General features: G+C 72.7%; 56 protein-coding genes and 1 pseudogene (1 of these 57 only partly in view). 33 read left to right on the top strand and 24 right to left on the bottom strand.

Going from position 1 to position 55,509, the window contains the following annotated elements; genetic code table 11:
* Window positions 1–90: the 5' portion of a GNAT family N-acetyltransferase gene (locus tag SRB17_RS21920; protein WP_153541425.1), read on the bottom strand. 819 nt of this gene lie to the left of the window's left edge; only the first 90 of its 909 coding nucleotides appear in the window; its start codon is at window positions 88–90; the stop codon falls past the left edge of the window.
* Between the two features lie 299 nt (window positions 91–389).
* Between SRB17_RS21920 and SRB17_RS21915 the strand changes: the two genes are divergently transcribed.
* A complete protein-coding gene (locus SRB17_RS21915; protein ID WP_323376073.1) occupies window positions 390–1,496 on the top strand; it encodes a PP2C family protein-serine/threonine phosphatase in 1,107 nt (368 codons plus the stop codon).
* Between the two features lie 12 nt (window positions 1,497–1,508).
* Here SRB17_RS21915 and SRB17_RS21910 read toward each other — a convergent pair whose 3' ends face one another.
* Together SRB17_RS21910 and SRB17_RS21905 are read right to left on the bottom strand one after the other, a co-directional pair.
* Complete coding sequence (locus SRB17_RS21910; RefSeq protein WP_323376072.1) at window positions 1,509–1,949, bottom strand: Lrp/AsnC family transcriptional regulator; 441 nt, start codon at window positions 1,947–1,949, stop codon at window positions 1,509–1,511.
* A 33-nt stretch (window positions 1,950–1,982) separates the two neighbouring features.
* Window positions 1,983–3,332, bottom strand: a complete 1,350-nt coding sequence (locus tag SRB17_RS21905) for a transaminase (protein ID WP_153541420.1) — start codon at window positions 3,330–3,332, stop codon at window positions 1,983–1,985.
* A gap of 315 nt (window positions 3,333–3,647) precedes the next feature.
* Here SRB17_RS21905 and SRB17_RS21900 point away from each other — a divergent pair, with 315 nt between their 5' ends.
* Window positions 3,648–4,115 carry a hypothetical protein gene (locus tag SRB17_RS21900; protein ID WP_153541418.1) on the top strand — a complete coding sequence of 156 codons (468 nt, stop codon included), beginning with the start codon at window positions 3,648–3,650 and terminating at the stop codon, window positions 4,113–4,115.
* Window positions 4,116–4,119: 4 nt separating this feature from the next.
* On the opposite strand, the gene SRB17_RS21895 is transcribed toward SRB17_RS21900, so the two are convergent.
* A complete protein-coding gene (locus tag SRB17_RS21895; protein ID WP_228396194.1) occupies window positions 4,120–4,404 on the bottom strand; it encodes a hypothetical protein in 285 nt (94 codons plus the stop codon).
* 179 nt (window positions 4,405–4,583) lie between these two features.
* Between SRB17_RS21895 and SRB17_RS21890 the strand changes: the two genes are divergently transcribed.
* The gene (locus SRB17_RS21890; RefSeq protein WP_153541416.1) at window positions 4,584–5,834 is read left to right on the top strand and encodes a serine hydrolase domain-containing protein; all 1,251 of its coding nucleotides are present in this window, start codon (window positions 4,584–4,586) and stop codon (window positions 5,832–5,834) included.
* Window positions 5,835–5,950: 116 nt separating this feature from the next.
* On the opposite strand, the gene SRB17_RS21885 is transcribed toward SRB17_RS21890, so the two are convergent.
* Window positions 5,951–7,507 (bottom strand): helix-turn-helix domain-containing protein, encoded by a 1,557-nt coding sequence (locus SRB17_RS21885; protein WP_323376070.1) that lies wholly within the window; start codon window positions 7,505–7,507, stop codon window positions 5,951–5,953.
* A gap of 511 nt (window positions 7,508–8,018) precedes the next feature.
* Between SRB17_RS21885 and SRB17_RS21880 the strand changes: the two genes are divergently transcribed.
* From SRB17_RS21880 to SRB17_RS21870, 3 genes are all read left to right on the top strand, one after another.
* Window positions 8,019–8,639: an L-threonylcarbamoyladenylate synthase gene (locus SRB17_RS21880; protein ID WP_153541412.1), complete on the top strand. Its 621-nt coding sequence runs from the start codon at window positions 8,019–8,021 to the stop codon at window positions 8,637–8,639.
* A 117-nt stretch (window positions 8,640–8,756) separates the two neighbouring features.
* On the top strand, window positions 8,757–9,512 hold the full coding sequence (locus SRB17_RS21875; protein ID WP_153541410.1) for a dienelactone hydrolase family protein: 756 nt from the start codon (window positions 8,757–8,759) through the stop codon (window positions 9,510–9,512).
* A gap of 152 nt (window positions 9,513–9,664) precedes the next feature.
* Window positions 9,665–10,864: a glycoside hydrolase family 64 protein gene (locus SRB17_RS21870; protein WP_323376069.1), complete on the top strand. Its 1,200-nt coding sequence runs from the start codon at window positions 9,665–9,667 to the stop codon at window positions 10,862–10,864.
* 140 nt (window positions 10,865–11,004) lie between these two features.
* Here the strand turns inward: SRB17_RS21870 and SRB17_RS21865 are convergent, their stop codons facing one another.
* Window positions 11,005–13,092, bottom strand: a complete 2,088-nt coding sequence (locus tag SRB17_RS21865) for a prolyl oligopeptidase family serine peptidase (RefSeq protein ID WP_323376068.1) — start codon at window positions 13,090–13,092, stop codon at window positions 11,005–11,007.
* A 114-nt stretch (window positions 13,093–13,206) separates the two neighbouring features.
* Here SRB17_RS21865 and SRB17_RS21860 point away from each other — a divergent pair, with 114 nt between their 5' ends.
* From SRB17_RS21860 to SRB17_RS21845, 4 genes are all read left to right on the top strand, one after another.
* The gene (locus SRB17_RS21860; RefSeq protein WP_323376067.1) at window positions 13,207–13,677 is read left to right on the top strand and encodes a DUF3592 domain-containing protein; all 471 of its coding nucleotides are present in this window, start codon (window positions 13,207–13,209) and stop codon (window positions 13,675–13,677) included.
* A gap of 144 nt (window positions 13,678–13,821) precedes the next feature.
* Entirely contained in the window at window positions 13,822–14,133 is a 312-nt protein-coding gene (locus SRB17_RS21855) for a hypothetical protein (protein WP_153541408.1), read from the top strand.
* Between the two features lie 57 nt (window positions 14,134–14,190).
* A complete protein-coding gene (locus SRB17_RS21850) occupies window positions 14,191–14,931 on the top strand; it encodes an SDR family NAD(P)-dependent oxidoreductase (protein WP_153541406.1) in 741 nt (246 codons plus the stop codon).
* 175 nt (window positions 14,932–15,106) lie between these two features.
* Window positions 15,107–15,340, top strand: coding sequence for a hypothetical protein (locus tag SRB17_RS21845; RefSeq protein ID WP_153541404.1), 234 nt, complete (start codon window positions 15,107–15,109; stop codon window positions 15,338–15,340).
* Between the two features lie 82 nt (window positions 15,341–15,422).
* Here SRB17_RS21845 and SRB17_RS21840 read toward each other — a convergent pair whose 3' ends face one another.
* Entirely contained in the window at window positions 15,423–15,710 is a 288-nt protein-coding gene (locus tag SRB17_RS21840) for a DUF1905 domain-containing protein (RefSeq protein ID WP_323376066.1), read from the bottom strand.
* A gap of 212 nt (window positions 15,711–15,922) precedes the next feature.
* On the opposite strand from SRB17_RS21840, the gene SRB17_RS21835 reads away from it, so the two are divergent.
* Both SRB17_RS21835 and SRB17_RS21830 read left to right on the top strand, forming a co-directional pair.
* Window positions 15,923–17,425, top strand: a complete 1,503-nt coding sequence (locus SRB17_RS21835; protein ID WP_323376065.1) for a metallophosphoesterase family protein — start codon at window positions 15,923–15,925, stop codon at window positions 17,423–17,425.
* A gap of 69 nt (window positions 17,426–17,494) precedes the next feature.
* Window positions 17,495–18,523 (top strand): LLM class flavin-dependent oxidoreductase, encoded by a 1,029-nt coding sequence (locus SRB17_RS21830; protein ID WP_323376064.1) that lies wholly within the window; start codon window positions 17,495–17,497, stop codon window positions 18,521–18,523.
* Window positions 18,524–18,546: 23 nt separating this feature from the next.
* Here the strand turns inward: SRB17_RS21830 and SRB17_RS21825 are convergent, their stop codons facing one another.
* Together SRB17_RS21825 and SRB17_RS21820 are read right to left on the bottom strand one after the other, a co-directional pair.
* The gene (locus SRB17_RS21825) at window positions 18,547–19,542 is read right to left on the bottom strand and encodes a TauD/TfdA dioxygenase family protein (protein WP_153541400.1); all 996 of its coding nucleotides are present in this window, start codon (window positions 19,540–19,542) and stop codon (window positions 18,547–18,549) included.
* A 57-nt stretch (window positions 19,543–19,599) separates the two neighbouring features.
* A complete protein-coding gene (locus SRB17_RS21820) occupies window positions 19,600–20,664 on the bottom strand; it encodes a glycoside hydrolase family 32 protein (RefSeq protein WP_416237074.1) in 1,065 nt (354 codons plus the stop codon).
* Between the two features lie 55 nt (window positions 20,665–20,719).
* Here SRB17_RS21820 and SRB17_RS21815 point away from each other — a divergent pair, with 55 nt between their 5' ends.
* Window positions 20,720–21,550: an aldo/keto reductase gene (locus tag SRB17_RS21815; protein WP_323376063.1), complete on the top strand. Its 831-nt coding sequence runs from the start codon at window positions 20,720–20,722 to the stop codon at window positions 21,548–21,550.
* A 15-nt stretch (window positions 21,551–21,565) separates the two neighbouring features.
* Here the strand turns inward: SRB17_RS21815 and SRB17_RS21810 are convergent, their stop codons facing one another.
* The gene (locus SRB17_RS21810) at window positions 21,566–22,441 is read right to left on the bottom strand and encodes a helix-turn-helix domain-containing protein (RefSeq protein ID WP_153541395.1); all 876 of its coding nucleotides are present in this window, start codon (window positions 22,439–22,441) and stop codon (window positions 21,566–21,568) included.
* Window positions 22,442–22,599: 158 nt separating this feature from the next.
* Here SRB17_RS21810 and SRB17_RS21805 point away from each other — a divergent pair, with 158 nt between their 5' ends.
* From SRB17_RS21805 to ligD, 3 genes are read left to right on the top strand one after another with little or no spacing between them, the layout of a single operon-like run.
* Window positions 22,600–23,463, top strand: coding sequence for an oxidoreductase (locus SRB17_RS21805; RefSeq protein WP_153541393.1), 864 nt, complete (start codon window positions 22,600–22,602; stop codon window positions 23,461–23,463).
* Between the two features lie 57 nt (window positions 23,464–23,520).
* Window positions 23,521–24,129 carry a DNA polymerase ligase N-terminal domain-containing protein gene (locus tag SRB17_RS21800; RefSeq protein ID WP_323376062.1) on the top strand — a complete coding sequence of 203 codons (609 nt, stop codon included), beginning with the start codon at window positions 23,521–23,523 and terminating at the stop codon, window positions 24,127–24,129.
* 6 nt (window positions 24,130–24,135) lie between these two features.
* A complete protein-coding gene (gene ligD, locus SRB17_RS21795) occupies window positions 24,136–25,146 on the top strand; it encodes a non-homologous end-joining DNA ligase (protein WP_323376061.1) in 1,011 nt (336 codons plus the stop codon).
* 75 nt (window positions 25,147–25,221) lie between these two features.
* Here ligD and SRB17_RS21790 read toward each other — a convergent pair whose 3' ends face one another.
* The 4 genes from SRB17_RS21790 to SRB17_RS21775 form a co-directional block, all read right to left on the bottom strand.
* Entirely contained in the window at window positions 25,222–27,570 is a 2,349-nt protein-coding gene (locus tag SRB17_RS21790; RefSeq protein ID WP_153541391.1) for a SpoIIE family protein phosphatase, read from the bottom strand.
* Between the two features lie 76 nt (window positions 27,571–27,646).
* Window positions 27,647–28,114 (bottom strand): peroxiredoxin, encoded by a 468-nt coding sequence (locus SRB17_RS21785; protein ID WP_153541389.1) that lies wholly within the window; start codon window positions 28,112–28,114, stop codon window positions 27,647–27,649.
* Window positions 28,111–28,491 (bottom strand): hypothetical protein, encoded by a 381-nt coding sequence (locus tag SRB17_RS21780; protein WP_323376060.1) that lies wholly within the window; start codon window positions 28,489–28,491, stop codon window positions 28,111–28,113. The genes SRB17_RS21785 and SRB17_RS21780 overlap by 4 nt, the downstream gene beginning before the upstream one ends.
* Before the next feature lie 89 nt (window positions 28,492–28,580).
* Window positions 28,581–29,105: a MarR family winged helix-turn-helix transcriptional regulator gene (locus SRB17_RS21775; RefSeq protein ID WP_153541387.1), complete on the bottom strand. Its 525-nt coding sequence runs from the start codon at window positions 29,103–29,105 to the stop codon at window positions 28,581–28,583.
* Between the two features lie 174 nt (window positions 29,106–29,279).
* Between SRB17_RS21775 and SRB17_RS21770 the strand changes: the two genes are divergently transcribed.
* The 3 genes from SRB17_RS21770 to SRB17_RS21760 all read left to right on the top strand — a co-directional run bounded on the left by SRB17_RS21770 (window position 29,280) and on the right by SRB17_RS21760 (window position 31,444).
* The gene (locus tag SRB17_RS21770; protein ID WP_153541385.1) at window positions 29,280–29,570 is read left to right on the top strand and encodes a putative quinol monooxygenase; all 291 of its coding nucleotides are present in this window, start codon (window positions 29,280–29,282) and stop codon (window positions 29,568–29,570) included.
* 244 nt (window positions 29,571–29,814) lie between these two features.
* Entirely contained in the window at window positions 29,815–30,432 is a 618-nt protein-coding gene (locus SRB17_RS46470; RefSeq protein ID WP_228396193.1) for an SH3 domain-containing protein, read from the top strand.
* Window positions 30,433–30,619: 187 nt separating this feature from the next.
* Complete coding sequence (locus SRB17_RS21760) at window positions 30,620–31,444, top strand: XRE family transcriptional regulator (protein ID WP_153541383.1); 825 nt, start codon at window positions 30,620–30,622, stop codon at window positions 31,442–31,444.
* 958 nt (window positions 31,445–32,402) lie between these two features.
* Here the strand turns inward: SRB17_RS21760 and SRB17_RS46465 are convergent.
* Window positions 32,403–32,652: pseudogene (locus SRB17_RS46465) on the bottom strand (catechol 2,3-dioxygenase); the annotation flags it as partial.
* A gap of 64 nt (window positions 32,653–32,716) precedes the next feature.
* On the opposite strand from SRB17_RS46465, the gene SRB17_RS21745 reads away from it, so the two are divergent.
* Together SRB17_RS21745 and SRB17_RS21740 are read left to right on the top strand one after the other, a co-directional pair.
* On the top strand, window positions 32,717–33,475 hold the full coding sequence (locus tag SRB17_RS21745) for an IclR family transcriptional regulator (protein WP_153541381.1): 759 nt from the start codon (window positions 32,717–32,719) through the stop codon (window positions 33,473–33,475).
* Between the two features lie 101 nt (window positions 33,476–33,576).
* Entirely contained in the window at window positions 33,577–34,785 is a 1,209-nt protein-coding gene (locus tag SRB17_RS21740) for a PP2C family protein-serine/threonine phosphatase (protein WP_228396192.1), read from the top strand.
* Between the two features lie 118 nt (window positions 34,786–34,903).
* Here the strand turns inward: SRB17_RS21740 and SRB17_RS21735 are convergent, their stop codons facing one another.
* Window positions 34,904–35,338 (bottom strand): ATP-binding protein, encoded by a 435-nt coding sequence (locus SRB17_RS21735; protein WP_153541379.1) that lies wholly within the window; start codon window positions 35,336–35,338, stop codon window positions 34,904–34,906.
* A gap of 177 nt (window positions 35,339–35,515) precedes the next feature.
* On the opposite strand from SRB17_RS21735, the gene SRB17_RS21730 reads away from it, so the two are divergent.
* The 3 genes from SRB17_RS21730 (at window position 35,516) to SRB17_RS21720 (ending at window position 39,061) form a co-directional block, all read left to right on the top strand.
* Window positions 35,516–36,283 carry an IclR family transcriptional regulator gene (locus SRB17_RS21730; RefSeq protein ID WP_153541377.1) on the top strand — a complete coding sequence of 256 codons (768 nt, stop codon included), beginning with the start codon at window positions 35,516–35,518 and terminating at the stop codon, window positions 36,281–36,283.
* A gap of 45 nt (window positions 36,284–36,328) precedes the next feature.
* Entirely contained in the window at window positions 36,329–37,843 is a 1,515-nt protein-coding gene (gene glpK / locus SRB17_RS21725; protein WP_153541375.1) for a glycerol kinase GlpK, read from the top strand.
* Between the two features lie 174 nt (window positions 37,844–38,017).
* Window positions 38,018–39,061: a zinc-dependent alcohol dehydrogenase gene (locus SRB17_RS21720; RefSeq protein WP_153541373.1), complete on the top strand. Its 1,044-nt coding sequence runs from the start codon at window positions 38,018–38,020 to the stop codon at window positions 39,059–39,061.
* An 11-nt stretch (window positions 39,062–39,072) separates the two neighbouring features.
* Here SRB17_RS21720 and SRB17_RS21715 read toward each other — a convergent pair whose 3' ends face one another.
* Entirely contained in the window at window positions 39,073–39,723 is a 651-nt protein-coding gene (locus tag SRB17_RS21715) for a TetR/AcrR family transcriptional regulator (protein WP_153542321.1), read from the bottom strand.
* 320 nt (window positions 39,724–40,043) lie between these two features.
* Between SRB17_RS21715 and SRB17_RS21710 the strand changes: the two genes are divergently transcribed.
* The 5 genes from SRB17_RS21710 to hemC all read left to right on the top strand — a co-directional run bounded on the left by SRB17_RS21710 (window position 40,044) and on the right by hemC (window position 45,247).
* Window positions 40,044–41,516, top strand: coding sequence for an MFS transporter (locus tag SRB17_RS21710; RefSeq protein ID WP_153541371.1), 1,473 nt, complete (start codon window positions 40,044–40,046; stop codon window positions 41,514–41,516).
* Between the two features lie 286 nt (window positions 41,517–41,802).
* A complete protein-coding gene (locus SRB17_RS21705; protein ID WP_323376202.1) occupies window positions 41,803–42,783 on the top strand; it encodes an ATP-dependent DNA ligase in 981 nt (326 codons plus the stop codon).
* Between the two features lie 86 nt (window positions 42,784–42,869).
* Complete coding sequence (locus SRB17_RS21700; protein WP_153541369.1) at window positions 42,870–43,388, top strand: hypothetical protein; 519 nt, start codon at window positions 42,870–42,872, stop codon at window positions 43,386–43,388.
* Window positions 43,385–43,861 carry a GNAT family N-acetyltransferase gene (locus tag SRB17_RS21695; RefSeq protein ID WP_323376059.1) on the top strand — a complete coding sequence of 159 codons (477 nt, stop codon included), beginning with the start codon at window positions 43,385–43,387 and terminating at the stop codon, window positions 43,859–43,861. The genes SRB17_RS21700 and SRB17_RS21695 overlap by 4 nt, the downstream gene beginning before the upstream one ends.
* Window positions 43,862–44,311: 450 nt before the next feature.
* Window positions 44,312–45,247: a hydroxymethylbilane synthase gene (gene hemC, locus SRB17_RS21690; RefSeq protein ID WP_153541367.1), complete on the top strand. Its 936-nt coding sequence runs from the start codon at window positions 44,312–44,314 to the stop codon at window positions 45,245–45,247.
* 141 nt (window positions 45,248–45,388) lie between these two features.
* Here hemC and SRB17_RS21685 read toward each other — a convergent pair whose 3' ends face one another.
* From SRB17_RS21685 to SRB17_RS21670, 4 genes are all read right to left on the bottom strand, one after another.
* Window positions 45,389–45,922, bottom strand: a complete 534-nt coding sequence (locus SRB17_RS21685; protein ID WP_323376058.1) for a hypothetical protein — start codon at window positions 45,920–45,922, stop codon at window positions 45,389–45,391.
* Window positions 45,923–46,112: 190 nt separating this feature from the next.
* Window positions 46,113–46,973 carry an ABC transporter permease gene (locus SRB17_RS21680; protein ID WP_153541365.1) on the bottom strand — a complete coding sequence of 287 codons (861 nt, stop codon included), beginning with the start codon at window positions 46,971–46,973 and terminating at the stop codon, window positions 46,113–46,115.
* Entirely contained in the window at window positions 46,933–47,742 is an 810-nt protein-coding gene (locus SRB17_RS21675; protein WP_323376201.1) for an ATP-binding cassette domain-containing protein, read from the bottom strand. Before SRB17_RS21675 ends, SRB17_RS21680 begins: the two co-directional genes overlap by 41 nt.
* 679 nt (window positions 47,743–48,421) lie before the next feature.
* The gene (locus SRB17_RS21670; RefSeq protein WP_323376057.1) at window positions 48,422–48,922 is read right to left on the bottom strand and encodes a MarR family winged helix-turn-helix transcriptional regulator; all 501 of its coding nucleotides are present in this window, start codon (window positions 48,920–48,922) and stop codon (window positions 48,422–48,424) included.
* 254 nt (window positions 48,923–49,176) lie between these two features.
* Between SRB17_RS21670 and SRB17_RS21665 the strand changes: the two genes are divergently transcribed.
* Window positions 49,177–49,968 (top strand): RNA polymerase sigma factor SigF, encoded by a 792-nt coding sequence (locus tag SRB17_RS21665; RefSeq protein ID WP_153541363.1) that lies wholly within the window; start codon window positions 49,177–49,179, stop codon window positions 49,966–49,968.
* Window positions 49,969–49,987: 19 nt separating this feature from the next.
* Here the strand turns inward: SRB17_RS21665 and SRB17_RS21660 are convergent, their stop codons facing one another.
* Entirely contained in the window at window positions 49,988–50,302 is a 315-nt protein-coding gene (locus SRB17_RS21660; protein WP_153541361.1) for an ANTAR domain-containing protein, read from the bottom strand.
* Between the two features lie 128 nt (window positions 50,303–50,430).
* On the opposite strand from SRB17_RS21660, the gene SRB17_RS21655 reads away from it, so the two are divergent.
* A complete protein-coding gene (locus SRB17_RS21655; RefSeq protein WP_153541359.1) occupies window positions 50,431–51,240 on the top strand; it encodes a VOC family protein in 810 nt (269 codons plus the stop codon).
* Between the two features lie 59 nt (window positions 51,241–51,299).
* Here SRB17_RS21655 and glgX read toward each other — a convergent pair whose 3' ends face one another.
* Complete coding sequence (gene glgX, locus SRB17_RS21650) at window positions 51,300–53,453, bottom strand: glycogen debranching protein GlgX (RefSeq protein ID WP_323376056.1); 2,154 nt, start codon at window positions 53,451–53,453, stop codon at window positions 51,300–51,302.
* Window positions 53,450–54,004: a pep a2 gene (locus SRB17_RS21645; RefSeq protein ID WP_153541357.1), complete on the bottom strand. Its 555-nt coding sequence runs from the start codon at window positions 54,002–54,004 to the stop codon at window positions 53,450–53,452. The genes glgX and SRB17_RS21645 overlap by 4 nt, the downstream gene beginning before the upstream one ends.
* Window positions 54,005–54,331: 327 nt before the next feature.
* On the opposite strand from SRB17_RS21645, the gene SRB17_RS21640 reads away from it, so the two are divergent.
* Both SRB17_RS21640 and SRB17_RS21635 read left to right on the top strand, forming a co-directional pair.
* A complete protein-coding gene (locus tag SRB17_RS21640; protein ID WP_153541355.1) occupies window positions 54,332–54,631 on the top strand; it encodes a DUF5133 domain-containing protein in 300 nt (99 codons plus the stop codon).
* A gap of 106 nt (window positions 54,632–54,737) precedes the next feature.
* Window positions 54,738–55,509 (top strand): maltotransferase domain-containing protein (locus tag SRB17_RS21635; RefSeq protein ID WP_153541353.1); only part of this gene is annotated, 772 nt, incomplete at its 3' end.

The following is a 55,509-nucleotide window of genomic DNA, read 5'->3' as shown; positions in this document are numbered from 1 at the left end:
GTGCTTGTCACGGAACGCCAGCGGGTCGGGCATGGTGTCGAAAAGGTGCGCGGTGCTCGTGTCGAGCGCGCGGATGACCAGGGTGGTCATGGATTCCTCCGGGATGCGTGCCGCCCTGCGGCGGCGGGATGCGCTCCCGGTCAGGCGTGGCACACCCGGGTGACAGGGAGGTGGGAGCGCGGGATGACAGTGGCCATGACGCTCGCCTCCTTCGTCCGTCTCGGGCGTGCCGGCCCAGGCTATACGGGCCGCTCGCGGGGCGGCCACCGCTTTTCGCCGACGGCGCCCGGGACGTCCGCCGCCGGCTGCTCTCGCGGGGGCGCGGACCTGCGCGGCCCGGGCGTCGCCGGCGGGAGGCCCCGGTGCGGAGGGCGGCGTAGCTTGGGGATGTGAGATCGGTGCGCGGCGGGTCGTCGCGTCGGGACCTGGAAAATCGCGGCTGGTTGCGGGGTGCGCCGCCACCGTGGTGGGTACGGGTACTGCCCGTGCTGCTGCTCGCGGGCGTCACCGCGGCCACGGTGATCACTCCCGACGCGCGGGACGCCGGTTTCGTGCTGGGCGCGATTCCACCGCTGGCCGTGCTGTCGTACGGCCCGCTGGCCACCGCGCTCCTCGGCGCCGGGGTGGTCGTGGTGCTGAACATCCCGGCCACCCATCTCAACCGCCCCGGCAACACCGATCTGCTCACGATCGTGTTCGTGGCCATCCTGAGTGTGTTCGTGTCGTATGTGCGCAGCCGCCGGGACGCCCAGCTGGACACGGAGCGGGCGATCGGCGAGGCCGTGCAGCGGGCCGTGATGCCGCTGCTGCCGGAGCGGGTCGGGAACGTGGGCTGCGTGGGCTTCTACCGTGCCGCGCAGGACGGGACGCTGGTGGGCGGGGACTTCTTCGACGTGCGGGACGGGCCGTACGGTGTGCGAGCCGTGATGGGGGACGTACAGGGGCACGGGCTGTCGGCGGTCACGACGGTGGTGTCACTGCTGGGCGCGTTCCGCGAGGCGGTGCTGGACGAGCCGGACCTGGAGTCGGTCGCCGCGCGGATGGACCGCAGGCTGGCGGTGGACTCGGCTGGCGTGCGGCACGCGGAGCTGTTCGCCACCGGGGTACTGCTGGAGTTCTCCCCCGACGGGCGTGCCGTGCGGGTGGTGGCCTGCGGGCATCCGGCGCCCCTGCTGCTGCACGAGGAGGACGCCCTGGAGGTGACGGTCGCACCGGGACCGCCCCTGGGGGTCGGGCTGGTCGGCGCCGGCCCGCCGAAGGAGGTCACCGTGACGCTCGGGCCGGGCGACCGGCTCTTCCTTGCCTCCGACGGGGTGTGGGAGGCGCGGGACGCCGACGACGCCTTCTATCCGCTGTCCGCGCGGCTGGCCGCCCTGACCGGCACGGCGTCCGCCGAACTGCCCGGGGTGATGTGGTCGGACCTCGTACGGCAGGGCTACGAGGTCCGCGACGACGTCACCATGCTGGTGCTGGCGCCCGCCCCACCGGTCGCCTGACCGCCCGGCCGGTCAGCCCACGTCCCACAGGAAGCGGTGGGTGTGGATGCCGAAGTACGGGAAGGACTGGATCTCGCGGACGCCTTCCACGGGCCGTACCACGTCGTTGACGAAGTCCAGCAGGGCCTTCGGGCCGGGCGCGACCACCTCGGCGAACAGGTCGAATCCGCCCGAGGTCAGCACCGAGTACACGACCTCCGGGCGCTCGGCGAGGGCGTCGGCGACGGTCCGGGGGTCGCCGTCGACGCCGATGCCGAGCAGGGCCATGGCCTGGCCGCCCATGGCCATCGGGTCGGTGACGCCCACCACCTGGACGGCCTTGGAGTCGAGCAGGCGCTGCAGCCGCTGCCGGGCCGCCGAGGCGGACAGGCCGACCTTCGGGCCGAGGTCGGCGTAGGCGATACGGCCGTCGGTCTGCAGCTCGCGCAGGATGGCCCGGTCGATCTCGTCCACGCGTGTCCTTTCGTGCGGGTACGACCACAGGTCTCAGTCGGCCAGTTCGGCGAGGGCGGCGGCGAAGACCTCGGTGTGGGTGTCGACGTCCTGTTCGGTGGTGTCCGGGCACATGAGAGCCATGTTGTGGAACGGGGTCAGCAGGATGCCGCGGTTGGCGAGGTAGAGGTGCAGGAAGTCCTCCAGCTCCGGGTCGGAGACGGCCGCGGACTCGGTGCCGGTGCGCGGCGCCGGGCTGGTGAAACGGTACTCGGTGCGGGCGCCGAGCCGGCTCACGGACCACGGCAGCCGGTGCGTCTCGATGCCCGTCCGCACACCTGCCTCGAAGCGCTCGGAGAGCTTGGTCATCCGGGCGAACGCCTCGTCGGTGAGGACGTGTTCGAGGGTGGCCCGCATGGCGGCGACCGACAGCGCGTTGCCGGCGAGGGTGCCGCCGACGCCGCCCATGTCGACGAGGTCCAGGTCGGTGCGGGCGAGCAGCCGCTCGGCGAGTTCGGCGGACAGCCCGTAGGCACCGGCCGGGATGCCGCCGCCGATGGCCTTGCCGATGGTCAGCAGGTCGGGTTCCAGGTCCCATGCGGCGGTGCAGCCGCCGGGTCCGGCGGAGAAGGTGTGGGTCTCGTCGTTGATGAGCAGGCTGCCGTACCGCCGGGTCAGCGCGCGGACGCCGGCGAGATAGGCGGGCTCGGGCAGGACGATGCCGATGTTGGTGAGGGCGGGCTCCATCAGGACGGCGGCGACGTCGCCGTGGGCCAGTTCGCGCTCCAGGCCGGCGAGGTCGTTGAACTCCGCCACCCGGCTGGTCAGGGTCACGTCGCAGGGGGCGCCGACGTTGCCGGGCCGGGCGGTGCCCGTGCCGTCCGGGCCGACGACGATCAGCGACTCGTCGACGCTGCCGTGATAGCAGTAGCTGTTGACCAGGATCTTCGGGCGCCCGGTGACGGCCCGGGCGAGCCGGATCGCCCAGCGGTTCGCGTCGGTCGCGGTGAGCGAGAAGCTCCAGCGCGCCGGTCCGAACCGGCGAGTCAGCTCGGCGCCCACCCACTCCGCGTCCTCCGTCGGCAGCATCGCCGTCGCCCCGCCCAGCTCGGCGAACCGCCGCTGCACGGCCTGAGTGACCGGGGCGGGCGAGTGGCCGGCCATCGCACCGGTGTCGCCGAGGCAGAAGTCGATGTACTCGTGCCCGTCCACATCGGTGACCCGGGCGCCGCGCGCACCGGCCAGATAGCGGGGAAAGGCACCGGCCGTCTTGTTCATCCAGGTCATCGGCACCCGGCCGAAGAGGTGGTCGGCCTCCGCGTGGGCCGTGCGGGAGCGCGGGTTGCGGCGCTCGGCCTCGGCGCTCTCGCGGGCCAGGAGGGCGTGCAGACGCGTGCGGTCCATGGAGTACCTCGCTGTGGACGGTGACGGATGCGGTGACGGGGCGCGATGACGAATGCAGTGACTCTACGATCGAAACCGTGTCTGTCTCAACACTTCACACGTGAATCGATCGTCACCACAATCGAATCGAGCGTCCCATTCGAGGTATGACCACCGGGAGGGTGACGCATCCCCCTCGCCCAACTGACGAACCCGCAGCCGGAGTTCGAACGTCCCGACTCAAACGCCAGGGTCCGCCACCCCTTCCGCCACGTAGAAATATCTACGAGCATGCATATGCCGAGGGCAGGCGGACGAGGACACCCGGAGCGGTGCATGACGAACACGATGTGGATGCGGGGCGTGGAGTGGCTGGCCGCCGCGGCGGCGGACCCGCGCTCCTGTAAGTGGGAGTGGGATCACGGCGAGGGCATCGCGCTGCTGGAGGCGGGACGCTTCTGGGACATGCTGAGCGTCCCCGAGCGACTGGGCCTGCTCACCCTCGACCTGCTGTGGCGGCCCGGGATGCCCGTGCCGGGGCCGACGCTGGTCGACACGGCGGCGGGCCGGGTCGGGTTCTTCCTGCCGCCGGACCCCTCCGGGGGCTGGGTGGGAGCCGGCCTGCGGTACGCGACCAAGGGCACCTGGGTCGCCGTACCGCCGCCGTACCGGCCCGCGCGTTTCCTGGAGTGGCTCGTACCGCCGGACGGCTCCGGCGCGCTCCATCTGCCCGGCGCCCTGGAGGAGTCGCTGCGGCAGGCCAACGGCACCCTCGCCGTCCTCGCGCCGCTGTGCGGGCAGTGACGGTTCAGGCGCGCCCGGGTGCGGGGTGGGCGGCCGGCGGCGCGTCGGGTTCCGCGGGCACCGTGCGTCCCTGCGCCCGCCACTCGGCGACGAGCCGGGCGTAGATCGGCTCCCGGGCCCGGTCCGCCTGCGCCGGCCGGCCCGCCCTGCGCTTCCGGTCCAGCCGGTCGATCCGTTCCAGCCGATCCAAGCCGTGCGCCGGGTCCAAGCGGTTCATGCAGGGGCAACGCCGGTGGCCCGGCACCGGTACGGCCCCGCCCCACAGGCTCACCGGGTCGGGTGAGGCCATCGCTCGAACGAGACCTTCCGCCCGTCGGACAAGCATCCCGCCGGCTGTCTCCCGGGCGCGTGCCTCGACGGCCGTCTTTCCGACGGGCGGGGCGGAGTGAGCGCTCCTATGCTGGGACGGTCCGGGCTCCGACGTCCCGCTCATCGCACGGTCGGCTCTCACGCGCCTGGAGTCAGCCCATGTCGCATACGCCCGCCCGCCGGTTGAGGGCGGCGGCGGTCGCCGTCACGGTGGGGGCGCTGACGACACCGCTCGCCGCCGGTCCCGTCCGGGCGGCACCGGTTTCGGTGTCGGCCGCCCTCGCCGCCGACTCGCCCGGCCCGAGCCGCTCCGGAACCGGCGTCCGTGACCTCACCCCCGGTGTGGCGCGCCAACTCGACGCCGCCGTGCGGAAGGTGATGCGTGAGGCGGACATCCCCGGCGTGACCGTGGGCATCTGGACGCCGCGACAGCCGAGTTACGTCCGCGCGTTCGGCGTCGCCGACAAGCACACCGGCCGGCGGATGGCACCGGACCTGTACATGCGCATCGGCAGCGAGACCAAGACGTTCACCGTGACCGCACTGCTGCAACTGGTGGACCAGCACAAGGTGGGCCTGGACGACCCGATCGGCACGTACATCGACGGCGTGCCCGACGGGAACAGGATCACACTGCGCCAGCTCGCCGACATGCGCAGCGGACTGTTCAACTACTCCGGGGACCCGGGCTTCGACAAGGCGCTCACCTCGGACCCGCGACGGCCCTTCACACCTCAGCAGTTGCTCGCCTACTCCTTCAGGCATCCGGTGATGTTCCGGCCGGGACAGAAGTTCTTCTACTCCACCACCAACCTGATCCTGCTCGGTCTGGCGGTGGAGAAGGAGAGCGGACAGCGCCTCGGGGACTACATCAGGCAGCACATCCTCCATCCGGCCGGCCTGACGCACACGGTTCTCCCCACCGGTGACGCGTTCCCCACCCCGCACGCGCGGGGCTACACCGTGCAGACGGCGAACGGCAAGGAGGTTGACGCGGCCGACTGGAATCCGTCCTGGGGCTGGGCGGCCGGCGCGATGATCTCGGACCTCCGGGATCTGCGCACATGGGCGCCCGTGGTCGCCATGGGCCGGTTCCCGGACGGCAGGCGGATGGTGAGTGCCGCCACCCAGAAGCAGCGGCTGGTCACCCCGGGGACCGGCACGATCAAGGGTGCCGGATACGGTCTGGGCATCTTCGACGTCCAGGGCTGGATCGGCCACAACGGGTCCCTGCCGGGCTACGAGACGCTGACCGTCCATCTGCCCGAGACAGGGACGACGCTCGTCGTGCTGCTCAACACGGACATCGACCACCGGGGCCACGAGCCCGGTACCGTGCTGGGCGAGGCGATCACAAAGATCATCTCGCCGGCCCATGTGTACAACCTGCCCGTCACGCGGACTGGATGAGGCACGCGGGGCCGCGACCGGTCCCCCGTTCCGGTCGTGCCCCGCGGACTGCCGAAAGTACGTGCGATGCCGGACGTGGGGTAGTGCACGTGTGCCCGGCGTGGCCCCCGCGGCACTCACCGCTGCACAGACGAGTCCGGTTGGTCCGGGTTCGCCGCACCGGTGCCCGGTACGCCCAGGTCGGGCACGGGCAGCTCGCCGGTGGCGAGGTGAGCGAGGACGACCTCGTACAGGTCGGTGCCGCCGGCCGTCAGCCGGCGTTCCAGGACGGGTTCGGCGGCCCGGACGTGTTCGCGTACGGTCTGGGCGTGCACACCGAGGACCTGGGCGGCGCGTTCGGCGTGCGCGTCGGCGGCGGTCCAGGCGCGCAGCGTGGCGCGCAGATCCCGGCCGTCCTCGTCGAGGCGGCCGAGCAGCCCCTCCGCCCAGGAGCGCAGCGCGCTCGTCCCGAGCAGCTCGGTGAGCCGGGTCCGGGCCGGCGAACCGGGTGCGCCGCCGGAGAAGTCGTACGGGCCGTGTGCCGCCTCGGTGTTGAGGGCGGCGTGGGCGACGGCTCGCACGGGCAGCCGGGAGAGGTCGGCGCCGAGCAGCGAGGCGACCCGGTCCATCCGGGCTCGGACCGTGTTGCGGCTGACGCCGAGCACCTTGGCCGCGTTCACGGCGGTGAACTCGAGGCCGAGCCGGGTGGTGGCGAGCAGTTCGGCGCGCACATGGTGTGGCAGCGTGTCGAGCGGGCGTAGCACGGCGGCTGCCCAGCCCCGCAGCGCCGCGGGGTCCATGAGCCGGGCGGGACGGGTACGGGCGGCGTAGACGGCGTACCGGTCGGGCCGGAACCGGGACACGGCGAGGGCGGTGACGGCCTGTCCGTAGGCGGTGGCGGTCAGGGCGAGTTGCTGCCGGGGGCTGCCGCCGAGGAAGGTGCGGGGCCGGCCGGCGACCAGCGAGCGCAGCCGCCGCTCCACCTCGGCGGACGGGCCGACGACGATGACGTGTTCGTCCACCGCGGGGCAGCGCACGACGAGCGCCCCGCCTGCCGTGGCGTCCACGCACGCGTCGGCGAGGCGGTCGCGTTCCGCGGCGGCGTCCTCGAGGACGTAGACACGGGCGGTGTCCTGTTCCAGCAGGCCCGGCCACAGCCCTGCGGCGACCCGGCGGGCGGAGACGGTGTCCTCCACCATGAGCAGTTGCAGGATCGCCAGCCGCAGATCGGCCGTGGCCCGCCGCAGGCGCCGCCCGGACTCGGCCGACTCCCGTTCCCCGAGCAGGAGTTCCAGTAAGCCGGCGGTGTGGCCGAGGATCTCGGTGGCGCGCCGGTCGAAGGGCTCCGGGCGGGCCACGGCGAGGACGGCTCCGGCCGCCGGGCCGGGTCCGGGATGCCGTATCCCGACCAGCCGCACATGCCGTACACCGTCGTCGAGGGACGCGGCGGAGAGCCGGCCGGCGGCGACGTCGGCGACGACGGCGGAGTCGAGCGGCAGCCGCGCACCGGCGAGCAGGCCGCCGCGGTCGTCCTGGAGGCACACCGACGCGCTCACGGTCCGGGCGAGCCAGTCGACGAGCCGGCGAAGATCGCGGCCGGCGGGCCGCAGCTGCTCCAGCAGCTCCTGCGCCCAGGCGCGGTCTCCGCCGTACGGCTGCTGGAACGCCTGGCCCTCGTCCGGTCGGCCGACCACGTGCCCCTCTCCTCGCCTCCGTGTTGACCTGGGCTTACGCATCGGCACGTTACCGGAACGGGGCGCGCTCCCGCGCCGGACAGGGCTCCGCCGGCGGCCCGGGGGGGTGGGCCGCCGACGGAGGCATCGCGACCGGGGCGGGGGATGCCCACGAGCGCTCATCCGTCGCTTGCCCCGGAATCCGGAAAGTACGCACTGGAATGACAGGGCGCTCGGCCGGAACCGGCTCACTGGGCCTCGGCCGGCGCCCCGCCCCGCATTCCCGCCACCGCGAGCAACGCACCCAGCAGGCAGAGCACCGCGCTGATCAGCGCGAAGGCGTGCACGCCGGTCATGAACGCCCACTCGCCGCCGTCGCGCCACGGCCGTCCGGAACGTACCCGGCCCGCTCCGGGAGACCGGCGCCACGCCCATCGCCACCGCGCCCTGCGCCTCGGCGGGTGTCCCCGGCAGAGCCGCGGGTGGCACGTGGGATGCGCGTGTGGCGCCCGGTACGGAATAAGCTCGGTGAATGGCGAAGTACTTCGACGTGCACCCCGACAACCCGCAGCCGCGCAGCATCGCCCAGATCGCCGACGCGGTGCGCTCGGAAGCACTTATCGCATACCCGACCGACTCCTGTTACGCGCTGGGCTGCCGGCTGGGCAGCCGGGACGGCATGGACCGGATCCGTTCCATCCGCCATCTGGACGATCGGCACCACTTCACCCTGATGTGCCGGGACTTCGCGCAGCTCGGCCAGTTCGTGCTGGTGGACAAGGACGTGTTCCGGGCCGTGAAGGCGTCGACGCCGGGCAGCTACACGTTCATCCTGCCGGCCACCCGTGAGGTGCCGCGCAAGCTGCTGCACCCGAAGAAGAAGACCGTGGGCGTGCGCATCCCGGACCATGTGGTCACCCAGGCCCTGCTGGCGGAGCTGGGCGAGCCGCTGCTGTCCAGCACGCTGCTGCTGCCGGACGAGGAGGAGCCCCTGACGCAGGGCTGGGAGATCAAGGACCGGCTTGACCATGTGGTGGACGCGGTGGTCGACTCCGGCGAGTGTGGCACCGAGCCGACGACGGTCGTGGACTTCTCCAGCGGCGAGGCGGAGATCGTACGGCGGGGCGCCGGGGACACCAGCCGGTTCGAGTGAGCGCGCGGCACTCCCGGCGCGGGATTGCGGATCTTGCGTGACAGCATGGGCCGTAGCCGTGGCGTCGAGGGGCCGTCGCCGCCCGACGCCCATGTTCCCCAGGGAGGCCTGCCCGCCATGACCGATGTCCAGGCAACCGATCTCGAGATCACGACCGAGGACGGCGTCGCGGACGCCTACCTCGCCCATCCCGCCGACGGCCGCCCCCGTCCGGGCGTGTTGTTCTACCAGGACGCCTACGGCCTGCGTCCGCACCTGAGGTCGATGGCCGACCGGCTGGCCGCCGCCGGCTACACCGTGCTGGTGCCGAACGTCTTCTACCGCCTCGGCCGCACTCCGGTCGTCGAGCTGCCCGAGTTCATCGACCCGGCCGCGGACCCGACCATCTGGGAGCGGCTCGGCCCGGTCGTGGCCTCGCTGACTCCGGATCTGATCAAGCGGGACGCGGGCGCCTATCTGCAGTGGCTGGCCGACAGCCCGCTGGCCACGGACGGGCCTGTCGCGGTGACCGGTTACTGCATGGGCGCCCGGCTGGTCCTGCGGACGGCGGCCGCGTTCCCGGACCGGGTAGCCGCGGCGGCCGGCTTCCACGGCGGCGGCCTGGCCACCGACGAGCCGACCAGCCCACATCTGGGCGCCCCCGACATCACCGCGGAGCTGTACTTCGGACACGCCGACAACGACCGGTCGCTGCCCCCGGAGCAGATCGAGCGCTTCGAGAAGGCCCTGACCGAGGCCGGGGTCCGGCACACCTGCGAGGTCTACCCGGGTGCCCGGCACGGCTTCACGCAGGCGGACACGGACGCGTACGACCGCGAGGCCGACGAGCGGCACTGGCGGGCCCTGCTCGACCTGCTGAACCGCACCCTCTGACGCCGGCTCACGGCGCGTGCCACACGGCGGGCGCCGTAAGCGGATCCGTTCACTGCATTGACATGGACGCGTCCCAGTACGAGCCTGAGAGCGCTCTCAAACAGGTACGGACCAATGTCCGTACGACCCCGACCCCACACGGAGGCAAGAGAGTGCCGCATCGACTCACCCGCCCCGCCCTTCCCCTGGCCGCCGCAGCGGCCCTGGTCGGCGGAGTGCTCGCCCTCGGCGCCCCGGGCCACGCCGGCGCCGCCGTGCCGGACACCATCCCACTGAAGATCACCAACGACTCGGGCCGCTCCGAACCGGTCTACGTCTACGACCTCGGCACCCAGCTGTCCTCCGGGCAGCAGGGCTGGGCCGACGCGAACGGAAGCTTCCACGCCTGGCCGGCGGGCGGCAACCCGCCGACGCCCGCCCCGGACGCGGCGATCGCCGGCCCGGCCCCCGGACAGTCCACGACCATCCGGATACCGAAGTTCTCCGGCCGGATCTACTTCTCCTACGGCCAGAAGCTCGACTTCCGGCTGACCACCGGCGGCCTGGTGCAGCCGGCCGTGCAGAACCCCTCCGACCCCAACCGGAACATCCTGTTCAACTGGTCCGAGTACACCCTCAACGACTCGGGGCTGTGGCTGAACAGCACCCAGGTGGACATGTTCTCGGCGCCGTACGCGGTCGGCGTGCAGCGCTCCGACGGCAGCGTGATCACCACCGGGCACCTGAAGTCCGGTGGCTACAACGGCTTCTTCAACGCGCTGCGCAGCCAGTCGGGCGGCTGGTCCGGCCTGATCCAGACCCGTTCCGACGGCACGGTGCTGCGCGCCCTTTCCCCGCTGTACGGCGTGGAGACCGGGGCCCTGCCGGCGAGCGTGATGGACGACTACGTCAACCGGGTCTGGCAGAAGTACACGACGTCGACGCTGACCGTCACGCCCTTCGGCGACCAGCCGAACACCAAGTACTACGGCCGGGTCTCGGGGAACGTCATGAACTTCACCAACGCCTCCGGTGCGGTCGTCACCAGCTTCCAGAAGCCCGACGCGGACAGCATTTTCGGCTGTCACAAGCTGCTCGACGCGCCCAACGACAATGTGCGGGGCCCCATCTCCCGTACGCTGTGCGCCGGCTTCAACCGCTCGACCCTGCTGGTCAACCCGAACCAGCCGGACACCTCCACGGCCGCCTTCTACCAGGACGCGGTGACGAACCAGTACGCGCGTGCGGTGCATGCGCAGATGGCCGACGGCACGGCCTACGCGTTCGCCTTCGACGACGTCGGCAACCAGGAGTCGCTGGTCAACGACGGCAGCCCGCAGCAGGCGTATCTCACGCTGGATCCGCTGAGCTGACATGCCACGGCCCCGCGCCGCTCGGATGCGGGGCCGCGGAACGTCGATGTTCAGGCAGAAGGGACGCGGCTGTAGGCCTGTGCCGGTGAGCGCGGGTGCGTCGGCCGCGGCTGCTCACGCAGGGCCCTACGGCGTTGTGCCTACCCGTCGCCCCGTGGGTCGCGAGGTCCGGCATCCGGCGGCGCCGCCGCCAGGTGGCGCCGCAGGAAACGCGCCTGGTGCCGCAGCAGGTCGCTCGTGACGTCGGTGCCGACGGGCTGGTGTCCCGCGCCGGGCAGGAGCAGGACCTCGTGCGGCCGGCCCGCGGTGAGCAGCGCGTCGGACAGCCGCAGGGTGTGGGCGGGCGGGACCTTGGGGTCCGCGAGGCCATGGACGAGCAGCAGGGGGCGGGTGAGCCGGGGCGCCTCGCGGAGCAGGGAACCGGCGTCGTACCGCTCGGGGTGGGCCTCCGGGTGGCCGAGGAACCGCTCACGCCAGTGGGCGTCGTAGAGCCGCTGGTCGGTCACGCCCGCGCCGGCCACGGCGGCGTGGAAGACGTCCGGGCGGCGCAGCACGGCGAGCACGGCGAGCGAGCCGCTGTACGACCAGCCGCGGATGCCGACCCGGCGCAGGTCGAGCACGGGGTGCGCGCGGGCGGCCTCCCGCAGCGCGCTCACCTGGTCGTCGAGCGCGGGCCCGAACAGGTCGCCGTACACCTCGCGTTCCCAGTCCGGCCCGCGCCCCGGGGTGCCCCGGCCGTCGGTCCCCAGCACCGCGAAGCCCTGCTCGGCGAACCACTGCGACACGAGTGTCTTCCAGTCGTGGGCCGCGGTGACCCGCTGACCGCCCGCGCCGCCGTAGGGGTCGAGCAGCACCGGAAGCGGGCCGTGGTCCGCCGGCCGGTGCCAGGAGGGCAGGTAGAGGGCGGCCCGCAACTCCCGCGGGCCGAGCCGCAGCATGCTCCTGCGCACGCCGAGCACGGGCGACTCCGCGTACGACGGGACGGCCACGGCCGGCCGCCCGGCACGCAGTACCTCGGCGCGCGGGGTCGGGCCTGCGGTGTCGGCGGTGGTCCGCACGAGGGTGCCGCCGCGCAGCACTCCCCCGTGCAGCCCCGGGCCCGCGCTCCGCCGGCGTGGTTCGGTCCCCGGCCGCCAGGACCACAGACCGACCTCGGTGGGTTCGTCGGACGCCGTGAACAGCACCTCGTCCCCGTCGACACCGAGGACGGCACGCAGTTGGCGGCCCCGGGGCGTGATCGGTTCGCCGTCGGCCGTGAGGTGCCGGGTGCCCCGCAGATCCGTGTGGGCCAGGACGACGCCTGAGGCAGTGCGGGCCGGCAGCCCGGGCACCAACGCCACCCAGCGGGCGTCCCGTTGCTCCCACAGGACCGTCGTACGGCCGTCCGCCGGGTCGATGCCGAGCAGCCGGACGATGCCCTGGTCACGGGACTGTACGACGACGAAGGGGCCGTGCGCGTCCCAGCCGGCGCCGACGACGTACTCGAAGGCGTCACGGTCCCAACGGACGTGAGTGAGGGGCCCGTTGGCCTCGAACCGGGCCAGCCAGAGGGTGACGTCGGGGTTCGGCGTGCCGGCGAAGGCGTGGTGACGGACGCTGGGCGGGTCCTCCGGCGTGGCCGGGTCGGTGCTGTACCAGCGCCGCACGCGCCGACGATCGGTCCGGGCGCACAGCAGGGCGGTGCCGTTGGGCGCCCACCAGTGACCGCGCGGACCGTCGGGGAGCGTGGCGGCCGTGTGCGCCGCGACGCCGAACTCGACGTCGGCGGCGTCGGGTTGGGCGATCGGGCGGTCACCCGTCCCGTCCGCTCCCAGGACGCGGAGGGCACCGCGGCAGACATAGGCGATACGACGGCCGGTGGGATCGGGGCGCGGATCGCCGGCGGGACGTGCGGCCGGCAGCCGCCGGGGCTCGCCACCGCGCACCGGCACGGTCCACAGCACACCGCCCAGCACGAAGACGACCACCTGGCCGGCCTCGTCGGCGGCATACCCCTCGATCCCCCGCGGCCTGCGCCCGGCACCGAGCAGCCGCACCGGATCCGCCAGCAACCGCTCCCCGCCCGAGCCGAGTTCGAGCCGCCACAGGCACGCAGCGGGGTCGTCCCCCGTACGCCCCCGCAGATACAGCACGGCCCCGCCGTCCGCGGTCACGGTGAACCGGCCGGGGACACCGCGGGTGAAGCGGGCCGTGCGGACGAGTTGGGCGGGGAGAAGGCCGGGGCGCACGTACCGGTGTCTTCCCTCACCACTGGAGTCGTACACATATTCGATTACCGGCTTGGCTCGCGCGGCTGACCGGAGATAGCGTCCCTCTCACTCCGGACGAGTGAGAGGGATGTCGTGCAGGTCAAGGTGCGTGGGCAGGGTGCCCGCAGGTGGATCACCTTCGGGGCGATCGGGTTCGGGGCGCTGTTCCTGGTCGTCGGGCTGATCCTCGCGGGGGTGTCGGTCTCGTTCCTGGCGAACGCGGAGCGTGCCCGGGGCACGGTGGTCTCCCTGGAGTGGCGGACCGACCACAGCGGCCCGTCCCGCAGGACGCGGGTGCGGGACAAGTCCATGGCGTACCCGGTGGTGGAGTTCACGTCGGCGGACGGCACACGGCGGACGTTCCGGGACTCCACGGGTTCCAACCCACCGGCGTACGAGGAGGGCGAGCGGGTCGAGGTGCTCTACCGCGCGGCTTCCCCCGAGGACGCCCGGATCGACGGGTTCGCCTCACTCTGGCTGCTGCCCCTGGTGTTCGGCGGGATCGGGCTGGTGGTCGCGGGAATCGGGACGGCCGTTGCGCTGGCGACGCGGGGGCGCTCCTGAAGCCGCGTGTCCTGGCTCGAGTTCGTGGCACCATGTGCGACATGACGACGAACCGAAAGGCCTGTGCCGCGTAGCCGGCCGGGACAGCTCCGGGGCCGCGTTCCCGGCCGCCGGACGCAGCGAACGACACCGGGCATCGACGGCTTGCCCTCCCGTGTGCTGTCCGAGATCTCCCGCCTCGAACGCACCCGCAACTATCTGCAGCCAGGAGACGTCGGCGCGGCCCTGCGCCAGTGGCGGGACTACGTCCACCGCCCCGAGCGCGAACTGTGGCGGGACTACGAGTGGGGCAATCCGTACTGGTACTGCTGCGAGCCCGACCCCGCCGAAGCCCGCGCTCTCCTCGACACCGTGATGCGGGCCCTGTCACCGCGCAGCGCCCGCGAGCTCCGGCGGATCGTCGGCCGGTTCGACGCTGTCTGGAACCGGCCGTCGCCCCCGTACGACCCAGGCTGAGAGTGAGCGGAACCCGCGAGCACGCCTCTGGACGGGAGCCGTGGCAGGATCTCGATCATGAGGATCGAGAGAGAGGACCGGCGCGTCGCCCTGGTCACCGGGTCGACGTCGGGTATCGGGGAGGCGGTCGCGCGGAGGCTCGCGGCCGACGGTATGCGGGTGGTCGTCCATTCACGGCGCAGCACCGCGGCCGGGGAGGCGCTGGCCGACGAGCTCGGCGGTGTGTACGTGCGGGCGGACCTGGCCGTGGAGGAGGAGGCCCGCGGGCTGGTGGGGGCGGCGCTCGACCGGTGCGGGCGGCTGGACGTGCTGGTGAACAACGCCGGTATCAGCCGGCCGATCCCCCACGACGACCTGGCCGCGGCGACACCCGCGCACTGGCGACAACTGCTGGAGGTCAACCTCATCGCACCATGGGTCCTGTGCACCGCGGCACGTCCGGCCCTGCGCGAGTCCCCCGGGGGCGGCAGCATCGTGAACGTCACGAGCCACGCCGGCGTGCGCCCCAAGGGCTCCTCCGTACCGTACGCGGCGAGCAAGGCGGCGCTGAACCATGTCACCCGGCTGCTCGCGGCCGCCCTCGCGCCCGATGTGCGGGTCAACGCGGTGGCGCCGGGACTCGTGGACACGCCCATGACCAAGGACTGGACCCAGGCACACGAACTGTGGCGCGACCGCGCCCCCATGCGCCGCCCGGCCCGGCCCGCCGACGTGGCCGGCCTGGTGGCGTCCGTGATCGCCAGCGACTACCTCACCGGCGAAGTCATCCTGCTCGACGGCGGGTTGAATCTGACCTGACGGCCGCCCGACACCAGCAGGTGCACCGGCCCCCTCAGCCCCTGACTCCTGCCCTGGCCTGCCCTCCCCCGGCAACTCGACAAAGGTCCTCACCACCCCTGGGAACCGGACCATCGGCGACGTCCTCCGGGGCTGGGCCAGGGTGCTCGGCCCCCGGATCGGCGGCGGAGTCGCGGTGCCCGAGCCGGCCCCCGGCGAGCCTGGCCGGCGCGGACTGGCGTGCCTGCCGGACGGCGCACGCACCGCCGCCCCCGGTGACAACTGCGTACTCGCCGACTCCGGCATCCGCCGGGACGACGTCGACAGCGCCCAGGGCCTGCGCGGCTTCGCGGCGGGCGCCCGCCATGGACTTCCACCGCGACGAGCGCGAACGGCGGGCGAGGGCCGAACGCGGCGCATGGGCCGGTGACCGAGGCACCTGGGCGCACAGCACCCTGTACAACTATCGGATCAGGTCGGTCAGGTCAGGCGTCCGGGGTCCGCCGCGGGCCTCACAGACGTACCGTCATCGCGACGGCCACCTCGTCACCCGGCGCGAGCCCCTCCGGCCGGCGCACCGCGCTCTTGAGCGGCAGCAGATACCCGCCGTCCTTGGGAAAGAGGGACGTGGTGAAGGCGGTGGCGCCGATCCTCGCCTCGACCGGGATCACGCCCCAGCCGTAACTGGCCAGCGCGGCCACGTCACGGATGTCTGCGCACTCCGCGTCCGGCACGGCGACGAAGTAGTACGGCGCCGGGCCCCGCCACTCCACGACGCGGCCGGCGAAGGCCAGTTGCACGGTCCGCCTCCTCCCGCAGCAGAAGAAGGTCCCACCGTACCGGCAGCGTCCCGTGCCCCAGCCGTCCGTGGCCGACGGTGAACCGGCCACGCTGGACGAAGTACGGAACTTGGGCGCACCCGCGCCGCACTGAACCCCGGGCCGCAGGCCACCGCGGGGGAAGCCGGGCCCCGCCAACCGCCCCTGACCGGAGCATTGTTACCGTGCACCGCGTGTCTGACTCCTCGCGCGATACCGCCCAGGGCGCCGGCTGGGGCTCTGCCGAGCCCGGTGCCTACAAGCAGCTGATGCCGGACCACGTCGAGAAGCTGTCGTGGCTGAATCCACGCACCCTGTGGGCCGCCCGCAACGGCGTGCTGGCGTCCTGGTTCGGCGACCCGACCGGCCGTACCCGCAGCCGCTGGGTGGCACGCCGGGAAGCGGCCGGAGCCCCCGCCGACAAGGTGATCCGGCGCGAGGCCACCGACCGGTTCTCCTTCATGGTCATCGGGGACACGGGCGAGGGCGACGACCCCCAGTACGCCGTCGTCCCCGGGTTCCTGAAGGTGAGTCAGGGAACGGACTTCGCGGTGATCGCGAGCGACGTGATCTACCCGGTGGGCAGCGCCGACGACTACGGCAGCAAGTTCTTCCGGCCCTACCAGGACTATCCGGCGCCGATATACGCGATACCGGGCAACCACGACTGGTACGAGGACCTCGGCGCCTTCATGCGCGTCTTCTGCGCCGACACCCCGCCGCTCGACCCCGAGCCCCGGCCCCGCCCGCTCGGCCGCGCCTGGTGGCGGGCCCTGCTGTGGCACCGGCCGCGGCCTGCCGACGAGCGACGGCTCGCCGCCGCACGGGACGTGCGGTCGGCACCCGGCCAGCAGGCCGTGCAGCCGGGGCCGTACTGGGCCATGGACGCCGGTCCGGTACGGATCGTCGGCATCGACACCGGCCTCCTCGGCACGATCGACGCCGAACAGGGCGCCTGGCTGCGCGAGGTCTCCCGGGGACCGCGGCCGAAGATCCTGATCACCGGGTCGCCGCTGTACGTCGACGGCGAGCACCACCCGTGCGCGATCGAGGGCGGCGGGACGGTCGACGACGTCGTCCGGGACCCCGAGCACCACTATGTGGCCGCGATCGGTGGCGACATCCACAACTACCAGCGCTACCCGGTCGACGTGGACGGCCGGACCATCCAGTACGTGGTCGCGGGCGGCGGCGGGGCGTTCATGCACGCCACCCACACCATCCCGCGGATCTCGGTCGCGGGTGTCACCGAACGGGACTTCCGCTGCTATCCGCTGCGCGGCGACTCCCTGGCCTTCTACAGCCGCCTGTACGGCCGCCGGCTGCGGCTGCGCCGTTTCTTCACCCTGACCGAGGCGGAGGCGACAGCGGTCGTCGCCGAGCGCCTCGGCATCGAGCCGGGCCGCAAGCCCGGCCCCGACGCGCGGGTCACCCGGCGCACCCGGCTGGTCGCGAGCCTCCTCGGCACCGGTGGCCGCCCGGACCGTACGTCCCGGTTCCGGCTGCCCGTGCGCAAGGCCTACACCCAGTTGTTCTCACCCGGCTCGGCCACCTACAGCCCGCCGTTCTTCAAGTGCTTCCTGCGGCTGGACGTCGCCCCGGAGGCGGTCCGGCTGCGCTGCTTCGCCGCCACCGGCAACCGGGCGCAGGAAGTCGATCCGCCGGTCGAGGACGAGATCGTCATCCCGCTGAAGTGATCACACGGTTGTCACACCCGCCTGCCAGAATCGGAGGACGGAACCGACGTACGACCGCTGGAGGAGCCCGTGCCGTCCACCGCCCGCCCGCTGCGCAAGCTGGGCTTCCTCACCATCGGCCTGTTCGACCCGGCGGATCCCGCCCGGGGCCATGAATCCACGCTGGAGATCATCGAGCTGGGCGAGCGGCTCGGCTTCGACAGCGCCTGGCTGCGCCACCGCCATCTGCAGCACGGCATCTCCTCCCCGATCACCGTCCTCGCCGCCGCCTCCCAGCGCACCCGCCGTATCGAACTGGGCACCGCAGTGACCCCCCTCGGCTGGGAGAACCCGCTGCGTCTCGCCGAGGACCTGGCGACGGTGGACGTCCTGTCCGGGGGCCGGCTCAACCCGGGCGTCAGCGTGGGCCCGCCGATGCACTTCGAGCGGGTCAAGGAGGCGCTGTACCCGGACACGGCCGACGTCGAGGACTTTGGCTACGAGCGGGTGCGGCGGCTGCTGGACCTGGTGCGGGGCAAGCCCGCGAGCGACTTCAGCGGGGTCGAGGGGTTCGAGGTCTTCTCGGATGTGGTCCAGCCGCAGTCCCCCGGGCTCGGCCGGCGGATGTGGTACGGCGGGGGCAGCCTCCGCTCGGCGCGCTGGGCGGGCGAGCACGGCATGAACCTCCTGACCAGCAGCGTGGTCAAGGCGGAACAGCCGGACGGGCCATGGGACTTCGCCGAGATCCAGCTCTCCCTCATCCGCGAGTTCCGCGCCCGTCACCCCGACGGTGAGGCGGCCCGGGTCTCGCACGGCCTGGTGGTGATACCCACCGACTCCGCGAGCCCGGAACAGCGCGCCAAGTACGAGGCGTACGCGGCCCAGCGCCTGCCGCGCACGGCCACCCCGCAGGGTCCGGGCCGGCTGCTGTTCGCCCCGGACCTGGTCGGCACCTCCGAGGAGATCGCCGAACGACTGCGCGCCCACGCCGCGTTCCGGGAGGTGGACGAGGTGGCGTTCGCGCTGCCGTTCACCTTCGAGCACGAGGACTACGTACAGATCCTGACCGACATGGCGACGAAGCTGGGCCCGGCCCTGGGGTGGAAGCCGGCGGGCTGAGCGCTGTCGGTTCCCCCCATCCGTCACCAGCGGCCCGGCTCCGTGCCCACCACCGCCTCCGACGGCCTGCCGTCCACCCCCACCGGCACGTCCCCCGCGAGCATCACCCGATGCATGATCCGCGGGGAGCCGGCGTGGGCGTGGTCGCTCGGAGCCAGGTGGATGGTCGCCCTGTTGTCCCAGAAGGCGACGCTGCCCGGCTCCCAGCGGAAACGGACGGTGTACTCGGGGCGCACGGCCTGCTCCAGCAGCATCTCCAGCAGGGCCGCGCTCTCCGGGCGGGAGACATCGGTGATCTGTTCCAGGTAGTAGCCGTTGACGAACAGCACCCGCTCCCCCGTCTCCGGATGCACCCGGACCAGTGGGTGCACCGAGGCCACCTGGTGGTCGAGCAGATGGCGCAGGTACGCGTCGTCGCCGGGCCGGGGCTGGTAGCCGACGCCGAGGCGGTGTTCGGCGCGCAGGCCGTCCACGAAGGCGCGGACCGGCGCGGAGAGACCGGTGTAGGCGGCGGCCAGGTTGGCCCAGGTGGTGTCGCCGCCGTAGGCCGGGACGGTCTCGGCGCGCAGGACGGTTGCGGCGGGCGGGTCGATGCGGGTGCCGTAGTCGCAGTGCCAGCCGCGCAGCAGGGTGTGCCGGCGGCGGTGCAGCCATTCGTCGCGCTCCATGCCGTAGCGTCCGGACAGTTCCAGCCGGTCGGCCGTCGTCTCGACCTCCGGGAAGTCCGGCGGCGAGTGCGGACCGCGGCGCGGCAGCACGACCGGCTCGCCGAACCGGCGGGCGAAGGCGACATGCCCGGCGTGGTCCAGGTCCTGCCCGCGGAAGAAGACCACCTTCCAGCGCAGCACGGCCTGCCGGATCAGGGCCACCACGGCGTCGTCCAGCGGCCCGGCGAGGTCGACACCGGTGATCTCGGCACCGATGTGCCCGGCGGCCGGCTTCACCTCCACGCCTGGAACCTTCAGCTCCACGCCCTCGGCCCGGTGCGTCTGATCCGCGGTGGCCCTGTGCGTCGTCATGCGCGCTCCCGTGCTCGTCCGAACCGGCTCCACCGAAGATCGTGACACCCCGGGTCCTCACACGGCGAACTCCCGGATGACCGTGTTCCGGAACACCGCCGTACCGCCGGCCGCGAAGAGGGCCGGCCGGTCGTCCACCAGGTACGGGAACACCTCGCTGGAGTGCACGTACCGGCCGTCGTCCACGAACATCTCGACGGAGGTGCGGTTCACCAGGATGCGCAGCCTCACCCGGCCGGCGCCCGGGTCGAAGGGCGTGCGGCTCCCCTGCCGGTTGCCGCTGGTGTCGGGGCCCACGGTGCCGCGCCGGTCGAGGAAGGCGTAGTCGCTCCAGACGCCGGCGTCGATGTGCCGCCCACCGTCGGGTGAGCGGCGCAACTGCACGCCTGCTCCGGTGAGTCGGGACCAGGTGATCTCCGTCGTCAGCTCGTGGGAGATGCCGGTGTCGTCGAGGAGGCGGGTGCCCTCGACGGTCAGGTCGCCGAGGTTCACCGTGCGGGAGACGTGGGAGTCGAGCGCGGGGACGGGACGGGAGGCCGGGTAGTAGGCGCCGGGGGCGGACCTCCTGAGAGTGATCTCGCGGACGATCGAGTCGGTGCCGTTGAAGCCGTCCGCGTCGATCGTGGGTGTGGTGTGGGCGTAGGCCCAGTTGTTGAGCCGGCCGAGGGCGTAGCGCGCCGCCGGATCCGGTGAGCCGTCCGTCTGCCGCTTCTCGAAGGTGACCGCCGCGTACCAGTCCCAGCCGTGGTCGAGCCACTGCGGGTCGGCGGAGTCGGCGGTGAACGAACTGCCGTCGAAGGAACCGGTCCAGTAGGCGTACGTGCCCGGCTGCCCGGACCCCGTGCCGTCCGCGCTCGCTCCCAGCACCCACTTCGCCGTCCCGTCGTCGGCGGTGATCCGGAACAGGTCGGGGCATTCGAGCACGCCGATGCCGTCCTTGACGAAACCGCCCGCGTACGTCCAGGACTTGAGGTCGGCCGAGTGGTGGAAGCCGATCGTGTTGCGTTCGCCGGCGAGTCGCGCGACATCCCGTGAGGTGGGCCGTCCGCCACCTGTGCCGTTGCTGTCCGCGCCGCCAGCCATGCCGCCCGCTGCCGTCTCCCCACCGGTCCGGTTGATCACCGCTCACCCTGTCCGTGAGGCTGGGAGGACGACACAGTCGAGGGAAGGTCCCATCGTGAACGGCATTCCGGCGCACACGCTCAATGACGGTACGACGATCCCCGCCATCGGCCTGGGCACGTGGCCGCTGGACGACACGGCCGCCGAGCGGGCCGTACGCTCCGCGCTCGGCCTGGGCTACCGGCTGGTGGACACCGCGACGAACTACCGCAACGAGACCGGTGTCGGGCGGGCCGTAGCGGGCAGCGGCGTGCCCCGTGCGGAGGTGGTCGTGACCACCAAGCTGCCCGGCCGGCACCACGGCTACGAGGAGACGCTCGCGTCCTTCGAGGAATCCCGGCGGCGGCTCGGCCTGGAGTACGTGGACCTGTATCTGATCCACTGGCCCAACCCCCGGGTCGGCAAGTACGTCGACTCCTGGAAGGCGATGATCAAGCTGCGTGAGGACGGGCTGGTCCGCTCGATCGGAGTCTCGAACTTCACGCCGGAACACATCACGCGGCTGGAGAAGGAGACCGGGGTGCTGCCTTCGGTGAACCAGATCGAGCTGCACCCGCTGTTCCCGCAGGAGGAGCTGCGCGGCTTCCACGCGGACAAGGGCATCGTCACCGAGAGCTGGAGCCCGCTGGGCCGGGGCAGCGATCTGCTGGACGATCCGGCGGTCGCCGAGGTCGCCGCGGCGCACGGCGTGACCCCGGCGCAGGCGCTGCTGCGCTGGCACCTCCAGATCGGCGCGCTGCCCGTCCCGAAGTCGGCCGACCCGGGCCGGCAGCGCGCCAACCTGGACGTCTTCGGTTTCGAGCTGGACTCCGACCAACTGGCGGCGATCGGCCGGCGCGCTCCACGCCGGCTCGGCGGGGACCCGGAGCGGCACGAGGAGTTCTGAGCCGACGAGGAGACCCTACTGCTCCTCGATCCGTTCCTGCGCACCGCCGGGCCGGGCACGGTCACCGGTCGGCGCGGCGAGGCTGCCGAGGATGTCCAGCAGTTCGGCACTGCGGCTGCCGGGCTCGGCGTGGAAGACGACCAGGGTGAGTCCGTCGGTGCCGTCCACGGACAGCTTGTCCGACTGCAGATCGAGGTCGCCGACCTGCGGATGGGTCAGCCGGCTCACCCGGCCGCGGCGGGGCCGTACCTCGTGCCTCGCCCACAGGGTGCGGAAGCGTTCGCTGCGCAGGGACAGCTCGCCGACCAGGTCGCGCAGCCGCGGGTCGTCCGCGTCCGCCCCGGCCTCGGAGCGCAGGACGGCCACGCCCTCCTCGGTGAGGTCCTCCCAGTCCCGGCGCAGCTCGCGCTCGGCCGGGTCGAGGAAGACGGCCCGCAGGAGGTTGACGCCGGGCCGGTAGTTCGGGGTGAGCGCGGTGGCGAGGGCGTTGGCGGCGAGGCAGTCGGTGCAGCGGTTCTGGACGTAGGCGGGGTTGCGCGGCCAGCCGTCGATGAGCTGCAACAGGCTCGCCGGGACCTGCTGGGTGCGGCGCCCGGACCGTACGCCGGAGCTCGGCCGGTCCCGGGCGAGGCCGACGAGGTGGGCGGTGGCGTCGGCGTCGAGCCGCAGCACGCCGGCGATGGCCTCAAGGACCTGCACGGACGGGTTGCGGTCCCGTCCCTGCTCCAGCCGCAGGTAGTAGTCGGAGCTGATGCCGGCCAGCATCGCGACCTCCTCGCGGCGCAGCCCCGGCACCCGGCGCAGCCCGCCGCCGGGCAGCCCCACGTCCTCGGGGCGCACCAGCGCCCGGCGGGCGCGCAGGAACTCGCCGAGCGCGTTCGTCCGGTCCATGGCCCCACCGTACGGCGGCCCGGCCGGCGGTGACTGGCCCTGTCACTCCCAGGATCGACGGGGTACTGCACCGACGGGCGCGCGGGGCGCAGGGTGGAGAGCGAGGCCGTCGGCAGGTCCGGTGGCCCGGACATCGCGAGCACCATGAGAGGTACGACATGACTGCACAGCTCGGCGGCACCCTGACCCCGGCCGACGGCCTGACCCTGACGCGCGTCGGCTACGGCGCGATGCAGCTGGCCGGGCCGCACGTCTTCGGTCCGCCGAAGGACCGTGAGCGGGCCGTGGCGGTGCTCCGTGCGGTGGTGGAGGCGGGCATCACGCACATCGACACCGCCGACTTCTACGGGCCGGTGGTCGTCAACGACCTCATCCGGGAGGCGCTGCACCCCTACCCCGAGGAGCTGCACATCGTCACCAAGGTCGGCGCCCGCCGCGGAGCCGACGGCAGCTGGGTCCTGTCCCGGCACCCGGAGGACCTGAAGGCGCAGGTGTACGACAACCTGCGGAACCTGGGTGTGGAGTCGCTGGATGTCGTCAATCTGCGGGTGGGTGACGTGGACGCCCCGAACGACGATTCCCTGGCCGAGCAGTTCGGCGCGCTGGCCGAGCTGCGTGAGCGGGGGCTGATCCGGCACCTGGGGCTGAGCACGGTGACCGCGGCCCAGCTGGACGAGGCGCTGGCGATCGCGCCCGTGGTGACCGTGCAGAACCTGTACAACCTGGCCAACCGGCAGGACGACGCCCTCGTGGAACGGACGGCGGCCAAGAACATCGCCTTCGTGCCGTACTTCCCGCTCGGCGGCTTCAGCCCGCTGCAGTCCGAGACGCTGGCGAAGGTCGCCGCCCGGCTGGGGGTCTCGGCGCAGCAGGTGGCGCTGGCCTGGCTGCTGCGCCGGTCGCCGAACATCGCGCTCATCCCGGGCACCTCCTCTCCGGAGCACCTGCGGGAGAACATCGCCGCCGCGTCGCTGGTGCTGCCGGACGACGCGGTCGCCGAGCTGGACGGCATCGCGGGCTGAACGTCCCCGGTCCGGGGTACTCGGGGGCGTGAGGCCGGCGCAGGGAAGGAGCCGCAGGTGGCAGCGGAGGACCGGCTGCGGACGTACCGCGGCAGGCGCGACTTCGAGCGGACCCGCGAGCCGTCGGGGCGGGAGCTCCGGGCCGGGGGTGACGAGCCGCATTTCGTGGTGCAGATCCACGACGCGAGCCGGATGCACTTCGACTTCCGGCTCCAGGTGGACGACGTCCTGAAGTCGTGGTCGATCCCGAAGGGCCCGTCCACGGATCCCGGGGACAAGCGGATGGCCGTGCCCACCGAGGACCATCCGCTGGACTACGAGGAGTTCGAGGGAGTGATCCCGGAGGGTGAGTACGGCGGCGGGACCGTGATCGTCTGGGACAACGGCACGTACGAGCCGCTCAGCCACGACCGCAAGGGGCGCCCGGTGGACTTCGCGGAGTCGCTGGAGCGCGGGCACGCCACCTTCCGGCTGCACGGCAGCAAACTGCACGGCGAGTACGCCCTGACCCGCTTCCGGGGGGAACAGGGTGAGCAGGAGGCCTGGCTGCTGGTGCGCAAGGGGTCGGCGCGGTCGGCCGGGCACGGCACACCGGATCCCCGGCGGGCCCGCTCGGTGCGCACCGGACGCACCCTCGCGCAGGTCGCGGCCGACGGCGAGGAGTGAGGTGCCGTGCCGGCGCTGCAGGACAGGCTGCCGGCCGACCTGCGGGAGCTGCTGCGCCCGGCCGGGCCGGGCGCGGAGCTCGCGGCGGCACCGATGCCGGCCACGCTCAGCGACCGGCGGGACTTCGGCGAGGGCTGGCTGTTCGAGCGGAAGCTGGACGGTGTCCGGCTGCTGGCGGTGCGCGAGGGCGACCGGGTACGGCTGCTGTCGCGCACGGGACAGCGGCTGAACGACACCTACCCGGAGATCGTGGAGGCTCTCGAGGCGCAGGAGTGCGCGGACTTCACGGTGGACGGCGAGGTCGTCGCGTTCAGCGGCGGCCGTACCGACTTCGCGCGGCTGCAGCGGAGGCTGGGGCTGACCCGGCGCCCGGACATCGAGGCGTCCGGGGTCGCGGTGACGTACTACCTCTTCGACCTGCTGCGCCTGGAGGGCGCCGACACCCGTCAACTCCCCTTGCGTGTCCGCAAGTCGCTGCTGCGGCGGGCGCTGGCCTTCCGCGCCCCGCTGCGGCTGACCCCGCATCGCAACGCGGGCGGGGCCGCGTTGCTGGCGGAGGCCTGCGGCCGGGGCTGGGAGGGACTGATCGCCAAGCGGGCCGACGGGCCGTACCGGACGCGCCGGTCCCCGGACTGGCTGAAGCTCAAGTGCGCGCAGGGGCAGGAGTTCGTGATCGGCGGCTTCACCGAACCGGCGGGCAGCCGCGTCGGGTTGGGGGCGCTGCTGCTCGGCCATTACGACGGTGACCGGCTGCGGTACGCCGGCAAGGTGGGCACCGGTTTCGACCGGCGGACGCTGCTGGAGCTGCGCGAGCGGCTGGACGGGCTGCGCCGGGACACTTCGCCCTTCACCGGCGCCGTACGCGAGGCCCGCGCCCGCTGGGTGAAGCCCGAGCTGGTCGCGCAGATCGCCTTCACCGAGTGGACACGGGACGGCATGCTGCGCCATCCCCGCTTCCTGGGACTGCGCGAGGACAAACGGGCACGGGACGTGGTCCGCGAGCGCGCGGCGGCCTGACACCCGCGATCACGTACGCATACGGATCACCGGGTTCCGCCCTGTTCTCGGAGGACGGGCTGCCCGTTCCGATGATCAGTGCCCCATGGACGCGAAGGTGCCGGGCAGCGCCTGCTCGGCCCAGATCGTCTTGCCCCGGCCCGTCTGCCGGCTCCCCCAGCGCTGGGTGAGCTGGGCGACCAGCAGCAGTCCGCGGCCGCCCTCGTCGTAGGCGTGGGCCCGGCGCAGATGAGGTGAGGTGGAACTGGCGTCGGAGACCTCGCAGATGAGCGCGCGGTCACGGATCAGCCGCAGCTGGATGGGCGGTTCGCCGTAGCGGATGGCGTTGGTGACGAGTTCACTGACGACGAGTTCGGTGATGAAGGCGGCCTCGTCCAGTCCCCAGACGGCCAGTTGCTCGACGGCCACCTGCCGGAGGACGGCGACCTCGGCGGGGTCGGGGGGCACGTCCCAGGTGGCGACCCGGTCGGCGCCGAGAGCGCGGGTGCGCACCAGCAGCAGGGCGACGTCGTCGGCGGGCTGGTCGGGCAGGACGGCCTTCAGGACGTCGTCGCACAGGGTCTCCAGGGACCTGGCGGGGACACCGAGGGCCCGGCGCAGTTCCTCGGTGGCCCCGTCGACATCCCGGTCGCGGTCCTCGACCAGGCCGTCGGTGTAGAGCGCGACGACGGAGCCCTCGGGAAGCTCCAGCTCCGTCGCCTCGAACGGCAGTCCGCCGACGCCGAGGGGCGGTCCGGCGCTCATGGGCACGGTCCGGGCGGTGCCGCCCGGCAGGACGACGGCCGGGGCCGGGTGGCCGGCGGCGGCGAGGCCGAGCCGCCGGGAGACGGGGTCGTACACGGCGTACAGGCAGGTGGCGCCGAGTTCGGCGACCTCCTCACGGCAGCCCTCGGCGGCGAGGTGGGTGACCAGGTCGTCCAGGTGCGTGAGGAGTTCGTCGGGCGGCAGGTCGACGTCGGCGAGGGTGCGGACGGCCGTCCGCAGCCGGCCCATGGTGGCCGAGGACTGGATGCCGTGGCCGACCACGTCGCCGACGACCAGGCCGACCCGGCCGCCGGAGAGCGGGATGACGTCGAACCAGTCGCCGCCGATACCGGCCAGCGATCCGCAGGGCAGATACCGGTGGGCCACCTCGAGCGCCGCCTGTGGAGGCAGTCCGCTCGGCAGCAGGCTGTGCTGGAGGGCGAGGGCGGTGCTGCGTTCGCGGGCGAAACGGTGGGCGTTGTCGATGCACACGGCGGCCCGGCTGCCGAGTTCCTCGGCGAAGACGGCGTCGTCGGGGCCGTATGCGTCGGGGTGGGCCATACGGACGCAGACCGCGACGCCCAGGGTGGTGCCGCGCGCCCTCAGGGGCACGGCGATCAGGGAGTGGGCGCCCTGCCGGTACGGGCGGCCCTGCGGTGAGCGCGCGTTGCGCTCGGCGATCCACTCGACGAACTCGGGCTCGTCGGCCTGGCTGAGCACCGCGTGGCCGTCGCGCAGGGCGCGGGCGGGCGGGGAGTCCGGCGGGTAGACGTCGGTCTCGCCGAGGGGGACGGCCGCGAAGGGGTCGCCCTCGTGGCTGGAGCCGTGGGCGATGCGGTGCAGGACGACACCGCCTTCGGGGATCACCGGTGGCTCGTCCGCGCCGAGCACCCAGTCCAGCAGGTCGACGCCGGCGAAGTCGGCGTAGCGCGGGACGAGGACGTCGACGAGTTCCTCGGCCGTGCGTACGACGTCCAGGGTGGTGCCGATGCGGGTCGACGCCTCGTTCAGCAGGGCCAGGCGGCGCCGGGCCCAGTACTGCTCACTGCTGTCGAAGGCCGCCATGGCGACCCCGGTCAGCTCGCCGGAGCCGGCGCGCAGCGGCCACATCTCGATGCTCCAGAGATGTTCCCGGTTCAGTGCGGGGGCGTCGGCGAAGCTCTCGTAGCGGACGGGCCGGCCGGTCTCGGTGACCTCGCGGAGGTGGCGCAGGAAGCCCACGTTGTACTCGGCTTCGGCCACGGTGTCCGGGAAGAACCGGCCGGTGAGCGCGGCCTCGGGGACGCCCATCACCTTGCAGGCGGCGTCGTTGAGCCGCAGATAGCGCTGCTGCGGGTCGAAGACCGACATCGACATGGAGGCCTGCTCGAAGGCCTCGGCGGCCAGGGTGCCGCCGGGCGGGCAGGCCGTGACGACGAATCCGGTGGGCTCCCCGCCGGCGCCGGTGAGGGGGCAGGCGGTGAGGGCCACGTCGATGCGGTGGCCGTCACGGTGGCGCAGCGCGACGGTGCCGGCCCGCGCGGCGAGCGTGGCGTCCGGGACGTCCCCGGCGAGCAGCCCGGCCGCGGGCCGGCCCACGACGTCATCGGCCGACCGGCCCGTGAGCCGCCGCGCGCCCTCGCTCCACCCGGTCACCGTGCCCAGGGCGTCGATGACCGCCACGGCGGCGCCATGCTTCATATGCCCAAGGATGTTCCGATTGCCTCAGTACATCAAGCGCGGGGGCGTTCCCGCCTCTTCGGCCGGACAGGAGCGTTCAGCTCTGGTGGGCGCGCAGGGCAGCGAGTGCCCGGTCGGCGTGGGTGTTCATGCGCAGTTCGCTGCGGACGATCTCCAGCACCGTCCGGTCCTCGGCGATCACGAAGGTGACCCGCTTGGTGGGGGCGAGGGAAAAACCGCGTCTGACGCCGAACCGCTCGCGGACCGTGCCGTCGGCGTCGGAGAGCAGCGGCATGCCGAGGCCGTGCCGGCCGGCGAACTCCTGCTGCTTGTCGACGGTGTCGCCGCTGATGCCGACGGGCCGGGCCCCGACGGCGGCGAACTCGGCGGCGAGGTCGCGGAAGTGGCAGGCCTCGGCGGTGCAGCCGGGGGTGAGGGCGGCCGGGTAGAAGAAGAGGACCACCGGCCCGTCGGCCAGCAGTTCGGTGAGCCGGCGGGTGGTGCCGGTCTCGTCGGGCAGGGCGAAGTCCTCGGCCCTGGCCCCGATCTCGATGCGTTCCGTCATGACCGTCCCTCCTCGTTCCGGGCGACTCCCCGGGCCCACAGCACCAGCGGCGCCTGCAGCGGCAGCCGCGCGAGGGCGGCCGCCCGCAGCGGCGCGGGCCGGCGGCGCCAGTCCACGGCCATCTGCACGTTCGCCGGGAACACCCCGACGAAGAAGGCCGCGGCCGCCTTCGCGGCGACGGCGCGTGTCCGGGGTGCCGCGATCCCGGCAGCCAGGGCCAGCTCCACGACGCCGCTGCCGTACGTCCATGCCCTGGGCGACCCCGGCAGCGCGCGCGGTACGACCGCGTCGAACGGGCGCGGGGCGGCGAAGTGGGCGACCCCCGCCGCGGCCAGCAGGCCGGCGAGCAGCAGGGGTGAGCGTTCGGACCGTGGCACGGTTCCTCCTCTGATGGCCTGCCGCCGGATATTACTGGACGGTAGGCGCCGAGGTGGCCCGTTGCCGCAGGACGCCGGCCGTCCCGCCGTCACCCTGTGGCGACCGCGCCGTCCGTCTCCCGGCCGGAGTCCTCCTCGGTCGTGTACGCGAGGAAGTCGTCGACCATACGGTGGAACAGGTTCGCCATCTGCCGCAGATCCTCGGGCCGCCAGTCGGCGAGGGCGAGCTGCATGCCCCGGGCTCCTGCCTCGCGGACCCGCTCGACGGCTTCCCGGCCGACGTCGGTCAGCCGGATCCGCTGGGCGCGCCGGTCGTCGGGGTCCGGGACGCGCGTGACGTAACCGGCCTTCTGCAGTTGCTGCACGGTCCGTGTCACATGGGAGGCCTCCACGCCGAGGCGCTGTGCCAGCTCCCCGGGACGCAGCGGTTCGGAGTCGGCGATCTGCCGGAGGAGGGCCACCGCGGCCCGGTCCAGCGGCACCCCGGCCAGCGCCATCAGCCGTTCGTGCTGCCGGGCCCGGGTCCCGAGGTAGGTGATGCGCGTCAGGGCGCGCTCTATCTCGGTGACCTCCGGGGACGCGACGGGCAGGTCGGACAGCGATTCCGTGGGCATATCCGCCACTTTACCAGCTCGTTGCGTAAGTCAAGTAAGTTCCGCGACGGCTCCCGGGCCGTCCACGGTGGGCGGCCGCCCGCGGACATGGCCGCGTGTCGTACGGGCCGTCCCCCGGCGGGTGCGTGCTGCAATCGGCGAGTCCACCCGCCTTTGGAACACCGGAGGAATGCCATGGCCTTCGCCGTCGTCGCCCAGTACCAGTGCGCCCCCGCCGACGCGGACACCGTGCGCGACGCGCTGCGGAAGATGCGGGAACTCGTCCCGTCGTCGGAACCCGCGAACCTCGCCTACGAGGCGCACGAGGTCGTCGACCGGCCGGGGGCGTTCGTGCTGTACGAGCGCTACACGGACCGCGCCGGCTTCGAGGCGCACAAGGAGACGGACCACTTCGCCGAGCTGATCCGGGGAACGGTGTTCCCGCTTCTGAAGGAGCGGACCATCACCTTCACCGAGACGCTGTGACCCGCCGCGGACGACTCGGGCCGGCCTCGGGTGATGCCACCCGGACATGCGCGACGCAGGCCGGGGACGGCGGGACGCCTCCGCGCCGCGGACCGGACGGGCCCCTGTGCCGTGGGCGCCCGTCCCGCGGGACGTCCCGGCCGTCCCGGGGGACGCCGGAACGGCATGGCCACGGCTCGCCACGGAAACCCTGGCTCTCGTGATCACTGCTCGTGGTCACGAGAACGACAGCCGGAGGTTTTCCATGACCCTACGGAGTCTCAAGAGCGGACTGCTGGCCGCGGTCGCGGTGCTCGCGTTCCTGCCCACGGCGGCAGGCGCCACCGCGGCCGACGCCGCCCCCCAGCATCCGGTGCCCGGTGCCGTCGTCCAGTACGACGCCCAGCACCACCGCACCCACCAGCGCGGACACGCCGCCTACCGCTTCCACCACCGCGTCCACCTCCGCAGGCACCACGCGCACCACGCACGCCACGCGTATCGAGTCCACCGCGGCCACCTGTTCACGGCGCAGGGAATGGCATACCGCTTCGTCCCGCGGTCGATGGCCTACCCGCGCGCCACCTGGGCGGTGCCGTACCGCCTGCGGTACCGCCTCGCGGCGCAGTGGGTGTCGTACCGCCACACCTGGGCCGCCACCGGCCGGGTCACCACCCGTTGGGCCCGCCTCAACGTCCGCTCCGGCCCCGGCACCGGCTACCGGGTGATCGGCCACCGGCACACGGGCCGGCACCTGACGCTCGTCTGCAGGACGCACGGCTCCTCTGTGTACGGGAACACCACCTGGTACCGACTCCCGCACCACCGGGGCTACGTCTCGGCTCACTACATCCGCGCCGATCGCGCCCTCCCCTGGTGCTGACGACCCCGCACCACGCCACCGCCTAGCCACCGAAGGCCCGTTCGACGACCCCCGAACGGGCCTTCGGTACACCCACGCCTCACCTTGCTCCTACCTCACCGCGTGTTGCAGGCGCCTTCCTCCCGGGAAGCTATTCCGACAACAGGGGCGAAATCGCCCATAGCGGAAAGGGAGTCGAGGACGCACGATGCGACACCCTCAAGCATCGACCACGCCGGACGAGGCACTGATGGTGGAACTGCGCGAACTGAAGGACCGTACAGGGCTGAGCCTGGCGGCGCTGGCCGCGCGCACCCCGTACAGCAAGTCCGCGTGGCACCGCTATCTGTCCGGCGGCACTCCGCCGCCGAGACCGGCCGTGGAGGCGCTCTGCCGGCTCGCCGGCGCCGATCCCGAGGCCGTACTGGCGCTGTGGGAGGCGGCCGGCACGCCCGCACCCGAGACCGCACCCCAGGCCGCGCCGGAGACCGCACCCGAGGAGCCCGGTCCCCGGCGGCGGCTCCGCCGGCTCGGGCCACGGCTTCCGAGGCGGCTCCCGTCGTGGCTTCCGCTGTCCGTGCTCGTGCTGTTCGGCACGGCGACGGCGGTGGCCGCCGCCGCTGTCGCCCTGTCCGATCGGCCGGGCGCCACGCCCGCGGCACAGACCCTGCCGGGGGTGCCCCGCTGTCACGGCCGGTCCTGTCAGGGCGAGTTGCCCGACCCCTCGCTGTGTGCCCGGGACGCGCGCACCACGACCATGGTCACCGGCCCCGCCTACACCGTTCGGCTGCGCTGGTCACCCGCCTGCGGGACCGCATGGTCACAGGTGCGGGTGCGGTCGCCGAAGGCCCGTGAGGTGTCGGTGCGCGCGGGCCAGAACGTGCTGTCGGCCGGTTATCCGGCGGACGACTCCACCGGGGACAGCAGCCCGATGCTCTCGGTGTCCTCGCCGCGCGGCGTGGAGGCGTGCGCCGAGGTGGCCGGGCAGCTGGCCTGCACGGGCCTGGACGTGGAGCCCGGCGCGCAGGGGTGACATGCGTGCGACGCGTGGGGCGCCGACCCCCGGGCGGGGTGCGGCACCGTGCGCGGGGGTGGTCGGCCGGCGGTGACGAGCTGCTGCCCGGCGCCGCTGTGCTCGGGGCGCCGCGACGAGCACAGGGCGGCGACGCCGATGAACACCATGGACGGCACACCGGCGAGGGCGAAGGCGGTGAACCCCCGGTCACCGTTGCCCGCGGCGAGCAGCTGCCCGCCGAGCCACGGCCCGAAGACGGCGCCGAAGCGGCCCACGCCCGAGGTCCAGCCGACGTCTGTGGCGCGGCCCGCCGGGGCGGACCGGATGGAGACGGTCGCGTAGATCGTCGTCTGGGCACTGTTGAGGAACACGCCGGTGAGGAAGACGACCAGGAAGGTCAGGCAAGCACCACGAAGCTCAGGGCGGAACCGAGGCCAGTCAGTACAGCGGGGACTGCAGCCACTCGCCGCCACGGAACAGGCCCAGCAGGGCGCTCCACCGGCCGGCACCTTCGGGGCGGCCGCGGCGGGGGGTTCGGCCTCGCAGCGGCCGGCGACGCCTCGCGCCTCGGCGGTACGGTCCTTGGCGACCAGGCAGCTCAGCGACTCGGGCATGACCTTGCCGAGCACCGGGACGAAGAGCAGCGGCAGCACGCAGACCCGGAAGGCGGACCGCCAGCCGTACGGCTCCACCAGCCACTTGGCCACGTAGGCGGAGGGGACGCCGCCGGCGCGATGGGCCGACCGCGACCGGGCCGGACAGGGCGCATGTCCCGGAGGCCGGCGAGAACAGGGTGACACGGCCGACCATGAGCTTCTTGCGGCCGATGCGGTCGGCGACCGTGCCGGCGGTGAGCGCGCCCACCAGCATGCCGAAGGTGGCGTAGCCGCCGAGGTCGCCGGCTGGCCCGGGGTGATGCCGAGGACCTTGGTCCGAAGCATGCGTAGTGCGCTCGACGCCAAGAAGCCGCCTCCAACGAGTCAACGGCGAGATCGGCGGTGCGCAGGATGTCCTCGCGGCTGTCGGTCGCGAAGGCGATGTGGTGCAGCAGGCAGGTCGAGGCGGTCCGGTCCTCCGTGTACACGACGTCGTACGACCTGTCGGTGAAGGTCAGCCAGCGGGCCGCGATCCGGCCGCTGTCGAGCCGGATCAGCTCGGGGGGCCGGGCGCCGAGCGACCACGTCGGCCGCGAGGAAGTTGATGTGGTCCAGCCGACGTACGCCGACTCACCCGGCGCCGCCGCCGGTGCCCGGCCTTGCCCGGGTCGGTCGCCCGGCGCAGGCTGGTCCTATGGGTGCTCAGGACGGCCCCACGCTGATCTCTTCCGTACAGCGGGCGTTCCGCCTGCTGGAGGCGGTGAGCGTGCACGAGAACGGCGCGCCGGCGAAGCAACTGGCACGCGAGACGGAGCTGCCGCTGGCCACCGCCTATCACCTGCTGCGCACCCTCGTGCACGACGGATACGTGCGCAAGCTGGACGACGGCGGCTTCGTCCTGGGTGACAAGCTGAACTCCCTGCGGACGGCGGGCCACACACAGTCACTGCTCACCCGGGTGCGCCCGACGCTGGCCGCCCTGCGGGACGAGCTGTCCAGCCCCGCCTACCTCACGTTCTACGAGGACGGCGAGATCCGGGTGGCCGAGATCGTGGACAGCGCCCGCATGCCCCGGGTGGATCTCTGGGTGGGTTTCGAGGATGCCGGGCACGCCACGGCGCTGGGCAAGTCCGTGCTGCGCGAGCTGGACGAGGACGCCCGCAAGGAATACCTGTCCCGGCACCAGCTCGCCGAACTGACACCCCGGACGATCACCAGTCTTCCGGAGCTGCTCCGCCGGATCGAGGCGCCCCCCTTGGCACCGGCCGTCACGGATCTGGAGGAGTACGCGCTCGGCACCGTGTGCGTCGCCGTGCCCGTCTACCGCGGGAACACGCTCGGCTCGCTCGGCGTCTCCCTGCCGACGGAGCGGCGCGCCCGGATCGAGGAGATCCGGGCACGCCTGCTGTCCGTTGCGAGCCGGGTGACCAGGAGCCTCTCGCTCACTATCTGAAATTCCGCGCCTTGTGGCTGCCTCGCCAAGACCGTTTGCTTGATGAAAAGGGACATTCCGGGTGTCTAGCACACCGTGGAGACGAGGACTGCTGACCAAACATGAGCCAGACCGGATACGAGGGCGGCGACCGTACGGCGATGCGACTGTTGAGGAACCGTGTGACCGGCGTCCGTGGACCGGTCCGCCGGCCCGCCACCGGGCGGCCGGCCGCGGGACTGCCCGTGCCGCCGCTGCTCCCGGTGCTCCCAGTGCTCCCGGTGCTGGTCGTCGCCATCGTCGCCCTGTTCGGCGCCGCCGTGGGCGGGGGGCTGATCTGGCTGCCGCTGCTGGCGGCCGGGCCCGCCCTGGCGGCCGCCACCAACCAGCCGCGCGGTGTGCTGTGCGCCGGTCTCCTCGCCGCGGCGACGGGCGCGGCGCTGGGCATCGCGCACGGGGTACCGGCCCGCGAACTGACCGTCGTGCTCGCCGCCCTGCTGGCCGTCACCGCGGCGAGCGACCTGGCCAGCACGCTGCGCGGCCGTCGGGAACGGGTCCTCGCGGCCGTTCGCTCGGTCGCCGAGGCCGCTCAGCACGCCCTGCTGCAGCCGGTCCCGGACACCGTCGGCCCGTTCCAGGTGGCCGTCCGCTACAGCGCCGCGGCGGCGGAGGCGCGGATCGGCGGGGATCTCTACGCCCTGGTGTCCACGCCCCACGGGATCAGGCTGATCGTCGGCGACGTGCGCGGCAAGGGCCTGCCCGCCGTGGGAACCGCCGCCCTCGTGCTCGGGGTGTTCCGCGAGGCCGCCCATGACGAGCCCGATCTGCTCGACGTCGTCGCGAGGATCGAGCGGAGCCTGGCCCGCAACCTCGGTCCCGACGACTTCGTCACCGCCGTGGTCGCCGGATGTCCGCGACCGGGACACCTGGAGATCGTCAACTGCGGGCATACGCCGCCGCTGCTGGTGTCCGCCTCCGGAGAGGTCGCGGCGGTGGAGCCCTCCCGTCCCGCTCCGCCCCTCGGGTTGCGCGCCCTCGCGGGCCAGACCCCCCGCCTGCAGCGTCTGCCGTTCGCGGTGGGAGACCAACTGCTGCTCTACACCGACGGGGTCACGGAGGCCCGCGATCACGCCCGTGCCTTCTATCCGCTGGCCGAGGGGGTGGCCCGCCATGTGTGCGACGAGCCGGCGCGCACCCTCACCGCGCTCCATGACGAACTGCTGGCGCATGTGGGCGGCCGGCTGCACGACGACGCCGCCCTGCTCCTGCTCCGGCGGAGCAGCGCGGACGAGCCGGCGTACGTACCGGCGTGGTGCGAGGCCGCACTCTAGGCCCTGTCGTCAGACTCCCTCCCCCAGAGCACGCACCTACGACGTACATAGCCGCTCCGCGGCGGGCGCGAGGCCCGCCCTCCCGGCGGACGACGGGAGTTTGACCACAGGATCTGGGTCAGGGCGTCCGCGGCCCGACGAGTTCGGCCCACCGGGTGACTCCGTCGAGGTGGGTGCGTATGCCGTGGCGAGTCGCCAGGGCGTGGACGATCGTCTCGCCCCTGCCGTGCTCGTCCGGGTCCGTCCCGATGAGGAACCCGCCCACCGGAAGGGCGGGGCCCGCGTCGCTGACCTCGATGTGCAGGGTGCGGTCGCCGTCGCCCTGCACCCACGACAGCCGGAGCACGGCCGGGGGCCGGGCGTGCACGATCGCGTTGGTGACGAGTTCCGACACCACGAGCAGCGCGTCCTCGACGAGGAGCGGACACACGCTCCAGTCGGCGAGCACCACCGCGGCGCGACGGCGTACGGCCGAGACGGCGCCGGCGACGGGCGGCACCGGACACACGTGTTCGTATGCCGCCTGAACCAGCGTCTTGAGCTGTGCCGCCATGTTCTCTCCCGATGGTTGTACGGCCCGGTCCGGCGCCGTCATTCCGGCGCGTTCCGGACTCGCAAGCACGCTAAGGAGACAAATCGGGCCGGTCAATGAACCGTGGTCGGCATTACCGAACGCCCGCCCGTCCTCGCCCACGGGGCACGGCGTGCGTGCGGGTAATAGGCTCGCTTCATGGCCGGCCCAGTCCAGTCCATCGAACGGGCGGCGGCGATTCTGCGTCTGCTCGCCGGCGGGCCCCGCCGCCTCGGTCTCGGCGAGGTGGCGGCCTCGCTCGGGCTGGCCAAGGGCACCGCGCACGGCATTCTGCGCACGCTCCAGCACGTGGACTTCGTGGAGCAGGACGCGGCGACCGGGAAGTACCAGCTCGGAGCCGCCCTGTTGCACCTCGGTACCAGCTACCTCGACGTCAACGAGCTGCGCTCGCGCTCGCTGAACTGGGCCGACGCCCTGGCCGCCCGCAGTGGGGAGGCGGTACGCCTGGGCACGCCGCTGGAGGGCAGTGTCCTCGTCGTCCACCACGTCTTCCGGCCGGACGACACCTTCCAGACCCTGGACGTGGGCGCGCTGCTGCCGCTGCACGCCTCCTCGCTCGGCAAGGTGCTGCTGGCGTACGGGACCGCGGGCGTGGACCCGGCCCAGGGACGGGGGCTGGAGGCGTACACCCGGCACACCCTGGCCGATCCCGAGCGGCTCGCCCGTGCGCTCGCGGAGGTCAGGGAACTCGGATGGGCCGCCGAGATCCAGGAGATGAGCATGGGCGAGGCCGGGATCGCCGCACCGATCCGCGGGCACGGCGGCCTTGTCGTCGGCGCCATCGGGCTGTCCGGGCCGGTCGAGCGGATCTGCGACAGCCACGGCCACCCCCGTCCGAGCCTGATCACGCTGCTCCGCGAGGCCGCCCGGGCCATCTCCAGAGACCTGGGAGCCGCCCGCTGGTAGGCCAGGACAGCCGGCCCCTCGATCCGTCGGAAGGCAGACCCGATCATGGCTGAACGGTACGTAATGTCCATCGATCAGGGCACCAACTCGACCCGATGCATCCTGTTCGACCACCGCGGGCGGCTGGTCTCGGTCGCGCAGAAGGAACACCAGCAGCACTTCCCCAGGCCCGGCTGGGTGGAGCACGACGCCATGGAGATCTGGCACAACCTGCGGCACATCGTGCCCGAGGCGCTCTCCGACACCGGCGTCGCCAAGGAGCAGGTCGTCGCCATCGGCCTGGCCAACCAGCGCGAGACGACGGTGCTCTGGGACCGGCGGACCGGCGCCCCGCTGGGCCGGGCGATCGTCTGGCAGGACACCCGCACGGCTCCGCTCGTCGACGACCTCATGCAGAGCCCCGGGGAGGCGTTCTTCCTCCAGCGGTGCGCCCTGCCGCCCTCGACCTACTTCTCCGCGCTGCGGATCCGGTGGCTGTTCGACCACGTCAAGGGGGTCGAACAGCGCGCCAAGGACGGCGAGGTGCTGTTCGGGACGATGGAGAGCTGGCTGATCTGGAATCTCACCGGGGGCGCCGCGGGCGGCCTGCACATCACCGACGCCACCAACGCCAGCCGCACCATGCTGATGAACATCCGCACGCTCACCTGGGACGACGAACTGCTGGCCTTCTTCGGCGTGCCGCGCGCGATGCTGCCCGAGATCCGGCCGTCCGCGGAAACCTACGGCGAAGCCCGCTCGCTGCTGCCCGGGGTCTCGATCACGGCCGCCCTCGGCGACCAGCAGGCCGCCCTCTTCGGCCAGACCTGCTTCTCCCCCGGCGAGGCCAAGTGCACCTACGGAACGGGCAGCTTCCTGCTGCTCAACACCGGAACCGAGCTGGTGCGGTCCCGGCACGGGCTCCTCACGACCGTCGCGTACAAGATCGGGAACCGGCCGCAGGCCTACGCCCTGGAAGGGTCGATAGCCGTCACCGGCGCACTCGTCCAGTGGTTCCGTGACCGGCTCGGCCTGATCAGCAGCGCCCCGGAGATCGAGACCCTCGCACGGACGGTCGAGGACAACGGCGGCTGCTACATCGTCCCCGCGTTCTCGGGACTGTTCGCGCCCCGCTGGCGCAGCGACGCACGCGGGGTCATCGTCGGCCTCACCTCGTACATCACCAAGGGACACCTGGCGCGTGCCGTCCTGGAGGCCACCGGATGGCAGACCCGGGAGGTGGTCGACGCCATGAACGCCGACTCCTCGGTGTCCCTCCGGCAGCTCAAGGTGGACGGGGGCATGACCGCGGACAACCTGCTCATGCAGTTCGTGGCCGACGTGCTCGACGTGCCCGTGGTACGGCCCATGGTCGCCGAGACGGTCTCGTTGGGCGCCGCCTACGCGGCCGGGCTCGCCACCGGCTACTGGCCCGATCTGGAAGTGCTGCGCCGCAACTGGCACCGGGCCGCCCAGTGGCTGCCCGACATGGACCCCGGCCTGCGGGAGTCGGAGTACGACAACTGGCAGCGGGCCGTCGAGCGGTCGCTGGGCTGGGTCGGACCACCGCGATCCCCCTGAGGCCGACGTGGCGGGAGGCGGTCTGCGTCGGAGGGCCCAAACCATTTACTTGCTTGACTCAAGTAAGCCAGATGCGCTTGCCTAACTCAAGCAAACCCCCAGCCGCTCTCTCCGCCCGGTTCCGTCCGAGGGCACCTCCTCGAGCCCGCCCGACCTCTCGAAAGCGAGTCATCCATGGCCACCATGATGCCCGTGAAGACAGGCGCCGCAGGGCAGATCGAGGTGGTGGACGTCGAGCGGCCCGAGCCCGGGCCGAAGGACGTGCTCGTGAAGATCCGCGCCTGTGGCATCTGCGGTACCGACCTCGCCTTCGTACACATGGGCGGCATGCCGGCCCGCGCCCATCTGGGCGGTGAGCTCGTCCCGGTCCCCCTGGGGCACGAGCCGGCCGGGGAGATCGTCGAGGTCGGCGCGGGGGTCACGGGCCTCAAGGCCGGAGACCGGGTGGTCGTCAACCCGCAGGACGCGCCCACCGGGATCATCGGCTGCGGCGGCAGGCACGGCGGCATGACTGAGTACCTGCTGATCGAGAACGCCGTCGCGGGCAGAAGCGTGGCGGTGTTCCCCGACTTCGTGCCCTTCGACGTGGCCTCGCTCAACGAGCCGATGGCGGTCGCCCTGCACTGCGTCAACCGGTCCGGGGCACGGCCGTCGGAGAAGGTGGTGGTGTTCGGTGCCGGGCCCATCGGGCTCGGTGCCACGATCTGGCTGAAGCTGCGGGGCGTGCGGCACGTGGTCGTGGTGGATGTGCTGCCGGACCGGCTGGAGAAGGCCCTCGCCGTCGGCGCGGACGCGGTGATCGACTCGCGCGCGGAGGACGTGGCCGCGCGGCTGACCGAGCTGCACGGCGAGGGCGCCAACGCGCTCGGCCAGCCGCGGCCGGACACCGACGTGTACATCGACGCCGCCGGTGCGACGGCCGTCTTCAACACCGTGGTCGGCGCGGCCAAGTGGGGTGCGCGGCTGGTCATGGTGGCCGTACAGAAGAAGGGTTCGGAGATCGACCTGGGCGGGATGCTGCGCAGCGAGCTGACGCTCGTCGCGTCACAGGGGTATCCCACGGAGATCTTCGAGGTGACGCCTCAGCTCGTCGAACACCACCAGCGCTTCGCGCAGTTGATCAGCCACCGGGTGCCGTTCGCCGAGGCGGACCGGGCCTTCCGGCTGGCGCTGACACCGGGGGCGGCCGAGAAGGTCGTGGTGACCTTCGATGCGTAGGGCCGAGGGACTCAGCAAGCACGCCCGACCGGGGCCAGCCACAGCCCCAGGATGGCGTCCGTGAGGCCCGTGGCCGCCTCCGGCCAGGTGGCTCTGGGGGTCGGGGTGCCCTCGGCGAGGGAGCGTTCGCGCTCGGCGCAGGTGTGCAGGATCAGCAGGCGGACCATCTGGCCGCGTTCGGCGCGGACCTCGGGCGGCAGTTCCGGAAGGGTGCGGTTCAGCCCCTCGATCGCCTGCCGCAGCGCCGGCGAGGCCATGGACTCCTCGACCATGATCTCGTGCAGCGCCGGGTCGGTCATGACCTGGGCGCAGAACCGGGCGTACCAGGTCGGACTGCCGAGCCCGGCCAGATGCTCGGTCACCGGGCGCACCAGGCAGTCGACCCAGTCGCGTACGTCGGTGGAGTCGCCGGCCGCGGCGAGGGCCCGCTCTCTGAGCACCTCGATGCGCTCGGCGTGCCGGCGGGCCACCGCGCGGACCAGATCGGCCTTGGTGCCGAAGTGGTAGCCGACCGCCGCGTTGTTGCCCTGGCCGGCGGCCTCGCTGACCTGGCGGTTGGAGACGGCGTACACGCCGTGTTCGGCGAACAGCCGTTCCGCCGCGGTCAGGATCGCCTCCCGCGTCGCGCTCACCTGCTCGGCCCGCGCCGTCCTGCGCGCCATGCTCACCACCGCTCCGGGACCGTGCAGCGCGCCGGGGCGGTCGGTCCCGCGCACCGCCCCGGGCCCTCGACCGGGGCGGCGAGGTCCAGCCGAAGAAGCCTACGGTGCGCGCCCGCCCCGCCGGGGACGGGCCCCGCGCGCGGCACCATTTCAGCTCGCTAAGGTAAGTCAAGCACTTGACTTAAACTGAGGGGGCCCGGCCTTACGGCCGATACCCGTGTGTCCACTTGTCGATTTGTCCGTTCGCCCGCGCGTTGTCCGTTCGCCCACGCACTGTCCATCGGTCCGCGCGAACCACTCCTCGGAAGGTCCTGCTCCTCATGTCCGACGCCCCCGCCCGGCCCGCCGAGGCCGGCAGATCCGTTCCGTCGCGGCCGGGTGCCGTGGTCGCGGTGCTGGCCCTGGCCGGTATCACCGTGTCGCTGATGCAGACCCTGGTCATCCCGATCGTGCCGGAGCTCCCCGGCTATCTGCACGCCTCGGCGTCCGACGCCGCCTGGGCGGTCACGGCCACCCTGCTGGCGGCCGCCGTCGCCACTCCGGTGGCGGGGCGGCTCGGTGACATGTTCGGCAAGCGGCGCCTGCTGCTCGTCAGCCTGGTGCTGCTGGTGGCCGGTTCGGTCGTGTGCGCGTTCAGCGACGCGCTGGTCCCGATGATCGTCGGCCGTACTCTGCAGGGCCTCGCCGCGGCCGTGGTGCCGCTCGGCATCAGCATCATGCGGGACGAGCTGCCGCCGGAGAAGCTGGCGGGCGCGACCGCGCTGATGAGCGCCTCGCTCGGCGTCGGCGGTGCGCTCGGCCTGCCCGCCGCCGCGTTCATCGCCGACCACTTCGACTGGCACGTGCTGTTCTGGACGTCCGCCTCCCTCGGCGTCGTCGCGTTCGCGTGCGTACGGACCCTGGTACCGGAGTCCGGGGTGCGCACCGGTGGCCGTTTCGACCTCGTCGGGGCGCTCGGCATGGCCGTCGGGCTGGTCTCCCTGCTGCTGGCCGTCTCCAAGGGCGCCGACTGGGGCTGGGGCAGCGGCACCACCCTGGGTCTGTTCGCGCTCGCGGTCGTCGTCCTGGTCGCCTGGGGCCTCTTCGAACTGCGCACGGACGCACCGCTGGTGGACCTGCGCACCACGGCGCGCCGCCAGGTGCTCTTCACCAACCTGGCGTCCGTCGCGTTCGGCTTCTCGATGTTCGCGATGTCCCTCGTCCTTCCGCAGTTGCTCCAGCTACCCACGCAGACCGGCTACGGCCTCGGCCGGTCCATGCTCACCGTGGGAGTCGTCATGGCCCCGCAGGGCCTGGTGATGATGGCCATGGCACCGGTGTCCGCCATGATCACCAAGTCGCGGGGCCCGAAGATCACGCTGATGCTGGGAGCGTTGATCGTCGCCGCCGGCTACGGCCTCAACATCGTGATGATGAGCCAGGTCTGGCAGCTGATCCTGGTGTCCTGTGTCATCGGCGCGGGCGTCGGTTTCGCCTACGGCGCCATGCCGGCCCTGATCATGGGGGCGGTCCCGGCGTCCGAGACGGCCGCCGCGAACAGCCTCAACACGCTGATGCGGTCCATCGGCACGTCCGTGGCCAGCGCGGTCGCCGGGGTGATCCTGGCGCAGCTGACGATCAGTCTGGGCGGCCACGCGCTGCCGTCGGAGAACGGCTTCAAGGTCGTCATGGCGATCGGCGCGGGCGCGGCGATCCTTGCCTTCGCCCTCGCCTCGTTCCTCCCCCGGCCCCGCCCGGCCACCCCGGCCCCCGCACCGGCGCCCACGGAACCCTCGGCAGAGACGGTCGGCTGAGGCGGGGCGGCCGGCGAGGAGGAGCCGGCCGCCTGAGGCGGAGCCAGCCGCCTGAGACAGGACCGGCCGCCTGAGACGGGGCCGCCGGCGAAGCGGAGACGCTCGGCTGAAACGGGTCGGTCGGCTGAGACGGGGCCGGCCGGCAACGCCGGCCGCGCCCGTCCGTGCGCGCGACCGCGCCCGTGTGTCCCGCGGCACGCGGGCGGTGCGGGCCCGTTCAGGGGAACCCGCGACCGAAGGCGCGTGAGGCCGGCGGGAGCGGTCGAGACCTTCAGCCGTGACCGCCGTGCCCCTGCCCCTCATCGCGCCGATGCTCGCCACCCCCGGCGCCCTGCCGCCCGCCACCCAGGATCCGCGGTGGGCCTACGAGACCAAGCAGGACGGCCAGCGGGTGATGGTCTATCTGCCCGGCGACGGCAGCGTGCTGCTGCGCGCCCGCTCGGGCGAGGACATCACCGCGGCCTATCCCGAACTGCGGCCGCTCGGCGGCGCACTGGGCACCACGCCCGCCGTGCTCGACGGTGAGGTGCTCGCCCTCGACGAACAGGGCCGGGCCGACTTCCAGCTGCTGCAGAGCCGCATGGGCCTGGCGCACGCCCCTGCGCGGGCGGCACGCCGGGCCGCCCAGGTGCCGGTGCATCTGGTGCTGTTCGACGTGCCGTACTGCGAGGAGTCCCTGCTGCGGCTGCCGTACGTACGGCGGCGGGCCCGGCTCACGGAGCTGGGCCTGGCCGGGCCGTACTGGTCGACCCCGGGTGCGGTGACCGGACACGGCGCCGAGGCGCTCGCGGCGACCCGGGAGCACGGCCTGGAGGGTCTGGTGTGCAAGCGGCTGGACTCGGTGTACGAGCCCGGGGTCCGCTCACGTGCCTGGATCAAGATCCGGAACATGCGCGCGGAGGACGTGATCGTCGGCGGCTGGCTGCCGGGCAAAGGGCGGCTGAGCGGGCTGCCCGGTGCGGTGCTGGTCGGCCAGCGCGACGAGACCGGCCGACTGCGGTACGTCGGCGGAGTGGGCACCGGCTGGAGCGAGGCGGAGCGCACGGATCTGGCCGGGCGGCTGCGGGAAGCGGCGAGCGGGCGGTGCCCGTTCGATCCGGTGCCACGCATCCCGGACGCCCGCTGGGTGCTGCCCCGGCTGGTCGGCGAGGTCAGCTACAGCACCCGTACCCGGGCGGGTCTCCTGCGCCAGCCGTCCTGGCTGCGGCTCCGCCCGGACCTCACCCCGGAGGAATCCGCGGCGGACCTGCCGGAGGGCTTCGGCTGAGGAGAACCGCCGGTACGCCGCCGAGCCGTACCGTGCGCCGCCGCCCCGCCATGGACGCCCGCACACCGAGCCACCATCATGGCGGGATGGATCTTCACGTGGAGCTGCCCCCGGCGATCGACGCGCCCGGACTGCTCGCCCTCGCCGAGGGGCATCACGGCCGTACCGCCCGGGGGTTGGGCGTCCGGGAAGCCGCTGGTCATCTTGTCAAGGTGTACGTGCTGCAGGCGCCGGGGCGTACGGTCGGTCCGCGGGCCGTGGCGACGGCGCTGGACCTGGCCGCGGGCCACCTGGCCCTGGGAGGGGCGCGCGGCTCGCTGGGCCTCGCGGTGCTGATCGTGCATGCGGGCGGCGACGGCGACTACGTCCTCGTGCACAGCTGGATCGAGGGACACATGTCCGACCTGGCCGTGTTCACCGGCCCGGCCGGGCGGCCCGCGGCGCTGCGGCCGGGCCGGGCGGGGCTCGCGCCCTGCGTCTGGGAGGCCGCGCTGCTCGCGCACGAGCGGGAGGCGTTCTCCCGGCACGTCCTGGACGGCGAGGGCCCGCTCGCCGAACGCCTGACCGCCTGGAGCACCGACGCCCTGGAGGGCGAGGTCCGGTGACGGGCACTGCTCGGGTGCGCCACGCCGACCGAGCCGATCTGCCGCGCGTGGCCGAACTGGCCGCCCAGCACGCCGCGTACGAACGCGCCGCCCCGCCGGTGCCGGACCTCGCCGCCCGGCTGGCCGGCCTGATGTTCGACACGCCCGCCCCGCGGCTGCGCTGCCTGGTCGCCGAGGCCCCGGACGGCGAGATCGTCGGCTACGCCACCTGCGCGCCCGAACTGTCCACCTGGGACGGGCGGGAGTATCTGCACATGGACTGCCTGTTCCTGGCCCCCGGCCACCGCGGTCTCGGCCTCGGACCGCTGCTCGTGGACGCGGTGGTCGCCGAGGCCCGGCGGCTCGGCGTCATGGAGGTGCAGTGGCAGACGCCCGCCTGGAACGAGGGGGCGGTCCGGTTCTACGACCGGCTCGGCGCCCGCGCCAAGGAGAAGCTGCGCTACAGCCTCCCGGTCGCCGAAGCCGGCTCCTGAGCCGGGAACCGGTCGCTTCCCGGGAGCGGCGCCCGCGCTCCCGGACCACAGGGGTGCGGGCGCGCGCGTACGACGCCGGGCCGCGGGCCGCGAACCGTTCGCGCCCGGGCGGCCCACCGGGAGCGGCTCGCCGCCGTGGCCACCTGCCGGGCGGGCCTCTGCCGGGAAGGATGATCCCCGGCGCGCACGGCTGCCGCGGACCTTCGGGAGCCGTACGCGCTGAGCCGGGTCGGTGCCGCGCTGCGCCGCGACCGTCCCGACGCACTGGGCGGCGCGCACGTCGAGGCGGTCGACGCGGGAGGCGCGGAGACGCGGGCGGCGAGGCAGTGCGGAGACGCGGGCGGCCCCGGCCGAGTGGCGTGGCAGTGACCCGATGCGGCGCCGGTGCCTGCTGCGCACTTGCGAGCAGGCCCTGACCGGGCGTCGGGCCCCAGGGTCTATCGTGTCCCCATGTCCGTCCCGGAATTGATCCGCATCGTCTCCCGCGACTCCCCCATGGCCCTGGCCCAAGTCGAGCGGGTCCGCGCCGAGTTGGCAGCCCTGCACCCCGGGGTGCGCACCGAGGTGGTACCGGTGAAGACCACCGGCGACAAGTGGCTCGGCGATCTGTCCAAGGTCGAGGGCAAGGGGGCGTTCACCAAGGAGGTCGACGCGGCCCTGCTGGCCGGGGAGGCCGATCTCGCGGTGCACTGCGTCAAGGACGTGCCCGCCGACCGGCCGCTGCCCGCCGGGACGGTGTTCGCCGCCTTCCTGAAGCGGGACGACATCCGCGACGCGCTGGTGCACCCGGGCGGTTTCACCCTGGACGAACTGCCGGCCGGCACCCGGATCGGCACCTCCGCGGTGCGCCGGGTGGCCCAACTGTCCGCCACACACCCGCACCTGGAATGCGTGCCGTTCCGCGGCAACGCCAACCGCCGCCTGGAGAAGCTGGCCGCCGGGGACGCGGACGCCCTGCTGCTGGCGATGTCCGGCCTGGAGCGGATCGGCCGCACGGACGTGATCAGCGAGGTGCTGTCGGCCGAGACGATGATGCCGCCGATCGGCGCGGGCATCCTCGCCCTGCAGTGCCGGGAGGACGACACCGCTGTGATCGACATCGTCAGCGGGCTCGGCGACCCGGACACCCATCGCGAGGCGACGGCCGAGCGGATGTTCCTGCATGTGCTCCAGGGCCACTGCAACAGCCCGATCGCCGGCTACGCGCGCGTGGACCGCAGCGGGGAACTGTCCTTGCGGGCGTGTGTGTTCACCCCGGACGGCAAGACCAGGCTGAACGCCCACGAATGGGCGGGGCGGCTCGATCCCGCCACGCTCGGCACCTCGGTCGCGGTGGCGCTGCTGCGGCAGGGCGCGCGGGAGATCATCGACGGCATTCCGCACTGACCGCACCGATCGCTCGGTCCGGCACGGTTCGTACGGCGGCTCCGTCCCGGATCTACGGGGCTCCGTCCCGGACCTGCGGCGGCTCCGTCCCGGACCTACGACGGCTCCGTCCCAGACCTACGACGGCCCCCGGCGCCGGTGTCAGGCGGTGCCGGGCTCCGTCTGGTCCCTCAGGTCCTTCAGGAAGGCGCTGACCTGGTGGGCCAGGCTGCCCTGCCCGGCGGCCGCCGGGGTGGCCGCCGTGGCCGCCTCCAGGACGCCGATGCCGCCGGTCCACAGCCGGCGGTCGGCCCACTCGTCCTCCACCCGCAGCTGCACCTGCACGTCCACATGCGCGAGGGCGGCCTCGGGGGCGGCGGCGTAGAGCACGGCGGTGGCCCGGCGCAGCGGGTAGACGTCGAAGCCCTCGATGAACTGCGAGTTGCGCCAGTCGATGAACGCGCCCTCGCCGTCGGAACCGACCCGGACGTCGATCTGGCCGTCCTCCAGGTGGATGCCGTAGTGCCGGGCGCCGCGGTTCTCGACCGTCACCCGGACACTGAAGTACGTCAGCCCGGCGGCGGCGTCGTCGCGTCCGCGCGGCGGCTCCGCGGCCTCCAGACGGTGGACGCGGACCCGCAGACCGGCATGCTCGTCGTACTCGTGCCAGTCCCCGACCACGTTCGGCTCGTACACAGTGCCCCTCTCGACCTTCGAGAGCTGCTGTCTATCTGTGCGCTGAGCGCACTGTCAAATGAGCAGAATGCGCTGTGGCCAGGGGGTTCGCCCGCTTTGATCGCTGATCAAGCGCTGCGCAGGAAGGATGCGTCCGAAGCGCTTTCGGCGGGGGTGCGGGTGCGTGCCGCACATCACGTCCGCGGCAAGATCACCGGGCCAGCCGGCCGAGCAGTGCGGAGGCCGCGGCGATGCCGAGCGCGGCGGCCACCGCCAGGACGGCGAAGTCGGTGCCGAGGTGCGCGGGAGTGCCGAGCAGCAGGCCCCGCAGGGCGTCGACTTGATAGCTCAGCGGGTTGACCTTGCTGACGGCCTGGAGCCAGCCCGGCATCACCGAGACGGGGTACAGGGCGTTGGAGCCGAAGAACAGCGGCATGGTGATCGCCTGGCCGAAGCCCATCAGCCGGTCGCGGCTGAGCACGATGCCGGCGATGGTCATCGACAGGCACGAGAAGAACGCGGAGGCGAGCACCACGGCGAGGGCGACGCCGAGCAGCTTCAGCGGGTTCCAGGTGAGGGCGACGCCGAGCACGGCGGCGATGACGATCACGACGACCGCCTGGACCAGCGACTTCACCCCGGCGGCGAACGCCTTGCCGGTGATCAGTGCCGAACGCGGGGTCGGGGTGACGAGAAGCTTGTTCAGGATGCCGGCGTCGCGTTCCCAGATGATCTGGATGCCGTAGAAGATCGCGATGAACATCGCCGACTGGGCGATGATGCCGGGCGCCATGAAGTCGATGTACGGGACGCCGCCGGTGGGTATCGCCCGGATCCGGGTGAAGGTCTGGCCGAAGATCAGCAGCCACAGGGCGGGCTGGACCGCGCGGGTGTACAGCTCGGTGCGGTCGTGGCGCAGCTTCTGCAGCTCGACGGCGCACATGGCGCCGACCCGGGCGGGCAGCAGCCGCCAGCCGGCGCGCGGCACGGGCGGGCTGAGCAGCAGGGCGGTGTCGCCACCGGGGACGCGGTCAGCCGACGCGGCGCGCGGTGCGGCGGGTGCTGCGGACATCGCGGAAACCTCCTCCGGAGTGGTCGTCGAGGCCGCTGCCGGCGACGTCGCGGAAGACGTCCTCCAGCGTGGGCAGGGTGTCGGTGCCCTTGCGCTCGGCGAGGCCGCGGCGCAGCTCGTCCGGGGTGCCGAGGGCGCGGCTGCGGCCGCGGTGCATCAGGCCGACCCGGTCGCAGTACTGGTCGGCCTCGTCCATGTAGTGGGTGGTCACGAGGACGGTCATCCCGGTGGCCGCGCGGACGGCGTTGATGTGCTCCCAGACGCCGGTGCGGGCGATGGGGTCGAGTCCGATGGTGGGCTCGTCGAGGATCAGCAGCCGGGGCGCGCTGACCAGGGCCTGGGCGAGTTCGAGCCGGCGGACCATGCCGCCGGAGTACGTCCCGGCGAGGCGGTCGGCGGCATCGCCGAGGCCGACGGCGGCCAGCGCCTGGCCGACCCGTTCGGCGCGTTCGCGCCGGGGCACGTCGAAGACACGGGCGAACAGCGCGACGTTCTCCCGGCCGGTCAGCCCGCTGTCGGCGGACAACTGCTGCGGGACGTAGCCGAGCAGCCGGCGCACCGCCATCCGCTCCTTGGCCGCGTCGTGCCCGAAGACGCCGACCATGCCGGCCGGCACGGGCAGCAGCGTGGTGATGCAGCGGATGGCGGTGGTCTTGCCGGCCCCGTTGGGCCCGAGCAACCCGAACACCTCCCCCTCCCGCACGGCCAGATCGAGCCCGTCGACGGCATTGGTGTCCCCGAAGGAATAGGCGAGCCGGGTACAGCTCACGGCATCGGCGCGTCCGGGGGCGGGGGTGGCTGCGCGCCGCGCTGCTTCGGCGGCAGCACCGACGGCGTCCGCCCCGGACGCGAGGCCGGCCGCGGGACGCGCCGCTTCGGCGGCAGCACCGAAGGCCCCAGCAGGTTCCGGGGCGGGGGTGGCTGCCGCGCACGCCGCATCACCGGCGGCGTCACCGGTACCGGGAACGCGGGCGACTGCACGCCGCGCGGCTTCGGCGGCAGCGCCGACGGCGTCCGCCCCGGACGCGAGGCCGGCCGCGGGACGCGCCGCTTCGGCGGCAGCGCCGACGGCCCCACCAGGTTCCGGGGCGGGGGTGACTGCCGCGCACGCCACAGCACCGGCGGCGTCACCGGTACCGGGAACGCGGGTGACTGCACGCCGCGCGGCCTCGGCGGCAGCACCGACGGCCCCGGCAGGTTCCGGGGCGTCGCCGGATGCGGAGGGCGCGCCGGCGGTTCCGGCGGAGCCGATGGCTGCGGTGGCCGACCCGGGCGTCTCTGTGGGCTCGTCAGGGGGCTCGCCGACGGCTCCGGCGTGTCCGTCGGCGGTTGCGGACGCGGCGTCGGGACTGTCGGTGGCCGCGGACGCGGCGTCGGGGCTGTCGGTGGTGTCCACGGCGTCCCCAGGGGTGTCGGTGGTGTCCCTCGTCATGGGCTCTGGACCTCCGTCATGCTTCCTCGGCCTCCTCGTGCAGGCCGGCCGCCAGCTTGCGCAGCGCCGGGAGGGCCGCGCGCAGGGTCTCCCGGTCGGTGTCGTCGAGGCGGGACACGTGCCGGCCGACCAGTTCGGCCCGGCGCCGCTTCCAGTCGTCGAGCCGTTTCTCGGCGGTCGCGGTCAGCTGCAGCCGGGCCGCGCGCCGGTCGGCGGGGTCGGTCTCACGGAGCAGGTATCCGCCCCGGACCAGCTGGTTGACCAGGGTCGACACGGAGTTGCCCGCCAGGTGCAGTGCCCTGGCCGCGTCCGAGATGCCGATGCCGGGCCGGGACTCGACGAGCCGGAGCAGTTCCACCTCGGCACCGCGCAGCCGGGGCACGCTCAGCCCGCCGCGCAGCCGCCGCCGGATCAGCCGCTGGATGCGCACCAGCGCGTCCGCCAGCTCCTCCGGAAAGGTCTCCCCCGGAAAGGTCCCGGACTCCGTTGCCACTCGCTGCGCCGTCTCGGACTCCACACAAGAAGATTACCTCTGCTACAGAGGTAATGCCCGCCAAGGGGAGGTCAAGGAACTGCCCGACTGCATCCCATTTGCACTTAATTGTTTTGTGATGTCCGGGAGGGGGAAAACGAAGCACAGTGCTTCGGACCGTAGGCACGTCCGTGGGAGTCGGCTCCTTGCCGCCGACCGCCCCGTTGCCCCATTCCTGGTCCGAGCGCGCCTCCCACGGTGTCTGTCACCACCAGCACCTGCCGAGAGAGGCGCGCACCATGCCCGTCACCGGCACCACCACCTCCCATCCCCACGACGACGCCCCCGACACGGCGGAGTCCTTCGAGCGGCTCGCGAAGCTGCCCGACGGTCCCGAGCGGCGGGCGTTGCGCGATGAACTCGTCGAGTTGTGGCTGCCCATGGCCGAGCGGATCGCCGTGCGGTTCCGCGGCCGCGGGGAGACCCTGGAGGACCTGTACCAGGTGGCCGCCCTCGGTCTGGTGAAGGCCGTCGACCACTACGACCCCGGGCGTGGCCGTGCCTTCGAGGCGTACGCCGTGCCCACCATCACCGGTGAGATCAAGCGCCACTTCCGCGACCACATGTGGACCCTGCACGTGCCGCGCCGGGTGCAGGACCTGCGCAACCGGGTCCGCTCCGCCGCGAAGGAACTGGCCCAGAGCACCTCGGGGCGCCCGCCCACCGTGGCGGAGATCGCCGCCCACACGCGGCTCAGCGAGGACGAGGTGCGCACCGGCATGGAGGCGCTCGAGTGCTTCTCCGCGCTGTCCCTGGACGCCGAAGTGGCCGGCACCGACGGCTACGCCCTCGGGGACTCCCTCGGCAGCCCCGATCCCGGGTACGAACTCGTGGTCGACCGGGCCGCCGTCAAGCCGATTCTCGAGGCCCTGCCGGAACGCGAGCGCATCATCCTCTACCTGCGGTTCTTCCGCGGTATGACGCAGAGCCGGATCGCCCAGCAACTGGGCATCTCGCAGATGCACGTCTCCCGGCTGCTCAGTAGCTGCTTCGACCGGCTGCGCGAGGAACTGCTCGCCGAGGCCCGCTGAATCCGGGCCCGGCCCCGGCTCAGTCCTCCGAGGTCCCGGGCACCTGAGTGGGGCCGTACCGATCCAGGGCGTCCTCCAACTCGGCGCGGACCTCGGGCGGGATGTCGCCGCGGCGGCCCCAGATGAGGATCAGCTCGGCGATGTTGCGCAGCTTGATGTTGGTGTGCTGGGAGACCTCCTTCAGCACCTCCCAGCCCTCGTCCGGGGTCACCCTGCCCAGGGCCACGACCATCCCGATCGCCTGGTCGACGACCGCGTGGGAGACCACGGCCTCCTTCATCTGGTCGACCTCGGCCTGCAGCGCGGAGATCCGGTCGGGATCGTTCGCTCCCATGTCCCCATCGTGCTCGCCCGCCTGCGGCGATGCCACCGGGGGTACTCGACAGGCACCCGAAGCCCCTCCGGTTGGACACTGGAGCCAGAGCGGTGGCCGCCCGGCCCCGAGAGCAGGACGCGACCGACATGAACCACAACGCCCCCGTCAGCGGTGGACCGCGGAAACGAGACGTCGTCTCCACGCACTCCGTCTTCGGCGCCCCGTGCTGGGTGAGCCTGACCAGCCGTGACCTCGAGGCCACCCAGGACTTCTACTCGGCCGTCCTGGGCTGGCGATGGCGCGGCGTGAAGCTCGGCGACCACTTCAGGATCGCGCTGGCGGACGGGGTGCCGGTGGCCGGGATCGCCGCCGTCGCCTCCATGTGGCAGATGGCCGTGGCCTGGACGCCGTACTTCGCCGTGCCGGACGCCGACGTGGCCGTGGCCCGGGTCCGCGAACGCGGCGGCACGGCGGCCGTCGGACCGCTGTCCTTCCCACCGGGCCGGGCCGCACTGCTCGCCGACCGGGACGGGGCCACCTTCGGCATCTGGCAGGGGGAACTGGTCTCCAACTGGGAGGCGTGGCGGCGGGCGGCCCCGACCTTCGTACGGCTGCACACCCGCGACGCCTTCGACGCCGCGATGTTCTACGGCGAGGTCCTCGACTGGGCGTCCGGGCTGCCGGGTTGCTGCGAGGTGGAGTACGAGGGCGGAGAGGTGGTGCTGCGCAGCCGGGGCGACATCGTGGCGCGCATCGACTCGGGTGCGTTGGAGTCGGCACCCGACCCCTCCGTCCGGCCGCACTGGCAGATCCACTTCGCCGTCGCGGACGTCACGGACTGCGCCCGGGCGGCGGAGAAGCACGGCGGCAGCGTACTGTGCGAGGACGAGAACGAGGCGATCCTCCGGGACGCCGACGGGGCTCAGTTCACGGTGACGGCACGCCGGGTTCGCTGAACCCGCCGGTTCGGGTCGAAACGGCGCGAGCAGCCACAACCGACCCGCAGACGACCAACTCAGCGCGCCACCCTGGACGGACGGGACGGACGCGACAGCAGGACGACACTGCGGGCCTCCACGCGAAGCCTGGTACCGGCCTTGCGTTCGCGTTCGTCGGGGATGCCGTCCGGTTCGGCGGTGTCGATCAGGGTCGTCCAGCGCTCGCCGAAGGTGTCGTCGGGCAGGCGGAAGTCGACCGGTTCCCAGTAGCCGTTGACGAGCAGCAGGAAGGAGTCGTCGACCATCCGGCGACCGTGGGCGTCGCGCTCGGCGATGGCGTCGCCGTTGAGGAACACCCCCACCGAGTGCGCGTCCCCGCGCTGCCAGTCCCGGTCGGTCATCTCACGGGCGTCGGGCCTGAGCCACATCAGATCGGGCAGCGGTTGCCTGGCGTTGGTCGCGGTCTCACCGCGGAAGAAGCGGCGGCGGCGCAGCACGGGGTGCGCGGCACGCAGGGCGATCACATGCCGGGTGAAGTCGGCGAGGCTGCGCTGCTCGTCCGTCAACTCCCAGTCGATCCAGGAGACTTCGTTGTCCTGGCAGTAGGCGTTGTTGTTGCCCCGCTGCGTGCGGCCGAGTTCGTCGCCGTGGCAGAGCATCGGGATGCCCTGCGACAGCAGCAGCGTGGCCAGCATGTTGCGCTGCTGGCGGGCGCGCAGTTCGAGGACCGCGGGGTCCTTGGTGGGGCCCTCCACCCCGCAGTTCCAGGACCGGTTGTGGCTCTCGCCGTCCCGGTTGTCCTCGCCGTTGGCCTCGTTGTGCTTGTCGTTGTACGACACCAGGTCGCGCAGGGTGAAACCGTCGTGCGCGGTGACGAAGTTGACGCTCGCGCGCGGCCGGCGCCGGCTGTGCTGGTACAGGTCGGAGGAGCCGGTCAGCCGGGAGGCGAACTCACCGAGCGAGCCGGGCTCGGCCCGCCAGAAGTCCCGTACGGCGTCCCGGTACTTGCCGTTCCACTCCGACCACAGCGGCGGGAAGTTGCCGACCTGGTAGCCGCCCTCCCCCACGTCCCAGGGTTCGGCGATGAGCTTGACGCGGCTGATGACCGGGTCCTGCTGGATCAGGTCGAAGAACGCAGAGAGCCGGTCCACCTCGTGGAACTGCCGGGCCAGCGTGGCCGCGAGGTCGAAGCGGAAGCCGTCGACATGCATCTCGGTGACCCAGTACCGCAGCGAGTCCATGATCAGCTGCAGCACGTAGGGGTGCCGCATCAGCAGGCTGTTGCCGGTGCCGGTGGTGTCGTAGTAGTGCGCCCAGTCGCCGTCGACCAGGCGGTAGTAGGAGGCGTTGTCGATGCCCCGGAAGGACAGCGTGGGGCCCATCTCGTTGCCCTCGGCGGTGTGGTTGTAGACCACGTCGAGGATCACTTCGAGACCGGCGGCGTGCAGCGCCTTCACCATGGCCTTGAACTCGTTGACCTGCTGGCCGAGGGTGCCGAAGGCGGCGTAGGCGTTGTGCGGGGCGAAGAAGCCGATGGTGTTGTAGCCCCAGTAGTTGGACAGGCCGCGGTCCTGCAGCACGCCGTCCTGCACGAACTGGTGCACCGGCATCAGCTCCACCGCGGTCACCCCGAGCGAGGTCAGGTGCTCGATGACGGCGGGGTGGGCGAGGCCCGCGTAGGTGCCGCGCAGCCGCTCGGGCACGTCGGGATGGGTGCGGGTCAGGCCGCGTACATGGGCCTCGTAGATCACCGAGTCCGAGTACGGCGTCCGGGGCGGGCGGTCGTCGCCCCAGTCGAAGTACGGGTCGGTGACCACGCCGAGCATGGAGTGCCCGGCGCTGTCCGCCGGGGCGGGGCCGTCCGGGGCGCGCTCGTACAGCGAGGCGTGGTTGTCGATCTGGCCGTCCACGGCGCGGGCGTACGGGTCGAGCAGCAGTTTCTTCGGATTGCACCGGTGGCCGAGCGAGGGCTGCCAGGGGCCGTGGACCCGGTAGCCGTAGCGCTGGCCCGGCCCGATGCCGGGCAGACAGGCGTGCCAGACGAATCCGTCGACCTCGTGCAACCGGACGGGGGTCTCGGTGCCGGTGTCGTCGACGAGGATCAGGTCGACCCGGTCGGCCACCTCGCTGAACAGGGCGAAGTTGGTGCCCTGGCCGTCGAACACGGCACCCAACGGATAGGGCTGCCCGCTCCACACGGGCAGCCCTTTGCGTCTCCTGCGGGCGGTCACCGGCTGCCCTCCAGGGCGTCTTCCGGTACGGCGCCAACGGCGGCCGGCGCGGCGAGCGCGTCGTCCATGGCCTCCGCCGGCGCGGCCAGCACCGCCACCGGCGTCTCGCGCGGCACCTGCAGCCCCTGCCGCAGCGTCGGCGCGGGGGCGATCGGTACCAGCGGGACGCGCTGACCGGCGCGGGCCCGCTGCGAGAACCAGATGATCTTGCTGCCGGTGTCCGAGGCGCAGCAGCCCCAGCCGTCACTCATGGCGGCGATGTCCGCCAGGCAGGACCGCAGGTCCTGGTCGGGGCGCAGGTCCGGGTCGTCGTCGCCGAAGGCGGTGATGAGGTGCTGGCCGTTCCACCACATCTCGATGGAGGTGTGCTTGACCTTCGCATGCTCGTCGATCGCCCGCAGCAGCAGTTCGGCGCCGCGGCAGACGGGATCCGTGAGGTTCTCGAGATCCCAGTAGCGGAGATGGGCGGCCAGGATGCGGCTGACCTGTACCACCCGTTCCGGGCTGACTTCCACGTCGAGGTGGTAGTAGCAGGGCACTGCGGTCTTCATCGTCGCTTGCTCCTCACCGGCGAAGCTCTCGCTCCCCTCGCCCGCCCGGGAGAGGTCCCGGATGCCCGTCCGGGAGGGATCCCGGACACATAGCGTGAGCGCTGATCGCTTCTGAGTCACCTCCACGGTGAGGGCACTACGCCATTCGTGCAACACGAGGGCCCGACACACAACCGTCGTTGAAGATCCAACAAGACGCTGCGTCGTCGTCCGTGCACCATAAGTGAAAGCCTCGATCGCCGTAACGGTGCCGTGCCCTTCCGTGCGCGGACACCACCCGACCGTCGGGAACGCGCCCAGTCGAGAGCGTGGAGGGTGAAGAGGGCAATGCTGCTACCCGCCAAGGCCGAAGTGGCCCGGGCGTTGCGGCGTTACCGGGCGTGGGAGCGCGTGATGCTCGCCTCGCCCCACGACCGCACGGTCCGGGCCACCTTCGAGGACTCGGGCTACACGCTGTGCGTACTGATGGGCAAACGCTGCGCCCGCGAGGCCGCGGACGCCGCCGAACGCTATCTGCGCACGAATCTGGTCACCTACCTGCGCGAGCAGGACGGACGGCCGCGGCCGCGCCGATCGGCCAGAAGAGCGCCGCCGTCGGAGCGGCGTTCCACGGCGCCGAGCCCCTGAGCTGGCACCGTACAAGGCGTTCCCCCGGGGCCGGCGTGAGTCGGCCCCTCTCGGATCGCGAAGCCGGGCCGGGTGCCCGGCTTCGCGCACGGCGGAGGTGAGATACATGCGCAGGACCCCGGCCATCGGCCGCGTACCGGTCCGTGACGTCCGGCCGGCCGTGGAGTGCGGCAGGCGCCCGGCGAAGGCGGTGACCGGGGAGACCTTCCAGGTCACCGCCACCGTGTTCCGTGAAGGGCACGATGCCGTGGGTGCCAATGTGGTCCTGCGCGATCCCAAGGGCCGCCGTGGCCCGTGGACGCCGATGCGGGAGCTGTCCCCCGGCAGTGACCTGTGGGGTGCGGACGTCACTCCGGACGCGACGGGCCGCTGGACCTTCCGGGTGGAGGCCTGGAGCCATCCGCTGGCGACCTGGCGGCACGCCGCCTCGGTCAAGGTGCCGGCCGGGATCGACATCGGGCTGGTGCTGGAGGAGGGTGCCGAGCTCTACGAGCGTGCGGCCGCCGGAGTGCCGAAGGGCCCGGAGCGAACCCTTGTCCTCGCCGCCGCGCAGGCTCTCGGCGACGACTCCCTGCCCGTGCACGAGCGCCTGGAGTCCGCCCTGTCGCCCGAGGTGGACGCGCTGCTGGACCGCTATCCGTTGCGGGAGCTGGTCACCGCCTCCGACCCCATGCCGCTGCTGGTCGAGCGCGAACGCGCCCTGTACGGCTCCTGGTACGAGTTCTTCCCACGCTCCGAGGGCACCGCCGAAGAGCCGCACGGCACCTTCCGCACGGCCGCGCGCCGGCTGGAGGCGATCGCGGACATGGGCTTCGACGTGGTCTACCTCCCGCCCGTTCACCCCATCGGTACGACGTTCCGCAAGGGGCGCAACAACA

The sequence above is a fragment of the Streptomyces sp. RB17 genome (assembly GCF_009604455.1).
GTDB lineage: Bacteria > Actinomycetota > Actinomycetes > Streptomycetales > Streptomycetaceae > Streptomyces.
This window is presented reverse-complemented; position numbering and strand designations above follow the sequence as displayed.

Bases quoted from the DNA above. Each gene is read 5' to 3' on its own strand.
- SRB17_RS21905 (WP_153541420.1), bottom strand. From the start codon at position 3,332: ATGGACCGCACGCGTCTGCACGCCCTCCTGGCCCGCGAGAGCGCCGAG.
- SRB17_RS21900 (WP_153541418.1), top strand. From the start codon at position 3,648: ATGACGAACACGATGTGGATGCGGGGCGTGGAGTGGCTGGCCGCCGCG.
- SRB17_RS21895 (WP_228396194.1), bottom strand. From the start codon at position 4,404: ATGGCCTCACCCGACCCGGTGAGCCTGTGGGGCGGGGCCGTACCGGTG.
- SRB17_RS21890 (WP_153541416.1), top strand. From the start codon at position 4,584: ATGTCGCATACGCCCGCCCGCCGGTTGAGGGCGGCGGCGGTCGCCGTC.
- SRB17_RS21880 (WP_153541412.1), top strand. From the start codon at position 8,019: ATGGCGAAGTACTTCGACGTGCACCCCGACAACCCGCAGCCGCGCAGC.
- SRB17_RS21875 (WP_153541410.1), top strand. From the start codon at position 8,757: ATGACCGATGTCCAGGCAACCGATCTCGAGATCACGACCGAGGACGGC.
- SRB17_RS21850 (WP_153541406.1), top strand. From the start codon at position 14,191: ATGAGGATCGAGAGAGAGGACCGGCGCGTCGCCCTGGTCACCGGGTCG.
- SRB17_RS21825 (WP_153541400.1), bottom strand. From the start codon at position 19,542: ATGACGACGCACAGGGCCACCGCGGATCAGACGCACCGGGCCGAGGGC.
- SRB17_RS21810 (WP_153541395.1), bottom strand. From the start codon at position 22,441: ATGGACCGGACGAACGCGCTCGGCGAGTTCCTGCGCGCCCGCCGGGCG.
- SRB17_RS21805 (WP_153541393.1), top strand. From the start codon at position 22,600: ATGACTGCACAGCTCGGCGGCACCCTGACCCCGGCCGACGGCCTGACC.
- SRB17_RS21790 (WP_153541391.1), bottom strand. From the start codon at position 27,570: ATGAAGCATGGCGCCGCCGTGGCGGTCATCGACGCCCTGGGCACGGTG.
- SRB17_RS21785 (WP_153541389.1), bottom strand. From the start codon at position 28,114: ATGACGGAACGCATCGAGATCGGGGCCAGGGCCGAGGACTTCGCCCTG.
- SRB17_RS21775 (WP_153541387.1), bottom strand. From the start codon at position 29,105: ATGCCCACGGAATCGCTGTCCGACCTGCCCGTCGCGTCCCCGGAGGTC.
- SRB17_RS21770 (WP_153541385.1), top strand. From the start codon at position 29,280: ATGGCCTTCGCCGTCGTCGCCCAGTACCAGTGCGCCCCCGCCGACGCG.
- SRB17_RS46470 (WP_228396193.1), top strand. From the start codon at position 29,815: ATGACCCTACGGAGTCTCAAGAGCGGACTGCTGGCCGCGGTCGCGGTG.
- SRB17_RS21760 (WP_153541383.1), top strand. From the start codon at position 30,620: ATGCGACACCCTCAAGCATCGACCACGCCGGACGAGGCACTGATGGTG.
- SRB17_RS21745 (WP_153541381.1), top strand. From the start codon at position 32,717: ATGGGTGCTCAGGACGGCCCCACGCTGATCTCTTCCGTACAGCGGGCG.
- SRB17_RS21740 (WP_228396192.1), top strand. From the start codon at position 33,577: ATGAGCCAGACCGGATACGAGGGCGGCGACCGTACGGCGATGCGACTG.
- SRB17_RS21735 (WP_153541379.1), bottom strand. From the start codon at position 35,338: ATGGCGGCACAGCTCAAGACGCTGGTTCAGGCGGCATACGAACACGTG.
- SRB17_RS21730 (WP_153541377.1), top strand. From the start codon at position 35,516: ATGGCCGGCCCAGTCCAGTCCATCGAACGGGCGGCGGCGATTCTGCGT.
- glpK (WP_153541375.1), top strand. From the start codon at position 36,329: ATGGCTGAACGGTACGTAATGTCCATCGATCAGGGCACCAACTCGACC.
- SRB17_RS21720 (WP_153541373.1), top strand. From the start codon at position 38,018: ATGGCCACCATGATGCCCGTGAAGACAGGCGCCGCAGGGCAGATCGAG.
- SRB17_RS21715 (WP_153542321.1), bottom strand. From the start codon at position 39,723: ATGGCGCGCAGGACGGCGCGGGCCGAGCAGGTGAGCGCGACGCGGGAG.
- SRB17_RS21710 (WP_153541371.1), top strand. From the start codon at position 40,044: ATGTCCGACGCCCCCGCCCGGCCCGCCGAGGCCGGCAGATCCGTTCCG.
- SRB17_RS21700 (WP_153541369.1), top strand. From the start codon at position 42,870: ATGGATCTTCACGTGGAGCTGCCCCCGGCGATCGACGCGCCCGGACTG.
- hemC (WP_153541367.1), top strand. From the start codon at position 44,312: ATGTCCGTCCCGGAATTGATCCGCATCGTCTCCCGCGACTCCCCCATG.
- SRB17_RS21680 (WP_153541365.1), bottom strand. From the start codon at position 46,973: ATGTCCGCAGCACCCGCCGCACCGCGCGCCGCGTCGGCTGACCGCGTC.
- SRB17_RS21665 (WP_153541363.1), top strand. From the start codon at position 49,177: ATGCCCGTCACCGGCACCACCACCTCCCATCCCCACGACGACGCCCCC.
- SRB17_RS21660 (WP_153541361.1), bottom strand. From the start codon at position 50,302: ATGGGAGCGAACGATCCCGACCGGATCTCCGCGCTGCAGGCCGAGGTC.
- SRB17_RS21655 (WP_153541359.1), top strand. From the start codon at position 50,431: ATGAACCACAACGCCCCCGTCAGCGGTGGACCGCGGAAACGAGACGTC.
- SRB17_RS21645 (WP_153541357.1), bottom strand. From the start codon at position 54,004: ATGAAGACCGCAGTGCCCTGCTACTACCACCTCGACGTGGAAGTCAGC.
- SRB17_RS21640 (WP_153541355.1), top strand. From the start codon at position 54,332: ATGCTGCTACCCGCCAAGGCCGAAGTGGCCCGGGCGTTGCGGCGTTAC.